The organism is Ruegeria sp. HKCCD7296, assembly GCF_013110775.1.
Taxonomy (GTDB): domain Bacteria; phylum Pseudomonadota; class Alphaproteobacteria; order Rhodobacterales; family Rhodobacteraceae; genus Ruegeria.
Window position 1 is genome coordinate 395,399 of the sequence record NZ_WVRF01000003.1, and the last position, 57,123, is coordinate 452,521.

General features: G+C 55.0%; 56 protein-coding genes and 2 pseudogenes (1 of these 58 running past the window's edge). 16 read left to right on the plus strand and 42 right to left on the minus strand.

The genetic code is table 11. The annotated features are described in order from the left end of the window. Positions 1-367, plus strand: the 3' portion of a protein-coding gene (locus GS632_RS06985; RefSeq protein ID WP_171237810.1) for an SDR family NAD(P)-dependent oxidoreductase. The gene continues 335 nt to the left of window position 1, outside the view; only the last 367 of its 702 coding nucleotides appear in the window; its start codon lies beyond the left edge, outside the window; it ends in the stop codon at positions 365-367. Positions 368-393: 26 nt separating this feature from the next. Here the strand turns inward: GS632_RS06985 and GS632_RS06990 are convergent, their stop codons facing one another. From GS632_RS06990 to yajC, 10 genes are all read right to left on the minus strand, one after another. After that, complete coding sequence (locus GS632_RS06990; RefSeq protein ID WP_171237811.1) at positions 394-933, minus strand: DsbE family thiol:disulfide interchange protein; 540 nt, start codon at positions 931-933, stop codon at positions 394-396. Continuing rightward, a complete protein-coding gene (ccmD, locus tag GS632_RS06995; protein ID WP_171179535.1) occupies positions 926-1,084 on the minus strand; it encodes a heme exporter protein CcmD in 159 nt (52 codons plus the stop codon). Before ccmD ends, GS632_RS06990 begins: the two co-directional genes overlap by 8 nt. Beyond that, complete coding sequence (locus GS632_RS07000; RefSeq protein ID WP_171179533.1) at positions 1,081-1,854, minus strand: heme ABC transporter permease; 774 nt, start codon at positions 1,852-1,854, stop codon at positions 1,081-1,083. Before GS632_RS07000 ends, ccmD begins: the two co-directional genes overlap by 4 nt. 61 nt (positions 1,855-1,915) lie before the next feature. Next, positions 1,916-2,572, minus strand: coding sequence for a heme exporter protein CcmB (ccmB, locus tag GS632_RS07005; protein ID WP_171179531.1), 657 nt, complete (start codon positions 2,570-2,572; stop codon positions 1,916-1,918). Next, a complete protein-coding gene (gene ccmA, locus GS632_RS07010) occupies positions 2,569-3,183 on the minus strand; it encodes a heme ABC exporter ATP-binding protein CcmA (RefSeq protein ID WP_171237812.1) in 615 nt (204 codons plus the stop codon). Before ccmA ends, ccmB begins: the two co-directional genes overlap by 4 nt. A 95-nt stretch (positions 3,184-3,278) precedes the next feature. Then, entirely contained in the window at positions 3,279-3,635 is a 357-nt protein-coding gene (locus tag GS632_RS07015) for an Mth938-like domain-containing protein (protein ID WP_171237813.1), read from the minus strand. Positions 3,636-3,644: 9 nt separating this feature from the next. Further along, on the minus strand, positions 3,645-4,391 hold the full coding sequence (locus GS632_RS07020) for a TSUP family transporter (protein ID WP_171721500.1): 747 nt from the start codon (positions 4,389-4,391) through the stop codon (positions 3,645-3,647). Then, the gene (gene secF / locus GS632_RS07025) at positions 4,384-5,352 is read right to left on the minus strand and encodes a protein translocase subunit SecF (protein ID WP_171179522.1); all 969 of its coding nucleotides are present in this window, start codon (positions 5,350-5,352) and stop codon (positions 4,384-4,386) included. The genes GS632_RS07020 and secF overlap by 8 nt, the downstream gene beginning before the upstream one ends. Position 5,353: 1 nt before the next feature. Next, entirely contained in the window at positions 5,354-7,015 is a 1,662-nt protein-coding gene (secD, locus tag GS632_RS07030) for a protein translocase subunit SecD (RefSeq protein ID WP_171237815.1), read from the minus strand. Positions 7,016-7,048: 33 nt separating this feature from the next. Beyond that, positions 7,049-7,336: a preprotein translocase subunit YajC gene (gene yajC / locus GS632_RS07035; protein ID WP_171090782.1), complete on the minus strand. Its 288-nt coding sequence runs from the start codon at positions 7,334-7,336 to the stop codon at positions 7,049-7,051. 201 nt (positions 7,337-7,537) lie between these two features. Between yajC and GS632_RS07040 the strand changes: the two genes are divergently transcribed. Then, complete coding sequence (locus GS632_RS07040; protein ID WP_171237816.1) at positions 7,538-9,202, plus strand: mechanosensitive ion channel family protein; 1,665 nt, start codon at positions 7,538-7,540, stop codon at positions 9,200-9,202. 72 nt (positions 9,203-9,274) lie between these two features. After that, entirely contained in the window at positions 9,275-10,567 is a 1,293-nt protein-coding gene (serS, locus tag GS632_RS07045) for a serine--tRNA ligase (RefSeq protein WP_171237817.1), read from the plus strand. 55 nt (positions 10,568-10,622) lie between these two features. Here serS and GS632_RS07050 read toward each other — a convergent pair whose 3' ends face one another. The 5 genes from GS632_RS07050 to GS632_RS07070 all read right to left on the minus strand — a co-directional run bounded on the left by GS632_RS07050 (position 10,623) and on the right by GS632_RS07070 (position 16,007). Then, positions 10,623-11,219, minus strand: coding sequence for a helix-hairpin-helix domain-containing protein (locus GS632_RS07050; protein ID WP_171237818.1), 597 nt, complete (start codon positions 11,217-11,219; stop codon positions 10,623-10,625). An 89-nt stretch (positions 11,220-11,308) separates the two neighbouring features. Continuing rightward, on the minus strand, positions 11,309-12,292 hold the full coding sequence (locus tag GS632_RS07055; RefSeq protein WP_171237819.1) for a fatty acid desaturase: 984 nt from the start codon (positions 12,290-12,292) through the stop codon (positions 11,309-11,311). Positions 12,293-12,454: 162 nt separating this feature from the next. Next, on the minus strand, positions 12,455-13,918 hold the full coding sequence (gene der / locus GS632_RS07060; protein ID WP_171237820.1) for a ribosome biogenesis GTPase Der: 1,464 nt from the start codon (positions 13,916-13,918) through the stop codon (positions 12,455-12,457). 49 nt (positions 13,919-13,967) lie between these two features. Then, a complete protein-coding gene (locus GS632_RS07065) occupies positions 13,968-15,290 on the minus strand; it encodes a PQQ-like beta-propeller repeat protein (protein ID WP_171721501.1) in 1,323 nt (440 codons plus the stop codon). 45 nt (positions 15,291-15,335) lie between these two features. Continuing rightward, complete coding sequence (locus GS632_RS07070) at positions 15,336-16,007, minus strand: hypothetical protein (RefSeq protein WP_171721502.1); 672 nt, start codon at positions 16,005-16,007, stop codon at positions 15,336-15,338. A gap of 227 nt (positions 16,008-16,234) precedes the next feature. Between GS632_RS07070 and GS632_RS07075 the strand changes: the two genes are divergently transcribed. Both GS632_RS07075 and GS632_RS07080 read left to right on the plus strand, forming a co-directional pair. Beyond that, complete coding sequence (locus GS632_RS07075; RefSeq protein ID WP_171237823.1) at positions 16,235-17,461, plus strand: efflux RND transporter periplasmic adaptor subunit; 1,227 nt, start codon at positions 16,235-16,237, stop codon at positions 17,459-17,461. Beyond that, complete coding sequence (locus tag GS632_RS07080; protein WP_171237824.1) at positions 17,458-21,246, plus strand: efflux RND transporter permease subunit; 3,789 nt, start codon at positions 17,458-17,460, stop codon at positions 21,244-21,246. Before GS632_RS07075 ends, GS632_RS07080 begins: the two co-directional genes overlap by 4 nt. A gap of 50 nt (positions 21,247-21,296) precedes the next feature. Here the strand turns inward: GS632_RS07080 and GS632_RS07085 are convergent, their stop codons facing one another. The 3 genes from GS632_RS07085 to GS632_RS07095 all read right to left on the minus strand — a co-directional run bounded on the left by GS632_RS07085 (position 21,297) and on the right by GS632_RS07095 (position 25,345). Further along, on the minus strand, positions 21,297-21,989 hold the full coding sequence (locus tag GS632_RS07085) for a TylF/MycF/NovP-related O-methyltransferase (RefSeq protein WP_171237825.1): 693 nt from the start codon (positions 21,987-21,989) through the stop codon (positions 21,297-21,299). Between the two features lie 99 nt (positions 21,990-22,088). Further along, positions 22,089-23,879 (minus strand): ABC transporter ATP-binding protein/permease, encoded by a 1,791-nt coding sequence (locus GS632_RS07090; protein ID WP_216601731.1) that lies wholly within the window; start codon positions 23,877-23,879, stop codon positions 22,089-22,091. Positions 23,880-23,971: 92 nt separating this feature from the next. Continuing rightward, the gene (locus GS632_RS07095) at positions 23,972-25,345 is read right to left on the minus strand and encodes a LysM peptidoglycan-binding domain-containing protein (RefSeq protein ID WP_171237827.1); all 1,374 of its coding nucleotides are present in this window, start codon (positions 25,343-25,345) and stop codon (positions 23,972-23,974) included. Between the two features lie 127 nt (positions 25,346-25,472). On the opposite strand from GS632_RS07095, the gene GS632_RS07100 reads away from it, so the two are divergent. Next, positions 25,473-26,024, plus strand: coding sequence for a TIGR00730 family Rossman fold protein (locus GS632_RS07100; RefSeq protein ID WP_171234546.1), 552 nt, complete (start codon positions 25,473-25,475; stop codon positions 26,022-26,024). 42 nt (positions 26,025-26,066) lie between these two features. Here GS632_RS07100 and GS632_RS07105 read toward each other — a convergent pair whose 3' ends face one another. The 3 genes from GS632_RS07105 to GS632_RS07115 form a co-directional block, all read right to left on the minus strand. Further along, a complete protein-coding gene (locus GS632_RS07105; RefSeq protein WP_171237828.1) occupies positions 26,067-26,528 on the minus strand; it encodes a host attachment family protein in 462 nt (153 codons plus the stop codon). 219 nt (positions 26,529-26,747) lie between these two features. Then, positions 26,748-27,626, minus strand: a complete 879-nt coding sequence (locus tag GS632_RS07110; protein ID WP_171237829.1) for a metallophosphoesterase — start codon at positions 27,624-27,626, stop codon at positions 26,748-26,750. Positions 27,627-27,630: 4 nt separating this feature from the next. After that, positions 27,631-28,230, minus strand: a complete 600-nt coding sequence (locus GS632_RS07115; protein WP_170704218.1) for a superoxide dismutase — start codon at positions 28,228-28,230, stop codon at positions 27,631-27,633. Between the two features lie 100 nt (positions 28,231-28,330). On the opposite strand from GS632_RS07115, the gene GS632_RS07120 reads away from it, so the two are divergent. Then, positions 28,331-29,089 carry an FkbM family methyltransferase gene (locus GS632_RS07120; protein ID WP_171179486.1) on the plus strand — a complete coding sequence of 253 codons (759 nt, stop codon included), beginning with the start codon at positions 28,331-28,333 and terminating at the stop codon, positions 29,087-29,089. A gap of 536 nt (positions 29,090-29,625) precedes the next feature. Here the strand turns inward: GS632_RS07120 and GS632_RS07125 are convergent. From GS632_RS07125 to GS632_RS07140, 4 genes are all read right to left on the minus strand, one after another. Continuing rightward, positions 29,626-30,192: a sarcosine oxidase subunit gamma gene (locus GS632_RS07125; RefSeq protein ID WP_171237830.1), complete on the minus strand. Its 567-nt coding sequence runs from the start codon at positions 30,190-30,192 to the stop codon at positions 29,626-29,628. Then, complete coding sequence (locus GS632_RS07130) at positions 30,185-33,199, minus strand: sarcosine oxidase subunit alpha family protein (RefSeq protein WP_171237831.1); 3,015 nt, start codon at positions 33,197-33,199, stop codon at positions 30,185-30,187. Before GS632_RS07130 ends, GS632_RS07125 begins: the two co-directional genes overlap by 8 nt. Positions 33,200-33,266: 67 nt before the next feature. Next, positions 33,267-33,596, minus strand: a complete 330-nt coding sequence (locus GS632_RS07135; RefSeq protein ID WP_171237855.1) for a sarcosine oxidase subunit delta — start codon at positions 33,594-33,596, stop codon at positions 33,267-33,269. A gap of 76 nt (positions 33,597-33,672) precedes the next feature. Next, positions 33,673-34,917 (minus strand): sarcosine oxidase subunit beta family protein, encoded by a 1,245-nt coding sequence (locus tag GS632_RS07140; RefSeq protein WP_171237832.1) that lies wholly within the window; start codon positions 34,915-34,917, stop codon positions 33,673-33,675. 176 nt (positions 34,918-35,093) lie between these two features. On the opposite strand from GS632_RS07140, the gene ccmI reads away from it, so the two are divergent. Genes ccmI through GS632_RS07155 form a run of 3 tightly spaced genes read left to right on the plus strand, consistent with a single transcriptional unit; the run spans position 35,094 to position 37,027 of the window. Next, entirely contained in the window at positions 35,094-36,314 is a 1,221-nt protein-coding gene (gene ccmI, locus GS632_RS07145) for a c-type cytochrome biogenesis protein CcmI (protein WP_171234552.1), read from the plus strand. Beyond that, the gene (gene ruvX / locus GS632_RS07150; RefSeq protein WP_171237834.1) at positions 36,311-36,775 is read left to right on the plus strand and encodes a Holliday junction resolvase RuvX; all 465 of its coding nucleotides are present in this window, start codon (positions 36,311-36,313) and stop codon (positions 36,773-36,775) included. Before ccmI ends, ruvX begins: the two co-directional genes overlap by 4 nt. 18 nt (positions 36,776-36,793) lie before the next feature. Next, positions 36,794-37,027: a DUF1289 domain-containing protein gene (locus GS632_RS07155; protein ID WP_171721503.1), complete on the plus strand. Its 234-nt coding sequence runs from the start codon at positions 36,794-36,796 to the stop codon at positions 37,025-37,027. 4 nt (positions 37,028-37,031) lie between these two features. Here the strand turns inward: GS632_RS07155 and GS632_RS07160 are convergent, their stop codons facing one another. The 5 genes from GS632_RS07160 to dusA form a co-directional block, all read right to left on the minus strand. Beyond that, entirely contained in the window at positions 37,032-37,232 is a 201-nt protein-coding gene (locus tag GS632_RS07160) for a hypothetical protein (protein ID WP_171237836.1), read from the minus strand. Positions 37,233-37,599: 367 nt separating this feature from the next. After that, on the minus strand, positions 37,600-38,328 hold the full coding sequence (locus tag GS632_RS07165) for an STAS/SEC14 domain-containing protein (RefSeq protein WP_171237837.1): 729 nt from the start codon (positions 38,326-38,328) through the stop codon (positions 37,600-37,602). A 36-nt stretch (positions 38,329-38,364) separates the two neighbouring features. Then, complete coding sequence (locus GS632_RS07170; RefSeq protein WP_171237838.1) at positions 38,365-39,147, minus strand: hypothetical protein; 783 nt, start codon at positions 39,145-39,147, stop codon at positions 38,365-38,367. After that, the gene (locus tag GS632_RS07175; protein ID WP_171721504.1) at positions 39,144-39,968 is read right to left on the minus strand and encodes a sulfite exporter TauE/SafE family protein; all 825 of its coding nucleotides are present in this window, start codon (positions 39,966-39,968) and stop codon (positions 39,144-39,146) included. The genes GS632_RS07170 and GS632_RS07175 overlap by 4 nt, the downstream gene beginning before the upstream one ends. Before the next feature lie 15 nt (positions 39,969-39,983). After that, entirely contained in the window at positions 39,984-40,985 is a 1,002-nt protein-coding gene (dusA, locus tag GS632_RS07180) for a tRNA dihydrouridine(20/20a) synthase DusA (protein ID WP_171721505.1), read from the minus strand. 162 nt (positions 40,986-41,147) lie between these two features. Here dusA and GS632_RS22080 point away from each other — a divergent pair, with 162 nt between their 5' ends. Then, positions 41,148-42,230, plus strand: a complete 1,083-nt coding sequence (locus GS632_RS22080) for a site-specific integrase (protein ID WP_171721506.1) — start codon at positions 41,148-41,150, stop codon at positions 42,228-42,230. Positions 42,231-42,293: 63 nt separating this feature from the next. On the opposite strand, the gene GS632_RS07190 is transcribed toward GS632_RS22080, so the two are convergent. The 3 genes from GS632_RS07190 to GS632_RS07200 all read right to left on the minus strand — a co-directional run bounded on the left by GS632_RS07190 (position 42,294) and on the right by GS632_RS07200 (position 43,750). Further along, positions 42,294-42,821: a hypothetical protein gene (locus GS632_RS07190; RefSeq protein ID WP_171721507.1), complete on the minus strand. Its 528-nt coding sequence runs from the start codon at positions 42,819-42,821 to the stop codon at positions 42,294-42,296. A gap of 200 nt (positions 42,822-43,021) precedes the next feature. Continuing rightward, positions 43,022-43,327, minus strand: coding sequence for a hypothetical protein (locus GS632_RS07195; protein ID WP_171721508.1), 306 nt, complete (start codon positions 43,325-43,327; stop codon positions 43,022-43,024). A 162-nt stretch (positions 43,328-43,489) separates the two neighbouring features. Continuing rightward, a complete protein-coding gene (locus tag GS632_RS07200; RefSeq protein ID WP_171614455.1) occupies positions 43,490-43,750 on the minus strand; it encodes a pyocin activator PrtN family protein in 261 nt (86 codons plus the stop codon). A gap of 453 nt (positions 43,751-44,203) precedes the next feature. Between GS632_RS07200 and GS632_RS07205 the strand changes: the two are divergent. Next, positions 44,204-44,581, plus strand: a pseudogene (locus GS632_RS07205) (transposase); the annotation flags it as partial. Positions 44,582-44,593: 12 nt separating this feature from the next. Here the strand turns inward: GS632_RS07205 and GS632_RS07210 are convergent. From GS632_RS07210 to GS632_RS07225, 4 genes and pseudogenes are all read right to left on the minus strand, one after another. Beyond that, positions 44,594-45,073, minus strand: a pseudogene (locus GS632_RS07210) (transposase); the annotation flags it as partial. Between the two features lie 227 nt (positions 45,074-45,300). Continuing rightward, positions 45,301-46,404: a hypothetical protein gene (locus GS632_RS07215; protein WP_171721509.1), complete on the minus strand. Its 1,104-nt coding sequence runs from the start codon at positions 46,402-46,404 to the stop codon at positions 45,301-45,303. A 141-nt stretch (positions 46,405-46,545) separates the two neighbouring features. Then, on the minus strand, positions 46,546-46,992 hold the full coding sequence (locus tag GS632_RS07220) for a hypothetical protein (RefSeq protein WP_171721510.1): 447 nt from the start codon (positions 46,990-46,992) through the stop codon (positions 46,546-46,548). Between the two features lie 9 nt (positions 46,993-47,001). Beyond that, the gene (locus tag GS632_RS07225) at positions 47,002-47,343 is read right to left on the minus strand and encodes a hypothetical protein (RefSeq protein ID WP_171721511.1); all 342 of its coding nucleotides are present in this window, start codon (positions 47,341-47,343) and stop codon (positions 47,002-47,004) included. Positions 47,344-47,520: 177 nt separating this feature from the next. Here GS632_RS07225 and GS632_RS07230 point away from each other — a divergent pair, with 177 nt between their 5' ends. Then, complete coding sequence (locus tag GS632_RS07230) at positions 47,521-48,183, plus strand: hypothetical protein (protein WP_171721512.1); 663 nt, start codon at positions 47,521-47,523, stop codon at positions 48,181-48,183. Positions 48,184-48,218: 35 nt separating this feature from the next. Here the strand turns inward: GS632_RS07230 and GS632_RS07235 are convergent, their stop codons facing one another. Then, positions 48,219-48,404 carry a hypothetical protein gene (locus tag GS632_RS07235; RefSeq protein WP_171721513.1) on the minus strand — a complete coding sequence of 62 codons (186 nt, stop codon included), beginning with the start codon at positions 48,402-48,404 and terminating at the stop codon, positions 48,219-48,221. 115 nt (positions 48,405-48,519) lie between these two features. Beyond that, positions 48,520-49,104, minus strand: coding sequence for a recombinase family protein (locus GS632_RS07240; RefSeq protein ID WP_171721514.1), 585 nt, complete (start codon positions 49,102-49,104; stop codon positions 48,520-48,522). A gap of 478 nt (positions 49,105-49,582) precedes the next feature. On the opposite strand from GS632_RS07240, the gene GS632_RS07245 reads away from it, so the two are divergent. The 3 genes from GS632_RS07245 to GS632_RS07255 all read left to right on the plus strand — a co-directional run bounded on the left by GS632_RS07245 (position 49,583) and on the right by GS632_RS07255 (position 53,130). Further along, positions 49,583-50,662, plus strand: coding sequence for a hypothetical protein (locus GS632_RS07245; protein WP_171728245.1), 1,080 nt, complete (start codon positions 49,583-49,585; stop codon positions 50,660-50,662). Between the two features lie 16 nt (positions 50,663-50,678). Then, positions 50,679-51,794, plus strand: coding sequence for a hypothetical protein (locus GS632_RS07250; RefSeq protein ID WP_171721516.1), 1,116 nt, complete (start codon positions 50,679-50,681; stop codon positions 51,792-51,794). A gap of 85 nt (positions 51,795-51,879) precedes the next feature. Further along, positions 51,880-53,130 (plus strand): LCCL domain-containing protein, encoded by a 1,251-nt coding sequence (locus GS632_RS07255; RefSeq protein ID WP_171721517.1) that lies wholly within the window; start codon positions 51,880-51,882, stop codon positions 53,128-53,130. A 163-nt stretch (positions 53,131-53,293) separates the two neighbouring features. On the opposite strand, the gene GS632_RS07260 is transcribed toward GS632_RS07255, so the two are convergent. The 3 genes from GS632_RS07260 to GS632_RS07270 all read right to left on the minus strand — a co-directional run bounded on the left by GS632_RS07260 (position 53,294) and on the right by GS632_RS07270 (position 56,619). Beyond that, positions 53,294-54,349, minus strand: coding sequence for an AAA family ATPase (locus GS632_RS07260; RefSeq protein WP_171721518.1), 1,056 nt, complete (start codon positions 54,347-54,349; stop codon positions 53,294-53,296). A 187-nt stretch (positions 54,350-54,536) separates the two neighbouring features. Further along, complete coding sequence (locus tag GS632_RS07265; protein ID WP_171721519.1) at positions 54,537-56,126, minus strand: hypothetical protein; 1,590 nt, start codon at positions 56,124-56,126, stop codon at positions 54,537-54,539. A 352-nt stretch (positions 56,127-56,478) separates the two neighbouring features. After that, positions 56,479-56,619, minus strand: a complete 141-nt coding sequence (locus tag GS632_RS07270; protein ID WP_171721520.1) for a hypothetical protein — start codon at positions 56,617-56,619, stop codon at positions 56,479-56,481. Positions 56,620-57,123 lie beyond the last annotated feature (504 nt).

The window sequence follows — 57,123 nt, forward strand, 5'->3', positions numbered from 1 at the left end:
CGCCGCCCTGCCCCAACTGCAAGCTGGGGCATCCATCGTGAATATCTCTTCCATGAATGCGACCCTTCCGCCGCGCGATGCCGCGACCTATGGGGCCAGCAAGGCTGCGCTCAACCTATGGACCCGTGCCATGGCTAAGGAACTGGGCCCGCAGGGTATTCGCGTCAATGCGATTGCCCCTGGCGCGATCAACATCCCCGAGGCCCCACGCCCGGATGATCTGACAGAATTGTTCGTCAAAGACACCGCCCTTGGGCGTGTCGGCGTACCAGAGGATATCGCGCAGGTCGTTCGGTTTCTGACCTCTGACGCGGCGGGTTTCATAACGGGTGAAGTCCTCGGCGTCACCGGAGGCTATCGATTGTAATAACCAGTACAGCCGCTTGCAGGTATTTAGCCACCCGCAGCCTTTTCCAAGGCAGGGCGGATCGTGCTTTCGATCACCCGTTGCGTGATAGGCCCGGCAAAGCGCAGAATGACAGTGCCATCGCCGTCTATCACGTAGGTTTCAGGAACGCCGTATAGGCCCCAATCCAGCGCCATGCGGCCTTGCTCGTCCCGTCCCATCGCAGTGTAAGGATCGCCAAGCTCGGTCAGAAATGCGTCTGCGTTGGCCAACTGATCTTTGTAGTTGATGCCATAGACCGGAATGCCTTCTTTCGCCAAAGCGTCAAGATTGGGGTGTTCGGCCCGGCAAGGGGCGCACCAACTGGCCCAATAGTTGACCAGCTTAACTTCTCCATCGCGCAGAGTTGCGTCATCGAACGGGGTTTTGCCAGGAAACTCGCTTAGGACCACCGGTGGGGCGGGCTGCCCTTCACGCGCGGATGGCAAGGCATTGGGATCATCTCGGAACATGCCGATCCCGGCCAGCACGGCAAAGGCAGCAAAAATTAGCGGTGGAGCGACCATCAAGGGCGAAATCTTAGCCATTGCGCGACATCCTTTGTTCGACCTTTTCCATATCTTTACGCACTTTGCGTCCTCGCATCACACTGAACGCAATCAAGGCCACCAGAAGAACGATCGACACGGCATAAGACGACAGAACCGCGTCAGCGTATTTTCCAAGATCGGGAATCATCCACTTACCCTTTCCCGCGCCATCAGTGCCTTGATCCGACGTGCCCGAATTTCGGTTCCGGTACGGTACAGCACCAATGCGATGAACAGCAGAACAAAGCCGATGATGCAGACCAGCAGCGGATAGAAGAATATGTTGCTAACCTTCTCTTCGGTGTCTGTCCCGGTAACCGCTGCTGCGCGCATGACAGATGCGCCCTGATGCAGTCCCTGATTCCAGAAGTTCACCGCGTAGCGGCTGAGGATCGCGAAAACCGACCCTACAAGGCACAGGACCGAGGTCAGGTCGGCCGCAGTGTCAGGGTCTTCAATCGCCTCCCACAGGGCGACATATCCAAGGTAGAACAGGAACAGGATCAGAAACGATGTCAGTCGCGGATCCCAGGCCCACCAGGTGCCCCACATAGGCTGGCCCCAGATCGCACCAGTCAGCAAAGCAATCAGGGTCATCACAATCCCAATCGGTGCCGCCGCCCGCGCAGCAAGCGCACTGACATGGTGACGTCTTACCAGCCAAACCAGCGACGTCGCCAACATCATGAGCCAGCAGTTGATCGCCATCAGCGCCGCAGGCACATGCAGATAGATGATCTTGACCGTCGACCCTTGTTTGTAATCGTCCGGCGTAAAGAAAAAGCCCCAGATCAGGCCAACACAGATGCAGGCAAGTGAGGTGATCCAGAAAAACGGCAGAACACGCTCACTCGTCGCAAGAAACTTACGCGGGTTGGCATATTCCCAGAGGGCGTTGGCTTTGGCTGCAATAGACATGGGCCCTATCTAGTCTGAATTGGGGTGGTTCTCAATTGACCTTGGTCAAAGTTGAGACGGTTCACCGCAGATTGATCCGCAATACCGCCGCGCTGGCGAATGGCAACAGCGCGATCGTTGCCGCCGTGATGCCGGCCAGCATAAGCAGCGGCGTCTGCACCTCCATCTCTGTGGCTCCGCGCCGGGCGACCTCGGCTCCGAAAATCAGGGTGGGCACGTATAGCGGCAGCACCAACAGTGACAGCAACAAACCGCCACGCTTCAATCCAACGGTCAGGGCTGCACCGAATGTTCCGATCACGCTCATCGCCGGGGTGCCAATCAGCAGTGAAATCACCAGCCAGAAGAAACCCGGCACAGGAAGATTCAACAAAACTCCCAGGAACGGAGCGGCCAGGACAAGAGGCAAACCGGTGGTCAGCCAATGCGCCAAAGCCTTGATGGTTACAACTGATTCCAGCGGCAGCGGCGCGGTGGCCAACAGGTCCAGCGACCCGTCTTCCCAATCCAAAGCCAGCAAGCGGTCGAGCGACAGCAAACAGGCCAGCAACGCCCCCAGCCAAAGAACACCGGGTGCGATGGTGGACAGCAGCGAAGATTGCGGACCAACTGCAAACGGCACCATCACGGTCACGATCAGAAAAAACGCCAGGCCCAAACCAAATCCGCCGCCTGCACGGAAGGCCAGTTTCAGGTCGCGCAGCAAAAGGGCGATCACAGGAAGCCTCCGTCGAAATCGTCAATGGGTTTGGGTTTGGCCTTGTTGGGTCCCACATCCAGAACCTCTCCGTCCAGGCCGAGGTCGATATGGGTTGCGATTAGGGCCGACCCGCCCTGCGCCAGATGTGCCCGCACCGCGTCAGCAAACATCTGCACCGCGTTTTTGTCCAGCGACACGGTGGGTTCGTCCAGCATCCAGATCGGTCGTCCAGTCACAAGCATCCGCGCCAACCCCAGCCGCCGTTTCTGACCGGCTGACAGGTTGCCTGCATGGCGATCGGCCAGCTCATTCAGATCAAACGCATCCAATGCGCTTTGTATGCCGCTGGTCCCAAAGACCGAGGCCCAGAACGTCAGGTTCTCGGTCACGGTCAGCGTCGGCTTTAACCCGTCCGAGTGGGCCGCATAGGCAATCTGGTCCTCGGCACCTTCGATGGTACCCTGAAGCGGCGGCTGCAAACCCGCCAAAGTACGTAGAAGCGTCGTTTTACCGATCCCGTTTGGTCCACGTAGAATCAGCGCCTTACCAGGCCGCAGTTGAAAGCTGAGACCTTCCAGCACGGGAATGCCACCACGGGTGATCGACAAGTCGGATACAGTCAGTGTCATGAAACCCGCTTAGCGGATTGTCCTCAGAGGCAAAAGGCAAGATTTGCCGCAGGGCTTAGCTGGCTTGGGGATAGCCAAGGGCGGATTGCAACACCCTATCCAACTGGGATTAAGGCAAGTGCGATCCGGCGACCTTCCGAGAGCAGCACGTTATAGGTGCGGCAGGCGGCGGGAGAGTTCATGATTTCGACGCCAATTCCGGCGTTTTCCAAAGTAGCACGCAGGGTTTGGGGAATGTGCGACATTTCCTTGCCAGTGCCGATGAACAGGACGTCGATGTCGTCTGCAAGGTTCAGCAGCGGCACTGTGTCATCATAGCCGCCCCATCTTGTTGTTCCGGTTGGGCCGATTAGAACCGGGCCGTCGTGGACTTGCCCGCCGACGCGGAAGAAGCCGGGGCCGTAGCCGTCGACCGGTACTGCACTGGTGTAGGTGATCTCGTTCAGGCGCATATGCGCTTTCTATCCCCAAAGCGGCAGGCCCGACAAGGCCGCCAGTGCGATGGCGATATAAGCTGCCGCACGATAAAGCCTCTCACGCTCGGGGCGGAACATCCATCCGCCCAGCCAATTCCCCGCCAGGTTCGGTATTGCCAGTGCAAGACCCAGCGCTGCAGCCGCCCATGTAACACGCCCCATCCCAGTCAGGTAACCGAGAATGAGAAAGTCGAACGCGAAGAGAAACAACAGTATCGTGGCGCGGATGACCTGAACCGACAGCGGACGGGACATATAAAAAAGGATCACCGCCGGACCCGGAAGCCCTGCGACACCGCCCAGAAACCCGGCAGCGGCACCGATGCCCGAGACCATCGCGCGAGTGGCTTGGCCGTTATACCGCAGCCCCAATATCAGAACCGCGAGCATGAAAAGCGCAAGCAGGCTGACCGCATATCGAAACACATCGGGGTCGACGCGGGTCAGCACCCACAAGCCCAGCGGCAGAAGCAAAGCGCAACCTCCGGTCAAGCGGGCAAGATCGCCTTTGTCCACATCGCTCCAAGCGCGGCGCAGATTGGGCAGCGGGCCAAAAATGTCCATGATCGTCAACCCGATCAGCGCGCCGAATGGGCCGAGATAGGGGGAGGCAAGGGGCAGGAAGACCAACGCGGTTCCAAAGCCCGAAAATCCGCGCACAACGCCGCCAAGAAAAGCCGCAAAAAGGATAATGGCCAGCCCTTGCGGGGGCTGGCCAAAAAGCTCAGGCATCAATATTGGCAAACTGGTTGCCTGCCGTGTTCGACGGCTTGGACCAGTCGCGTTTGACCCCCAGCCATAACAGGATGGTCGAAGCCACGAAGACCGAGGAATAGGTTCCCACGATCACACCCCAGATCATCGCAAAGACGAACCCTCGGATCACATCCCCGCCAAGAACGTAAAGCGAGATCAGCGCCAGCAGGGTCGTGACCGAGGTCATAACCGTCCGGCTGAGCGTCTCGTTGATCGAGATATTCAGAACTTCTTTCAGGTCCTTCTTCTTGTACTTCCGAAGGTTCTCGCGCACGCGGTCGAAGACAACCACAGTGTCGTTCAACGAATAACCGACGATGGTCAGAAGCGCCGCAATGATGGCGAGATCGAACCGGATTTGCAGCTCGGAGAATATGCCAATGGTCAGGATCACGTCATGCACAAGGGCAGCTACCGCCCCCAGCGCAAACTGCCATTCGAACCGCAGCCAGATGTAAACAAGCACCGCGCCGATGGCCAATGCAACGGCGATAACGGCTGTCTGGATAAGCTCTCCGGAAACCTTAGGGCCGACCGATTCAACCGATACGAATTGAATATCCGGAATCACGGCTTGCAGCGCTTGCTCCACAGCCGTGATCGTTGCTGCCTCAACCGCCTCGGCATCGGCCTGCGCCTGAATGCGGATCATCGCGACATTTTCATCCTCTCCGAAGGTCGGATCAAAAATCTCGGTGATTGTCACATCGCCAAGTTCCAATGGCGCGATTGCGTCGCGGTACGTGCCGACGTCAATCGGTTGCGTGCTTTCAGTTCGAATGGTCGTACCGCCCCGAAAGTCGATGCCAAAATTCAGGCCCTGCAACATAAACGAAGCAAAAGCCACGACCATCATCAGGCCGGATATACCCAGCCAAACCTTCCAGCGGCTGAAGAAATCGAACGAGGTGTTCTGGGGTACGAGTTTCAGTCTCATGTCAAACCTCGATCGTTTTAGGACGGCGGCGTTCGAACCACATGACAACCATCAGGCGTGTCACGAAGATCGCGGTAAAGACCGATGTCAGAATACCAATGCCCAGGGTAATTGCGAACCCGCGCACCGGGCCACTGCCCATCGCGAACAAGATCGTCGCCGTAATGAAGGTTGTCACGTTGGCGTCCAGAATGGCCGACAGCGCCTTTTCATAGCCCAGCTCGATGGCGCGGGCTGGCCCTTTGGCAGATTTCAATTCTTCCCGAATGCGTTCAAAGATCAGCACGTTGGCATCCACCGCCATACCGACCGTCAGAACGATCCCGGCGATGCCCGGCAGGGTCAGGGTTGCTCCGATCAGGGATAGCAGGCCGAACAACAAACCGACGTTGATGATCAACGCGATATTGGCAAAGATTCCGAACAGACCATAGCTGAGCGCCATAAAGGTCAGAACGGCAACAAAGGCCACGATTGTGGCAACCTTACCCGCATCGATGCTGTCTTGTCCCAATTCGGGACCGATGGTGCGTTCTTCCAGGAATTCCAGACCGGCAGGCAGCGCACCCGCACGCAACAAGATGGCCAGATTGGTGCTTTCCTCGACAGAGAAGTTGCCAGTGATAATGCCAGATCCTCCGGGGATGTGGCTTTGGATCACTGGGGCGGAAATCACTTCGTCATCCAGCACGATCGCGAAGGGCGCGCCGATATTGTCGCGGGTATAATCACCAAATTTGCGGGCGCCAGACGTGTTGAACCGGAAACTGACCGCAGGGCGACCGTTTTGGTCAAACGAAGGCTGTGCATCCACCAGTTCTTCACCGGTCACAACCGGGGCGGATTCAATAATATAATAGACACCGCTTTCGTCGATCGAAGGTACAACTTCTTCGCCGATGCCCACGCTGGCATCCGGGTCGGTGCCCCTGTTAACAACCGGGTTGAAGGTCAGCTGAGCTGTGGTTCCGATGATGTTTTTCAACTCTCCGGCGCTGCCGATGCCCGGCACCTGGATCAGAATCCGGTCCGCGCCCTGGCGCTGAATAGTGGGCTCACGGGTGCCAACTTCGTCAATCCGGCGGCGGATAATCTCAAGCGATTGACGCACGGTGCGATCATCGGATGCCAGCTTTTCGGCCTCGGAAAGCTGCACAACGATCGTGTCGCCATCAGCGCGCGCTTCAATATCCGTGGCACCAACACCGGTCAGGGTTTGCACCTGGCGGGCAAGTCCACGCACCACTTCAAGCGCTCTGGGCATTCCCTCTGGTTGGCTGATGCGAACGCGAATCTCATCCGGGGCAGACTCCTGGCGACGGATCGTTCCAACCGTCGCACGTTCGTCACGCAGCGCGTCCCGAACTTCAGGCCACATGGCCTCCATCCGGGATTCGTACACATCCTGCACCCGGACTTCGGCCAACAAATGCGCACCACCGCGCAAATCCAGACCAAGATTGACCAGCGAAGATGGCAACCAAGTAGGCCATTCCGCAGCCTGAGCCTGCAATTCAGGCGTATCGTTACCCAGCTCAATGGCCGCTTTTGCGTCGTTGGATTGTTCGACCCGTGTGTAAAACGCGTTTGGCAGGGCTAAGAGAAGGCCGGTCACACAGACCAGCCAAATCAGAACCCGCTTCCAGGTATCAATTTGCAGCATTACCCTGCCTTTTCAAGGGATTGTCGAGCGAAATTACTTCGCAGGTTCGGTCTTGTTCAGAACCTGAGCGATGGTCGATTTAACCACGCGGATCTTGACGCCCTCGGCGATCTCGACCTCGATCTCGTTCTCGCCTTCCTTGACCTTCGACACCTTGCCGATCACCCCACCCTGGGTGATCACCTGATCACCGCGGCGCACGGCCTCGACCATGGCCTGATGTTCTTTCATTTTCTTCTGCTGTGGACGGATCAGCAGGAAATACATGATCGCGAAGATCAGGATCAGCGGGAGAAACTGGGCGATTGCGCCACCTTCCATGGGATATTCCTTTGTTCAGATCTTGCGGCACCGTTCCGCAAATTTGGCCGGAACCTATGCTTTGAGATGCCTGTTTGCAAGCAAAGGCGGTGATGTGTCCCACGTGAAAAAGAATACGACCCGTCAACTAAGGGAAAAGCGTTGCAGATATGTCCTAGGAACACATGCAAAACCGGTTATAGTTTAACCGTAGGGGGACATATGACACTGCCATTCAAGCCTTTCCTTTTGCTATGTTATTTACTGATCACCATATCGATGGGTTTGACGCTTTCCGGCCCGGCGCAATCGCAGGAAACACCCGCTGAAATCACTGAGCCCGAGGCAGATGAAACGGACAGTTTCAAAGCGCCTGTAATCGTGGACGGCGAAATGTTGTTCTTCCTGCGTGGGTCCAGTGCCCTGCCCGCGCCGGAACGGGCGGAAAGCGTTCAGGACAAGATCATTGAGGTTGCCGAAGCTTCGGAAAGTCCTGCGGTCGACATCGCATTCGAAGAAACCGATCTGGGCGTTCGCATTCGGGCTGACGGTGTGATCGTGTCAATCGTGACCGTTGCAGATGCCGAATTGGATCAGATGGAGCTGGATGTTCTCAGCTTCCTCCATGGTCAGGCGATCGAAGAGGCCATCCTCGCCTATCGTGCCAACCGCACAGACCAGGCGCGGGTGTCAGGTGCAATTGAGGCTGCGGGATGGACACTTGGCTTTGTCGCTTTCGTGGCGCTGATCCTATGGCTGCATCGGCGGATCAGGCGGCGTACCCTGAAACTGGTAAAGCGGTATTTGAAGGATGTTGAAACGGCGACTGCCAAAAGCGTCCAGGCCGAAGCGATCGCAGCCCTGATCCGGTACGGATTGAATTTCATCCTGCTGATTATCTTCTTTCTGGGTTTCTACTATTATCTGTCTTTTGTCCTTCTTGCATTTGCTGAAACACGGTATTTCGCGCAGCTGCTGCTCACTTACCTGACCGAACCCGTACTGCTGATATTCAAGGGTATCCTGAGCTACATTCCCAACTTGATCATGCTGGGCCTGATCACATGGGTCACGATGTATATCATCAAAGGGATGCGCGTGTTCTTCGATGCGGTTGAAGCGGGCTCGTTCGATATGGGTGATTTCGAGAAACACTGGGTCAACCCGACGTTCAATATCGCCCGTGTCATCGTGATTCTGATCGCGCTGGTTTTTGCTGTCCCCTACATCCCCGGCTCGGACTCGGCGGCGTTTCAGGGGCTGACCATTCTGGTCGGCGCAATGCTGTCGCTGGGCGCAAACTCGGTCGTGTCCAACATGCTGGCGGGCCTGTTTGTTATTTACCGAAGATCCACCTCAATCGGCGACCGTATCCAGATCGGAGATCACATAGGAGACGTTGTGCAGATCAAACTCATGGAAACGCATTTGAAGTCGATCAAGAACGAACTGATCTCGATCCCAAATGCCCAGCTGATGAACTCGGATGTGGTAAATTTTTCGAAGAAGACCGATGGCAGCGGGCTGTTGCTGCACACGACGGTCGGCATCGGATATGAGGAACCCCCAGAGAAGGTCGAGGCGATGCTGATCGAAGCTGCCAATCGCACCAAGGGGATCAAAGCCAAGCCCGAACCCTTTGTATTGTGGACCGCTTTGGCCGACTACGCGATCAACTATCAGATCAACGGCTACACAACGCGCGGCAGCATCATTCCAAAAATACGCTCGGACCTGCACCGCAACATTGTCGCCGTGTTCAATGAAAATGGCGTACAGATCATGACGCCCTCTTATATGGCTGACCCACCGGAACCAAAAATCCCGGCAGAGGAATGGGATGGCCATCTGGCGCATGAAATCCACGCCGAGGACGATAAGTCGTAACCGGTGCTACACCCCGCCCGACAGATGGTGCATAAGCGGTTTCAGTGATTCACGCATTTAAGGATCTGAGACATGCACGACATCCGCGCCATTCGCGAAAATCCAGCCGCCTTCGACGCCGCCCTTGCGCGCCGTGGGGACGCGCCGGTGTCGTCAGATTTGCTGCGGCTGGATGAAAGCCGCCGGTCCAAAATCTTGGCCGCCGAGACAGCTCAAGCCGAACAGAACAAGGCCAGCAAAGAAGTCGGTGCTGCCAAGGGTCGTGGCGACGAGGCAGAGTTCGAACGCCTGCGCGCATTGGTGGCCGAGAAAAAGGCCGAGATTGCCCGGATGCAGACCGAAGCCAAAGATCTGGACGCTCTGCTGACCGATCAGCTGATCCGCATCGCCAACCTGCCCGCCGAGGATGTGCCCGAAGGGGCCGATGAAAACGACAATGTCGAGATCAACCGCTGGGGCACACCACGAGAGTTGGATTTTGCACCCAAAGAGCATTTCGAGATTGAAGCCGTCCAGCACGGTATGGATTTCGAAACCGCAGCCAAACTCTCTGGCTCGCGCTTTGTGCTGCTGTCGGGCGGCGTTGCCCGCATCCACCGCGCACTGGCGCAGTTCATGCTGGACACCCATATCAACGAGAACGAGCTGACCGAGGTGAACGGCCCGGTACTGGTTCTGTCCGAGATGATGCATGGCACGGGTCAGTTGCCGAAATTTGGCGAAGATAGCTATCAGACCCGCGAAGGCTGGTGGCTGATCCCGACATCCGAAGTTTCGCTGACTAATATCGTCAACGACACGATGATCGAGGAAAGCTACCTGCCCCGCCGCTATACCGCGCATTCTCTGTGCTTTCGGTCCGAAGCCGGCAGCGCGGGCAAGGACACACGCGGTATGCTGCGCCAGCACCAGTTCGAAAAGGTCGAGATGGTCTCGGTCACACATCCGGACAAATCGGATGACGAACAAAAGCGTATGCTGCGCTGCGCCGAGGGCATTCTGGAAAAACTGGGCATCCCCTACCGCACCGTCATCCTGTGTACCGGCGACATGGGTTTTGGCGCGCGCCGCACCTTTGACATCGAGGCTTGGCTGCCCGGTCAGGATACTTACCGCGAGATCAGCTCGGTCTCGACCTGTGGTGAATTCCAGGCCCGCCGCATGAATGCGCGGTTCCGCCCTGAGGGTGGTGGAAAACCGGAATATGTCCATACGCTGAATGGCTCAGGCCTTGCCGTGGGGCGCTGCCTGATCGCTGTGCTGGAAAACGGCCAGAACTCGGACGGAACCGTGACCCTGCCAGACGTTCTGAGCCCCTATCTGGGTGGCAAGCTGACCCTGCAACTGGACGGCACGCTGACATAAGAAAACCGGCCCCCAATCGGGAGCCGGTCCAATAAGATGGGAAGGCGAGGAAGTCTTACTTCTTCGCCTTTTTCTTATCCTTTTTCTTATCTTTCTTCTTACTGTCTTTTTTGCCAGCATCTTTATTCTTTGTGTCCTTTTTGGACTTTTTGTCCTTCTTGGACTTGGCCTTCACCTTATCCTTTGCTTTCGAAAACGCAGCTTCCATCTCGGCACGTTTCTTAGCGGCCTTTTCAGCTTTGGCTTTGGCCTTGGCTTTTTTGCGGGCTTTGGCCTCGGCCGCGTCAGCGGCTGCTTTCTCTTCTGCAGCCTTCTTCGCCGCCTCTTCGGCGCGTTTCTCGGCAGCGGCGGCCGCAACGGTCTTACGCGCAACTGGGCGTCGCGTCGCAGGTTTTCGCGCAGCTGGTTTGCGGGCAGCAGGTTTGCGGGCGGCGGGTTTGCGGGCCGGAACCTGGCGCGCAGCTGGTTTTGAAGCCGTGGCATCTTTCGCCGCAGCAATCAGCACGGCAGCTCTTGCCAAACCGATCCGAGGAACCTTGACCAGATCTTCGGGTTTGGCCTTCGCTAACGCCTCGGCTGTCTTAAAGCCGTTCGCGGACAAAGCCGCGGCAAGCGCTTCCCCCACACCTTTAACATCGGTCACTGCGGTCATTCCGGATCCTTTCTCTGTCTCCCTGATTTAACGTATATACACAAGATATACGAGGCTTCAAGCCGCGGCACCAAATGGCGCGACTCTGCTTAACTGTGGGCCAAATCAGCCGTCCGGCCTTTCTTGGGGAACGGCACCAGACGTTTGGTATCCTCGTCCCAAAGCTTAAGGTTCAGCGCTGCGACTGCTTCGGGGAATTTGATACGCCGCGGGGTGTATTCAGGCGGCAGGCTGTAATGGCACGCACGCAAGCGATAAGACGGAATGCGCGCGTTGAAGTGGTGAATGTCGTGCAATGTTATACATGCAACCGCCGTATCGAACCACCATCCAAAATCCAGCGCGGATGAACCCTGCAACGCTGCAAGCTGCGGATCCAGATCCGGGCGTCGGTCCCAATAGGTGTCTTCAAAATTATGTTGAAGATAGACTAGGAAAACCCCCAACATTCCACCCAAAAGCGAGAACACAAGCCAGACCAGAATTCCGGTGCCGCCCGCAATCATGTAGAGTAGCCCCAGAAAAACAACGATGGACAGGTTGTGCAAAAACACGCCCTTCACCCCAAACCGAACGGTATTCTTAGGCCAGCGGTACCGGATGAAGTATGTGAACAACGCGCCAACGGGCACCAGGATGAAAGGGTTGCGGTACAGCCGATAGAACAAGCGTTTGCTCCAATCCGCTTGATTCCATTCGCGCAGGGTCATTGTGTGAATTTCACCTGTTTCGCGGTGCTCAAGATTGCCGATCCCTGCGTGATGCAGGTTGTGGTTCTGTTTCATCACCTCAAAGGGCGCAAAGGTAAACGGTGACAACCCATGCCCCGCCCATTCATTTTGCTGGCGCGTCTCAAACAGCGAATGATGGCCGCAATCATGTTGCAAAACATAAAGACGCACCGCCGAAAAGGCAAAGACCACGCCTGCGGGAACCATGACATACCAGCGATCCACATATCCAATCGCAAGCGCCAGCGATGCAAAATACACCGCAAAAGTTCCAAAATAGCTAAGCGCTGCCAGCCTGTTGTCCTGAACAGCGTATTGCCGTGTATATTCCCTCAGATCCATCCAGCCCTCTCCCACGATGGCCCGGTTAAATATAAACTAAAAATATGCCCCGTTGGTCCCGGTACAAGCGTGCGCAGTAAAACAAATGCACACTAGTGAATGCTAGCGCGCAGAACGGACGCTGTCACGCCCTCGCAGCAAAAACGCTGAAAATTGGCGCAGTTACGCGCGCCCTTTGAGATGCTTGGCCAGTGCGCCCGCGTTTTTCTTGCGGCGACCCTTGTAGGGGTTCTTATCCCCTTGCCCACGCAGAGTCAGACGGATTGGCGTGCCGGGCATGTCGAAATCCTCGCGTAGCCCGTTGACCAGATAGCGGGTATAGCTGGCGGGCATCTTGTCAGGATGTGAACACATCACAACAAAGCCCGGCGGGCGGGTCTTGGCCTGAGTCATATAGCGCAGCTTGATCCGGCGACCCTGCGGCGCTGGTGGCGGGTGCTGTTCAAGCATCGCGGTCAGCCAGCGGTTCAGCGCAGCAGTCGGCACCCGGCGGTTCCAAATGTCATGGGCGCGCAAAATCGCAGCGCGCAGGCGCTCCAGCCCCCGGCCCGTTTTCGCAGACACTGTAATCAAGGGTGCACCGCGCAGTTGCGGCAGAAGTCGGTCAAAGGACTCCTTGAGCTCGCGCAGTTTTTCCTGCTTGTTCTCTTCGACGTCCCATTTGTTGACGGCAACAACTACGGCCCGACCCTCGCGTTCGGCCAGATCGGCGATGCGCAAGTCTTGCTGTTCGAACGGGATCGCCGCGTCGAGCAAGACCACGACAACTTCTGCAAACTTAACGGCCCGCAGACCATCGGACACCGAGAGCTTTTCAAGCTTTTCCTGAACCTTCGCCTTTTTACGCATCCCCGCTGTATCGAAAATACGCATCGGGGTGCTGTCACCAACAGGATCAGCCCAGTCGACACGCAGACTGATGGCGTCTCGCGTGATCCCAGCCTCGGGGCCTGTCAGCAGGCGATCTTCACCGATGATCTTGTTGATCAATGTCGACTTGCCCGCGTTTGGCCGGCCAACCACCGCCACTTGCAATGGCTTGGCAGCAGTGATCAGAGGTGTTTCACCCTCGCCATCTTCATCCAGTTCGATATCGGTCTCGGGGGCTTCCTCTGCCTGTGCTTCATCGGCCGCATCAGCCAGTGGCATGAGCTGAGAATAAAGGTCGGTCATGCCCTCGCCGTGTTCGCCAGACAGGCGCACGGGTTCTCCCAGCCCCAGATTATAAGCTTCCAGAACTCCCGCATCCGCAGCAGAACCTTCTGCTTTGTTGGCCGCCAAAATCACGTGCTTCGCGCGCTTGCGAAGGATCTCGGCGAACATCTCATCCGTGGGGGTCAGCCCCGTGCGCGCATCGATCATGAACAAGCACACATCGGCCATGTCCACCGCGCGCTCGGTCAGGCGGCGCATCCTTCCCTGAAGGCTGTCGTCGGTTGCATCCTCAAGCCCCGCCGTATCGATCACGGTAAAGCGCAGATCGCCCAGACGCCCCTCGCCCTCGCGCAGGTCACGTGTCACGCCCGGCTGGTCGTCGACCAGGGCCAGACGTTTGCCCACAAGGCGATTGAACAGAGTGGATTTGCCCACATTCGGGCGCCCCACGATAGCGAGGGTCAGCGACATGATACTCAACTTTCAAGACTCAAGATGCGCCCTTTAGCGCATCTTGCCGTCAACGGAAAGCGTGTAGATCACCCTTGGTCGAAACCACATACAGCGTTTGCCCGGCAACAACCGGCGCTGTTGTCGCGCCTCCGGGCACTTCGACCTGATGAACCAGCGTTCCGTTGACCGGATTGAAGAACCGCAAATACCCGTCATTGGACGCAATCACAATGCGGCCACCGGCCAGGATCGGACCGTAATGCGCAAAGATCGGACCACGCCGGCCGCGTTTGTCTTTCACGAAACCCGGCAGATCCTGCGCCCAGACAACCGAGCCATCCGCCGCGTTCAGACGCACCAGCTGGCTGCGGTCACTGATCAGGAAGATGCTGTTACCTGCGGGCCAAACGGCATCCACGGCCCCCTCATCGGCGGTCCACCGACGTTCACCCGTCGCAACGTCAAAGGCGACGGTCCGGCCTGAATGGTTGCCGATATAGATGGTGTTTCCCGACACCATCGGGCCGCCTGTCACGTCAACAATCTGGGCTGCGGCCCGCCCTCGGCGTCCACCGGCGACCGATGCGTTCCAACGGCGGATACCGCCCCGCCGAAAGGTCGCCGCAACATCGCCCGAGCCGAAGGCGAACACAGCGAGATCCGAGGCGATCACAGGCGCTGGTGCACCCAATACGTTGCCCACGCTCGGCGTACCTTCGATTTGCCAGGCGATACGTCCATCCTTGGTGGCAATGGTCCAACCCGTTTCATCTCCGGCCACCAGATAAAGCAGGCCATCATTAACCAACGGTGCGCCGCTGCCGGTGGCTTGCAGACGCTTCTGCCACCGAATGGCACCGGTTCTCGCATCCAGTGCGGTCAGGCGACCATAACCTGAAGAAACATAAAGAACACCATCGGCATAGGCCATTCCACCGCCGGTTGCGTCCGAGTCTCCATCACTTGCGGGAATCAAATCCGTGTTCCAGGCCAACTGGCCCTGGGGTGTGACAGCTGAAACCGCTGCCCCTGCATCCAGCGTATAGATCAACCCACCTGCAACGACTGGCTCGGCGGTGATGCGTTGCTTGCGTGAGTCCCCCTGACCGATCGAGGCCGACCAAACCCGCTGCGGTGTCGCGCGCAGCGCGGCGTTTGTTGTTCGATAGGCCGGAGTTCCTGGGCTTTGCGACCAATTGGCATTTGCCTGCTGCGACGGCAGACTGATGGGCTGAGAGCCCTGCCTTTCAACAGTTTCCAAATCCGACAGGGGGCGGATGTCTTCACGTTCACCGGGCAGAATGGTCTCGGGTTCTTCACAGGCGGCCAGAGCGGTCAATGCCAGTGCCGCGACCGGCAGTCCCACGCGGGAGAATAGTCTTGTTACCATGGTATTCCGAACTCGCCTGTCAAAATGTCTTTGTTCACCACCCGATCAACCTTGTTGCGCCACCAGGGGTTCTGGTTCCCCGCCCAGCGCGACAATCAATTGCGCGGCACGCTGTTGCAGGTCAATCCCGACTTCAGCATCCTGCCGCAGCGCCTGCAACCGATCCAGCGCAGCCTCGACATTGCCCTCGGACACGTCAATCAGGGCCAACTGTTCTTCGGCAAGCAGACGCAGCGGTGCGCCAGGCGCTGCCAGCGCCTCAAACTGTTGCCTACGTTCGGCTGCAGGAAGTGTGTCGCTTTGCAACAACAACGCCTTGAAGCTTGCAATCGCGCGGTAAATTTCAGGCAAGTCGCCCTGAACGGCCACCGCGTTCAGGCTGTTGACCGCGTCTTCGCGCGATCCGGCATCGACCTGCGAGGCGGACAAAAGCATGTTCAAAACCGCGTCTCCACCCGGAGCTGCCGCCCCGATACCCTGCAGGCCTGCGACACGCGCGTCGGAATCGTTTTCCGTCAGCGCAGCAAGAATCGAGTCCCCCAGATCTTGCGCCTGCGCCGCATCGCGGGATTTTCGGTATTCATTGAAGGCCGCGCCGCCCACGATCAGCACAACGGCAACCACACCTACCCAGCCCCAGCGGCGCAATAACAGATACATTCGGTCGCGGCGCACCTCTTCCGTGACCTCATCAATGAAACTGTCCGTGTCGCTCATCCCGTGCCCCCTGGGCTGTATATCTTGTCTAAGTGCGCCATGTCATACCCCGGCACCAACGCCAAGCCAAGGGTCCGAATTTGCACATTTTCGCCGCCGGGTACTGCTCTTGCGAAAAAAAGTGAACCAAACTATTCAGTTCAGTGTAGAAAAGACATAGCATAAGTCCCATTTCGAAAAGTGAGCGCCTCGCGTTCTTGGGCAAAAAATTCTAGGAGAATCCCCGTATGCGTTTGATTTCATTCATCAACGCCATTCTGGTCATTGTTGCTCTGTATTTTCTTGTATTCGAACGCGATGCGCTGTTTGCCTTCGCGGGGCGTGGCGAAGGCGATGAAACGACGCAAGGTGAGGCTGCCGCTGCGGAAACTTCAGACATCGCGGCAGTGGGTGTTGTCGCCCTGCGTTCGCAAGCCCGCGAGATTGACAGCGCGGTTTTGCTCCGCGGTCAGACCAAAGCAAATCGCCAGGTCGAAGTTCTGTCAGAAACCACTTCGACCGTCATCTCAGAACCCAAGCGCAAAGGTGCCTTTGTCGAGGCAGGTGACATTCTGTGCGAGCTTGACCCCGGCACACGCCCGGCCCAACTGGCCGAAGCTATGGCCGGCAAGCTTGAAGCCGAAAGCCGTATCCCCGAGGCCGAAGCCCGCCTGCAGGAGGCGCATGCGCTGGTGGCAGAGGCCGAGATCAACCTGACCGCATCGCGTAAATTGGCGGAAACAGGCTTTGCCTCGGAAACCCGCCGGATTTCCAGCGAAGCCGCGATGAGCACCGCCAAGGCCGGAGTGAAGTCGGCAGAGGCCGGATTGGAAGCCACCCGTGCCGGGATTGAAGCCGCAACTGCGGCCGTTGAGGCCGCACAGCGCGAGGCCGGTCGCGTGGTCATCACCTCACCTTTCAAGGGTCTGCTGGAAAGCGACACCGCTGAGCTGGGCAGCCTGATGCAGCCCGGATCGCTCTGCGCGACGGTTATTCAGCTGGATCCGATCAAGCTGGTGGGCTTTGTGCCCGAGACCGAGGTCAACCGCGTGGTTGTCGGTTCCGAAGCATCCGCGACGTTGGTCACCGGGCGGCAACTTAATGGGCGGGTGACGTTCCTAAGCCGTTCGGCCGATGAGACAACGCGGACGTTCGAGGTAGAGATCACTGTCCCCAACCCGGACCTGACCATCCGAGACGGCCAGACCGCAACCATTCAAATCGCCGCCGAAGGCGCCAAGGCGCATCTGCTGCCGCAGTCCGCGCTGACGCTCAGCAATGAGGGTCAATTGGGGGTTCGCACGGTGGGCGCAGGCAACATTGTCGACTTCAAGCCCGTCCAGATTCTGCGCGATACCGCAGAAGGCGTCTGGATCGGCGGGCTGCCGGAAACGACTGACATCATCGTGGTCGGGCAAGAGTTTGTGACCCGCGGCGTCACTGTGAAACCCACCTACCGGGAAGCTTCACAATGACCGGTATTGTCGCTTGGGCCGCTGAACGGGCCCGTATGGTTCTGGCGTTTATCGCCATCTCGTTGGTCATCGGCGGGTTTGCCTATGTCTCGTTGCCGAAAGAGGGTGAGCCGGATATTGAAATCCCTGCCCTGTTTGTCTCGGTACAGTTTCCCGGCATTTCAGCGGAAGACTCCGAAAATCTTCTGATCAAGCCGATGGAGACCGAACTGGCGGATCTCGATGGCCTCAAGGAAATGACGTCGACCGCCGCCGAAGGCTATGCAGGGGTCGCGCTGGAGTTTGATTTCGGCTGGGACAAAACCGCGATCATGGCCGACGTCCGCGACGCGATGAATTCGGCGCAGGCGGATTTTCCTGAAGGTGCGGAACAGTATTCGCTGACCGAGATCAACTTTTCAGAATTCCCCATCGTCATCGTCAACCTGACCGGCGCAGTTCCTGAACGCACGATGGCCCGCGTTGCCAAAGACTTGCAGGACGAGCTTGAGGCACTGGATTCGGTACTTGAGGCTGGTATCGCGGGCAATCGCGACGAGATGCTCGAGGTGGTCATCGATCCCTTACGGCTTGAGGCATACAACGTCACCGCAGATGAGCTGATCAATGTGGTTCGCAACAACAACCAGTTGATCGCCGCGGGTGAAGTTGAAACCGCGCAGGGTACATTCTCGGTCAAGATCCCGTCATCGTTCAAAACCGCGCAGGACGTTTATGGCTTGCCGATCAAGGTCAATGGCGACCGGGTTGTGACTTTGGGTGAGTTGGCGCAGATCAATTACACCTTCGAAGACCGCGCCGGTACGGCCCGGTTCAACGGTGAACCAACTGTTGCCCTGCAAGTGGTAAAGCGTAAGGGCTTCAACCTGATCGATACTGTTGCTCAGGTCAAAGAGACCATCGAGCAAGCGAAAACAAAGTGGCCACCTGAACTTCAGGCCGCCGTCGATCTGGGCACGTCCAACGACCAGAGCCGCATCGTGGGTTCGATGGTCAGCCAGTTGGAAGGCTCGGTTCTGACCGCGATTGCACTGGTGATGATCGTAGTGCTGGCCTCGCTGGGCACGCGGGCTGCGTTGTTGGTGGGTTTCGCGATCCCCACCTCATTCCTTCTGTGTTTTGCTTTCCTGGCGGTTATGGGCGTCAGCATTTCGAATATCGTGATGTTCGGTCTTATTCTGGCGGTCGGTATGCTGGTGGACGGTGCCATCGTCGTCGTGGAATATGCCGATAAACGCATCAAGCAGGGCGTCGGACCGATGCACGCCTATGTTGAGGCGGCGCAGCGCATGTTCTGGCCCATCGTATCCTCGACGGCGACAACGCTTTGCGCCTTCCTGCCCATGCTGTTCTGGCCCGGCGTACCGGGTGAATTCATGGGAATGTTGCCCGTCACGCTGATCTTTGTTTTGTCGGCGTCGCTGATCGTGGCACTGATTTACCTGCCGGTCATGGGCGGCGTGTCTGGGCGGCTAAGCCGGGTCTTCGACCGCTCGTCGATCTGGTTACGCGCGCGCACGCCGTGGTGGCTGCGGGCAGTTCTGGTGCCACCGTCGCTGTACATGATCTTTCTGGGCGCAATGCAGACCCTGAACCCGGATTACCTGCTGCCCGGCGGTTCAATCGCTGGTGCGCTTCTGTTCCTGTTCGGGGCGTTCGCCGGCTCTGTCACCCTAAGCGCGGCCAAGATCGAACGCAAAGCGGAAGAGCGCGTTCATACAGCCGACGAACACACGCCCTTCGGTCATGTGGTTCGCTTTCTTGTCGGCAATCCGATCATGCCCATCGTGTCATTGGCCGCAGTGTTTTTTGCTGTCTACACCGTTGCCTTCGTCTGGTTCCCGCAAGAGTCCAGAGGTGTTGAATTCTTTGTAGAAAGCGAACCGGAACAAGCCACCGCTTATGTCCGCGCGCGGGGGAACATCTCGCTTGCGGAAAAAGATGGCATGGTCTTGGCGGCAGAAGATGTCATCGCGGCCCACCCGGCCGTGATCAACGTGTTCTCGTTCGCGGGTGAAGGCGGTCTGAACCAGAACAATGGGGGCGCTCAGGAACCTGCCGATACAGTGGGCCGTGTTCAGTTCGAGATCATCCCCTGGGAAGACCGTCCCAACGTCTCGGAATCTGTTCTGTGGGGCCTGTTTGATCGTCACTTTGTTGCGCCTGAATTTGACGGTGACTTCGTGATTGACGAACTCAACGCGCAACTGGCTGAGATCCCCGGCATCGTGGTCGAGATCCTGCCATTGGAACAAGGCCCGGCCTCGGCCAAGCCGGTGCATCTGCGCATCAAGGGTGATGGGTGGGAGGATCTGACCTCGGCGACGCTTACTGCGCGTGAGGTTTTCGACACCACGCCGGGACTGATCAAGATAGAAGACACCCTGCCCTTGCCCGGCATCGACTGGCAGATCGACGTGGACGTCGCCAAGGCCGGTCGGTTCGGAGCTGACGTGGCCACGGTTGGAGCCATGGTACAGTTGGTGACACGCGGCATTCTGCTGGGCGAGATGCGCCCGGATAGCAATGATGAAGAGATTGAAATTCGCGTGCGCCTGCCAGAAGAAGATCGCGTGCTGTCGACTTTGGACACGCTCAAGGTTCGCACCCCGGACGGATTGGTACCATTGTCGAATTTCGTGAGTCGTAAACCCGTGGCCAAACTGGCCGAGATCAACCGGGTTGACCAACAACGCTACTACGACGTCAAAGCCGACGTTGAACCAGGTTTGAGCAAGGTTACGACCGAAGGCCCCGATGGTGAACTCATCCGTCTTGCCGTGGTTCGGGAAGTTGCCGAAGGCTACACCCCCTCCGGCACGGTCCTGAACGGCGGGGGCGGCAAGTCCTACGAGTTGGTTCAATTGACCGGCGCCGATAGCGTGGATCAACTCATCAGCACGGTTGAGGGCGGAGACGCTCAGTTTGCGTTGATCAACCCAAATGAACGGATTGCTGTTCTGACCGAATGGCTGGAAACGGGTCCGTTTTCCAATTCGATCAGTTGGGAATGGACCGGAGATCAAGAAGAACAGGCGGAATCCGGTGCCTTTTTGGTGAACGCCTTCATGGGCGCGCTGGGACTGATGTTCGTGATCCTGCTGGCGCAGTTCAACTCGTTCTACAATTCGGTGCTGGTGTTGCTGGCGGTCATCCTATCAACCACTGGCGTTCTGATCGGTATGATCGTGATGGAACAACCCTTCTCGATCATCATGACCGGCACAGGCATCGTGGCGCTGGCGGGAATTGTTGTGAACAACAACATCGTTCTGATCGATACCTATCAGGAATACAGCACGTACATGCCACGGATCGAGGCGATCATCCGCACCGCAGAGTCGCGCATTCGTCCGGTTCTGCTGACGACCTTGACCACAATGGCCGGTTTGACGCCCATGATGTTCGGTCTTTCGCTGGACTTCATCAATGGCGGCTATTCCATCGACAGCCCGACTGCCTTGTGGTGGAAACAGCTGGCGACGGCGGTAGTCTTTGGTCTGGGTATTGCCACTGTTCTGACCCTGATCGTGACGCCATCGCTTCTGGCGTTGCGGGTTTGGGTGACGACCTATGCGGTGTGGCTCAGTCGCTTGCTGGCGCGTGTAACTGCGGGCCGATCAAGCCAGATTGCGCAGGACATGGCCATTGGACGCTCTGCCCGTCAAATGCAAGCAACCGAGATTGTGTGGGAGGATACAGACACTACCCCATCTTCCGAAAATCCGGATGCGGATACTTCAGAACCACACCCACCGGGGCACCCCCTGAAGGCTGCGGAATGAGAAAAGGCGCGCCCGTCGGCGCGCCTTTTTCAAAGGTGATGCCCCACGGTTCAGATTTTCGTTCCAATAACACCGCCGTTTGACAGCCCAAAAAAGAACGGGCGCTTAAACCCGGATGTTTTGAAAAACTCATCCGTTGCCTTGCGCGCGCCCTTCCAGTGCCCGTAGTCGTCAATGATGACGATACCGCCGGGGGACAGGCGCGCGTACAAGGTTTCCAGCTCAAGCTTGGTTGAATCGTGCCAATCCGTGTCCAGCCGAAGCACCGAGATCGTTTCAGGCAGGTTGGCCTCATCTTTCAGCGTCTCCAACACATCACCCTTCCGGTAGACGAACATGTCAGGGTTCAGATCAAAGGCCGCAACATTGGACTGGACATCTTCCAGCGAAGCCATGCACCAGGTCGAACCTTCTTCTGTCTTTTGACGCTCGAATTCTACAATCGCAGTCTCACCGTTCGGTCCGATATCCTCGGCAGTCGGTTCCGTCATGCCGGCAAAAGTATCGAACAAATGGCAAGTTCGCACATCATTACGTTGCATGAAAACACGGGCAGCAATGATGACGTTCCCCCCACGCCAAACTCCACACTCGACGAAATCACCTGGTATCTTTTGGTCCACCACATGCGCCGCAGCATGTGCGGTGGCAAAGGCACTTTGGCGGCCGACCATGGTCAGATGTTCTCGGCACACCCGGCGCACGGTTCTGATCTCGGGCCGAGCAAGTTCCGATCCTTCCATTACTCCTCCTGTCTGCTTTTTCAGACCTATCCGTTTTGCGTTGATCAGCTTCAAACCTGACCCGACCGGAATGCGCTACCCTCAAAGGTAAAAAACCGGTTAGGATGCCAAGGCGTCAGCTTGTTGACGGCTCCAAAGCTGGGCATAACGGCGCCCCCGAGCTAGCAACTCGTCATGCTTACCCTGTTCGATGATCTCTCCCGCCTCCAGAACCACAATCTGATCGGCCTCGGCGATGGTGCTGAGACGATGCGCGATGGTGATCACCGTCCGCCCCTCACCCGCGCGTGCCAGCGCATCTTTGATGTCCTGCTCAGTATCCGTATCCAGCGCCGAGGTCGCCTCGTCCAACAGCAGGATCGGTGGGTTCTTCAGCAAGGTACGTGCAATCCCGACGCGCTGCTTTTCACCACCGGAAAGCTTCAGGCCACGCTCGCCCACTTTGGTGTCATACCCTTCGGGCAGTGAGGAAATGAAGTCGTGAATCTGAGCCGCCTTGGCCGCTGCTTCGACCTCGTCCATGGTGGCACCGTCGCGGCCATATGCAATGTTGTAGCGGATCGTGTCGTTGAACAGCACCGTGTCTTGCGGGACGACACCGATGGCGGCATGCAGGCTGGTCTGGGTCACATCGCGAATGTCCTGACCATCGATCTTCAGCGCCCCTTTGGTCACGTCGTAGAACCGGAACAAGAGCCGCCCGATGGTCGATTTACCCGACCCTGTCGCCCCCACAATGGCCACGGTTTTTCCAGCCGGGACAGTTAGGGACACGCCCTTGAGGATTTCACGCTCGGGATCATAGCCGAAGTGCACGTCCTCAAGCGTGACTTCGCCGCCATTTACCTTCAGGTTCGGCGCGCAGGCTTTGTCTGTAACTTCGGCGGGTTGTTCAAGCAGGTCGAACATTTGACCCATATCGACCAAGGACTGCCGGATTTCCCGATAGACCGTCCCAAGGAAGTTCAACGGCACTGTGATCTGGATCATGTAGGCGTTGACCATAACGAAATCGCCGACGGTCAGGTTGCCGTTCTGCACACCCATTGCGGCCAGAACCATCACCCCAATAAGACCGCAGGTGATCAGGAAGGATTGTCCGAAGTTCAGAAATGCCAATGAATAGGCCGTCTTCAGCGCAGCCGCTGCATAGGCCTTCATCGACACGTCGTACCGTTCAGCTTCGCGGGTTTCGGCGTTGAAATATTTGACCGTTTCAAAGTTCAGCAAGCTGTCGATGGCGCGCTGGTTGGCCTCGGTGTCCTGATCGTTCATCTCACGCCGCAGCTTCACGCGCCATTCGGTCACGGCAAAAGTAAACCAGATGTACAGACCAATCGTGACCGCGACGACAACCAGATACCAGACATCAAACAGCCACATCAGGATGATGGCGACCAGCATCAGCTCCAGAATAAGCGGCCCGATCGAGAACAGCAGGAACCGTAGCAGGAACTCAACCCCTTTGACGCCCCGTTCGATGATACGGCTCAGCCCGCCAGTACGGCGCGTGACGTGATAGCGCATCGACAGGTTGTGGATGTGCTGAAACGTCTCAAGCGCCAGCGCCCTCAACGCGCGTTGTCCGACGGGGGCAAAGGCGGCATCCCGCAATTGCTGAAAGCCCACCGTCATCATTCGCGCCACACCATAGGCCACAGTCAATCCAACTGCGCCCAGCGCCAATGGCGGCACACCCTCGCCTGCCAGCGCGTCAACAGCGCCCTTGTACAAAATGGGTGTATAAACCGCGATCAGCTTGGCCAGAACAAGCATACCCATGGCGATGACGACGCGACGCTTTACCCACGGTTCGTCGTCGGGCCATAGATATGGGGCAACCTTGCGGATCGTCCGCCAGCCCGAACTGCGTTCGTCATCCGACACCATGTCATCTGAAGTCCTAGGAGATGTGCGTCTCATCACGTGCCTTGTCTGCGGTCAGAGTTAGACCTCTGCCCATAAAAGGCCAGAAGGGCTGATTATTCCGGGATTGTAAAGATTTGCCCGGGATAGATCAGATCCGGATCGCGGATCAAGTCACGATTGGCTTCGAACAGCCGCACATATAAGACCCCGTCGCCAAATCGATCACGTGAGATCGCCCATAGCGTATCGCCCTGCTGCACCGTGACAGACCGGATTGCAGGGGTCGCTTGAGGCGTATCTGCCTGAGCCGTGCCCGTTGCAGCCTGAAGAACGTCAAGTGGTTCGCGTTTGAACGGAGTTTCGACCCGGCTAAGGACCGTCCCGTCCGTGTTTACCGCATCTACCCGGAGCGTGTAGACGCCTGGGTCAATTCCCTCCAGATCGCTGCGCCAGGATCCATCTTGTTCCGGGGCAAGATCCGCGACCAGACGATTGTTCAGGTACAACCGAATGGCGGCCCCATCCTGAACGCGCCCTGTCAGCTGCACATCGCCCGTTTCGGAATATCCGATCGTGTCCAGTGCGACCTGCTCGGGTGGGGTATCCCGCACGACCGGGGGCTGCACCAGCTCAACGCCCTCTTCGCCAGATCGCAGCACGGCGACCTGCTGATCCTGCTGTGGGGTTTCATCGGTCAGTTCAGCAGTTTCAACTGTCTCAGCCTCGGGCTCTGACGTTTCAGGTTCCGAGACGTCTGCCGCAGCATGAGAATCCGGCTGAACCTCTTCAACTGCAACCACCTGCTCCTGCGTGTCCGGGGATGGGATCTGCTCGGCTTCGGGCGCTGTTTCGGCAACAGGTTCTTCTTCGATTGGTTTGGGCAAGGCGGCAATCAGATAGTCGTCGGATCGCGTTGCTTGCGCCCCGTCTGTGCTTTGCAACACAAGTCCCTGCGCGCTGTCGCTGAAGGGGATCGTCACAAATTCAGCAAACTGACCGCTGCCATCCACGGTAAAAGAATGTGCGACTTCGCCGTTTAGCAGAACTTCTATCTGACTGCCGGGTGCTGCGTCACCCGAAAGAAGCGCGGTGCCGTCAGTTTCTACAAAAATCTGATCCAGGACTGGAGGCGCGACCGGCGCAGGCGCAGCCACTTCCTCTACAACTTCGGCGGCCTCCGTTTCAGCAGGTTCTTCCGCTTGCTCCGCCAGGTCTTCAGCAGGTGCGGGTGTTTCGTCTGACGACGCAGTATCCGGATTGGACGGCTCTGCGGCAGTAACGTCTTCCGCTTCTTTCGGTGCCTCATCTGCTGGCTCTGAGATTGCTGGAACGGAAGCAGTTTCCTGCGGTGTGCTTGCGTCAGGTTCCGATGCGTTGGTGAAGACGCCCGACAGGTACAAGCCACCTGCACCCAATACTGCAACAAGCCCTGCAATCACCCCCCAGATGAAATTGCCCGAGCTTTCGTTTCCCGAATTGGCGTTCATTCTTTTCCTTTCACTCCGCGCTGCAAAAGCTTTTCGTTCAAAAGCTTTCCGGCGGACAGTTGAGGCAATCTATCAATCCCGCTATCACGGGTCAAAACCTCTGACACAACCCCGGAGCCCTTCTTTCATGTCTCAGAAATCAGTGTGTGTGTATTGCGGGTCACGCAATGGTGCCGAGAAGTCTTATTCTGAAACTGCAAGGCACTTCGGCACGCTGCTGGCGCAGGAAGGCTGGCGGCTGGTTTATGGTGCTGGGGATGTGGGTTTGATGGGAGAAGTGGCCCGCGCCTCGCAAAATGCCGGAGGCGAAACCTTTGGCGTCATCCCCGTTCATCTGGTTCAGCGGGAAGTCGGCAAAACCGATCTGACCCACTTTGTGATCACCGAGACGATGCACGAGCGCAAGAAGGTCATGATCATGAACGCCGACGCGGTGGTCGTTCTGCCCGGAGGGCCGGGCTCATTGGATGAATTGTTCGAAGCCCTCACTTGGCGTCAGTTGGGACTGCACGACAAGCCCATCGTCGTGGTGAACGTGAATGGCTATTGGGATGCGTTGCAGACGCTGTTGGGTCAGGTGATCGGACAAGGCTTTGCCGACGCGTCGCTGGCAGATTTCATCACATGGGTAGAAGATGCAGATGCCGCCATGGTCACCTTGCGGAACAAGCTGAACTGACACCAGAAACGGTGCGGCCGGCAAAACCGCCCGCCTTGTTGATCAGGCCAAACGCGCCTTGTGTTGCAAACTGTGGCGCACGACCTGCTCAACCTTATGCAAAGGGTGGTTGGTCAGGGTCTTGTTGACCTCGGCCACGACTTTTCCCAGCACTTCACTGTGCAACCGGCGGCGCAGCAGACCCAGAACATGAGGGCTGGCTACCAGTACCAATCGATTATATGCCCCTTTCAACCCCTTGCGATTCAGCAAATTCGCCAAATCCTGCACGAACAGAGATTTTGCATGGGTCTTCCACGTTGGGTCCTCAAGGGCCGATTTCTGCTTTGGTCCGCCGTCATTTCGGCGACCAGCGCGGTCAGTCGGCTTTGAGGCTGGGTTGTCCTGTTCCTCGACAGCGACAACAACAAGATTGGGATCGTCAGCATCGGTGATGTTCTCCATCACCAGCGCTTTCTCTCCGTCTGCAACAATAACCCAAGTTCCCTGTGTAAGTGCGACCATTGCGATCTCCTGTTAAGGTTGTTCTCTGGGTATCCCTCGACCTGCCGGGCGTACGGGTTTGTTTACGCACCAGTGATGCGTAGCCCGGTCGTTGTTTGATTTGGTGTGCGGTTCTCTCCCTCCGCCCTACAAAGATGTGTTCTGTAGCGAAGCAAACAAGATGTGGTTGTACGGAAATGAAACCCATCGGCGGGTTTTCACCGGCGGCTCATCAATCCTTTAGGCCGACATTTCGACAACGGTGATTTCCGGTGTCACACCAAAACGCACCGGCAGGATCGAACATCCGATACCGCCCGACACCACCAGATCACGCGCACCTTCGCGTACATGTCCGTAAGCATACCGATTGCCAAACTTCGACGGCACCACGGGCGACCACCCAAACAGGCGCACTTGGCCGCCATGCGTATGCCCCGAAAGGGTCAAGGCCACCCGGTCTGGCACTTTAGGGAAAACATCCGGTTCATGCGCCATCATCACAACCGGGGCATCGTCGGTGATCTGCGCCAATGTTCCTTCCAGATCATCCAGCCCTTTTGGTTTACCGTTGCGCCAGATAGCCAGTTGATCCTCAAGCCCTGCCAGCCAGATGCCGGGGACTTCGAGTTTCACGGCGGTGTTAGACAAAACCGAAATGCCGTTCTGTTCCAGAATCTCGGTATAGCGATTGGGTCCTGCCCCACGGCGCTGTGCTGGCTTGTCATCCCACCAGTCGTGATTGCCCAGCACGGCAAAGACACCGTTCTTTGCCTCTAGCCCCGCCAATACAGGTGCCAGATCCTGCATCTCGACGGTTTCAGAGACCCCTTTGTGGCTTGCGAAGAAATCGCCCAGCAGCAGGACAACATCAGGTGCCAATGCGTTTGTACGGCGCACAACCTGCCTTATGCGATCCAGACCAACATAGGGCTCACCCACGTGCAAATCCGACAGCACCGCAATCTTGAGCGGTGGTGCGGTCCAATCGTCCCGACGCACGCGCCATTTACGCACGCGCAGCCGCACTGCGGGTTCGATGAAAAACCCGTAGGCTGACGTGATGAGACCTGCCAGCGTTACCGCCAGCAGGCCCTTTATAAACCGACGTCGGTTCAATTCATTACATCCGCGACGCGACGTTTTCCCAGTTCACCAGATTGTCGAGGAAGTTCGACAGGTATGCCGGGCGCTTGTTGCGGAAGTCGATGTAGTACGAGTGCTCCCACACGTCGCAACCTAGCAGTGCGGTCTGACCGAAGCACAGCGGGTTTACGCCGTTTTCTGTCTTGGTCACGGCCAGCGATCCGTCGGCGTTCTTGACAAGCCACGCCCAGCCCGAGCCGAACTGACCGGCACCAGCCGCGCTGAACTGCGACTTGAATTCGTCAACCGAGCCAAAGCTTTCGGTCAGCGCTTTTTCCAGCTCACCGGGCATCGCGTTGTCGCCAGGGCCCATCATTTCCCAGAACTGGTTGTGGTTCCACAGCTGGCTGATGTTGTTGAAGATACCGTTCTGAGCGACTGCGTTTGCGTCATAGGTGCCAACGATGATCTCTTCCAGCGACTTGCCATCCCATTCGGTGCCGGCGATCAGCTTGTTGCCGTTGTCGACATAGGCTTTGTGGTGCAGGTCGTGGTGATATTCCAACGTTTCCGCGGACATACCCTTGGCTGCCAGCGCGTCATGTGCATAAGGAAGATCAGGAAGTTCAAAAGCCATGTCGGCCCCCTGTTAAATTAAAGTTGCGGTTCCCAACGGTTAAATGCTGTGGCAGCCGCCGCAGGTCAAGGGGCGAGGCAATAAAACCCGGAGGTCCGCGATGCTGACACAGGCGCGCAAGATGTTTTACCGCGCCCGCGGATACTATGAAGGTTCATTGAACGGCGAGCCATTTCGCCTAGACCCCTACCATTCGAAATTCTGGCGCAAAGCCTCTGCTGGCGCTTGGGAACCGGAAACCTTTGCGGTGCTGGATCAGTTCCTTTCCCAAGATAGCGATTATCTGGACATCGGGGCTTGGATCGGTCCCACGGTCCTATATGGCGCGCGAAAAGCGCGGCATGTGTGGTGCTTCGAACCCGACCCCACAGCGTACCGGCATCTGGCTTGGAATCTGGATCTGAATGGCATTCAAAATGTCTCGGCCTTGGGCGTTGCCTTGTCTGACAAATTTGGCGTGGCCCGCATGGCGTCCGTTCGGGGCGAGCCGGGGGATTCCACCAGTTCGCTTCTGCATGACGGAGCGCATGGCTCTGATGCATTGACCATCGCGTGGGACCAGTTCGCAACCGCAAACGATCTGTCCGGCGTGTCGTTGGTTAAGATGGATATCGAGGGGGCAGAGTTCTTTGTCTTACCAACCCTCGCACCGTGGCTCAAAGAACATCGCCCCGCCCTGTTTTTGTCGCTGCATGCTCCATTGCTGCCCGAGGCTGAAAGACGCGACCGGGTGGCCGGATTGTTGGAGGCGCTGGATTTTTACCCCTCTCTCTCGGATGACAAGATGCAACCACTGAAACCGGCGGAGCTTTTGAAGCCAGAGGGGTTAAGCCGGTATCGTACAATCCTTTTGCAATAAAGAAACGCCGGGGCCGGTATTCTATAAACTTCAACGAATAGATCTTGCCTCTTCTGGGTGTATCGGGGTGCTTGCACCCACCTGAATCCAATAAATAAATCATTGTAATAAAATATTTTTATTGAAGTTTTCTGCGCTGGTACTTGTACAAACAGGAGCAGCCGAAACGGTTATATGCTTATGTAAGATGACAAAACAGGACGCCCACCGCTGGATCGCGCCAGAGTACAGGTTCAAGATTGATACAGCACAAGCGTCTGCACTGGCAGCAAGCTCTTACCGGGAATGAGAGGCGGCACAATTTTAAGATTGAGGCGCGAAAGGCTATCGTGTTGTCTGGCACTTGGACCAAACCATGGCTGCAGGCGGAAACGTTCGTGTTCGCTCTCAGGCAAACCTTAAAACTTCCGATAAGTCCGTTACTGTGCGCATGGCCTTTTTGCAGGGTAACTTTGCGAACAAGCCATCCGGCGTTGGCATCTGCAGTGTTCAAAGCTAAGAAAAGCCCCGGGTGATCCGGGGCTTTCTACTTTCTATCAGTAAACACCGACTTCGCCGCCCGGCTGCGCGGCAACCTTAAGCAACTTAAAGACGTAGTCCGCAGCGGAGCGGAAGCACACAACGCGGAAGGTCTGATCGTCGTCCATCCAGAATGCGCCAGCCACCTGCGCAAGGCGCGAACGGCGGATCTGGCCGGGTTGGAATGCCTCTGCCGACAGCTCAACCGGAGCCAGCTTACCCAACACTTCACGCGCGCTGGCACCCGAGATGCTGAATACCGCACGCGCATCCGAGACGTTGACCGCCAGAGCATGCGTGCCGCTGAGCGCGTTGGTCATTGCCGCCAGTTTGGCCTCGACCTCGGCGTAAGGCACCAGCACCAGCAATTCATCGGTGGACATCCAAGCCACGCCGGTGTCGCCAGTGACCGAAGCCTCGCGCTGACCGGGCACCTTCTGTCCGGTTGCATCCTTGACGGCTTTGGCCAGAACCTTGTCGGACAGATCACCGCGCAGTGTGATCATGCCTTGCAGGCCACATTCCGCGATCTTGGCGATGCCGTCATAGCTGGCGTGGTTCAGTGCGCTGATGGGTTCAGACATTCTGCTTCTCCCCCTCCTTGTCGAAGAAGATCGGGTCCACGATCTTGGCTTTGTAGGTTTTACCGTCGGTGCCCGGGAACTCGACAATCTCACCCATGCGATCCGGGCCGTGCTTGATCAGGCCCATGGCGATGCCTTTGCCCAGATTGGCCGAGTAATAGGTCGAGGTCACGCGCCCGATCATGTTGCGCTGACCGTTGGCGTTGACGCCTTCGCCCACCGCATAGGCACCGTCGGGAATGACAGAACCATCCACAGTCTCAAGACCGACCAGTTTCCAGCGCTCTGGATCGGTCATATGAGTACGCGAATGCGCGCGTTTACCGAGGTAATCCTCTTTCTTTTTGGACAGCGCCCAGTGCAGCCCCAGATCCTGCGGGATCACGGTGCCGTCGGTCTCGTCACCGATCATGATAAAGCCCTTCTCGGCCCGCAGGATGTGCAGACATTCGGTGCCGTACGGCATCACTCCGAATTCTCTACCTGCCTCCATCAAGGCATCCCAAAACGCCTGACCTTGGCTTGCCGGAACGGCGATCTCATAGGACAGTTCACCCGAGAACGAGATGCGATAGGCACGGCAATCGAAGTCACCGATCTTGCCATCGCGCCATTCCATGAACGGCAGCGCCTCTTTGCTGACATCCATGCCGCCCAGTTTCTCGAGCACCTTGCGCGCGTTCGGTCCGACCACGGCGACTTGCGCATATTGCTCTGTCACATTGGCGACGTAGACTTTCCAATCCCACCATTCGGTCTGCAACCATTCTTCCATGTGACCATGGATGCGCTCGGCCCCGCCAGTGGTGGTGTGGCACAGCCACGTGTCCTCGTCGATACGGGCAACAACACCGTCGTCGATCAGGAATCCATTCTCGGAACACATCAGGCCATAGCGGCATTTGCCGACCTTCAGCGTGGACATCATGTTGGTGTACATCATGTCCAGGAACTTGCCTGCATCAGGCCCTTTGACGATCAGTTTGCCCAGTGTCGAGGCATCCAGCAATCCGAGGTTTTCGCGGGTGTTCTTCACCTCGCGGTTCACTGCGTCATGCACGGATTCACCGGGACGAACATAGGCATATGTCCGGCGCCAGTGGCCGACAGGTTCCCAATCGGCACCGTTCTTGTCATGCCAGTTGTGCATCGGAGTCTGACGGATCGGTTGGAACACTTCACCGCGCGCCTCGCCCCCGATCGCCCCCATCGAAATGGGCGTATAGGGCGGACGGAAGGTGGTGGTTCCGACCTTGGGAATCTCTGACTCAAGTGCATCAGCAAGGATCGCCAAGCCGTTGATATTGCTCAACTTACCCTGATCAGTCGCCATGCCCAGCGTGGTGTAACGCTTGGTGTGCTCGACGCTTTCATACCCTTCGCGCGCTGCCAGCTGAACGTCGGACACTTTGACATCGTTCTGGAAGTCCAGCCAGGACTTAGCCCGCAGTTGGATTTCAGCATTGGCAGGCATCAGCCAAACAGCTTCCATCGGTGCCTCGGCAGTGGTTTCACCAACCGGGGCTTTGGTGCGTTTGGGCGTATGACCAACGGCCTTGCCCGCGGCTTTGCCCGCTGCGTCTGCATCTTTCAGAACATCTGCCAGAGCCAACGGACCATTGGAGCTGCCAGCAGCAATAACAAAGCCTTCACCATCGGCACCCAGCGGCGGGCGGTCGGGATCGGGGCGGAAATGCGCGTGCGCCTCGTCCCAGATCAGTTTGCCGCCGCAGTGCGACCACATATGCACAACCGGAGACCAGCCGCCCGACATGGCGACCGCATCGGCTTCGACCTCCTCGCGCGCGCCGCCGACACCCTCTTGGTTACAGATGGCAACCTTTTTGACGCGTTTGCCGCCCTTGACCTTCGCGATGGCCTTGCCGGGATCAACGCGGATACCAAGGTCCCGCGCTTCTTGCGCCAGAGGGCCTGCAGATGCACGGGCGTCAACCACGCGCAGAACATCAACACCGGCCTGTTTCATCTGGATCGCAGTGCGGTATGCGTCGTCATTATTGGTGGCAACAATCACACGTTCACCGGGTGTTACGCCCCAGTTCACAACATAATCGCGCATCGCCGAAGCCAGCATCACGCCCGGCACATCGTTACCCGCGAATGACAACGGACGCTCAATTGCGCCGGTGGCGGTGACAACCTGTTTGGCCCGGATACGCCACAACCGATGACGCGGGCCTTGCACGCCCGGAGTGTGGTCCGTCAGACGCTCATATCCCAGCACGTAACCGTGGTCATAGACGCCTGCCCCCATGCAGCGCGCGCGCATGGTCACGTTGTCCATTGTTTCGAGTTCGGAAACCAATTGTTCCACGAACTTATCCACAGGCTCGCCATTCACCGTACCGCCGTCAACCGGAGCGCGACCACCCCAATGCGCGGTCTGCTCGATCAGCAGAACCTTGGCACCGGATTGCGCGGCCGTTTTCGCTGCTTGCAGCCCAGCTACACCACCGCCAATCACCAGCACATCGGTAAAGGCATAGAAGTGTTCATAGGTGTCCGCGTCCTTGGTTTCCTTGTCGGGCGCTTTGCCCAGACCGGCAGATTGGCGGATGAAGGGCTCGTAGACGTGTTTCCAGAACGGCTTCGGATGGATGAACGTTTTGTAGTAGAAACCAGCCGGCAGGAACCGCGCCAGCGCTGTATTCACTGCACCGATGTCAAAATCGAGGTTCGGCCAGTGGTTTTGAGAGATTGCAGTCAAGCCGTTGAACAGCTCGGTCGTGGTGGCGCGCTGGTTCGGCTCGAACCGGGCACCCTGCCCCAGACCAACCAGCGCGTTCGGCTCTTCCGCACCGCTGGCGACGACGCCGCGCGGACGGTGGTACTTGAACGACCGGCCCATCATCATCTGATCGTTGGCCAGCAGGGCCGAAGCGAGCGTGTCGCCGTCGTAGCCCTGCATCGAAGTGCCGTTGAACGTAAACGTGACCTTTTTCGACCGGTCAATCAGCCGGCCTTGTTTTGCGAGACGGGTGCTCATTTTGCGGACCTTTCGCAGGTGGAGGCATCAAAGCCTCCGGCGGGAGTATTTTTGAAAAGATGAAGCATCAGGAGAACTCTCTCCACGTCCAGTCAGGACGTTTGGCTGTGATGGCATCCTTGATCTCTTTCGGCGGCTCGGTGACCTGTGCGGAATAAGTGCCGAACACCTCAAGCGTCTGCGTGCAGCGCGCGGCGTGGAACCACTTGCCGCAACCATTGGCATGACGCCAGCGTTCGAAATGCACCCCTTTGGGGTTTTCACGCATGAAAAGGTAGTCGTGGAATTCATCATCCGACGAGCCGGGGCCAAAACGCTTCAGATGCGCTTCGCCACCAGCGGCCAGTTCGGTTTCTTCGGCGTCAACGCCGCAGTAAGGGCAGTTCAGGATCAGCATGTTGTCATCCTTTTGGCGGTCGGTCGGCATCGAAGCCGACCTGAATTCTGTTACTTGGCGACCTTGGGCAGACCCATTAGTGCGCCACCCCGGCGGCGACGCTTTCGTCGATGAAGCGGCCCTCTTTGAAGCGATCCAGAGTAAAGGCTTCGGTCAGCGGCGAATGACCTGTGGCCATCAGCTGTGCCATGCCCCAGCCCGATCCCGGGATCGCCTTGAAGCCGCCAGTACCCCAACCACAGTTGATGAAGCAGCCACCCAGCGGTGTCTTGGACAAAATCGGGGACCGGTCGCCGGTCATATCCACGATCCCACCCCATTGCCGCAGCATTTTCAGGCGTGAGATCATCGGGAAGGTTTCGACCAGCGCGCGCACGGTTTCCTCGATGTGATGGAACGATCCGCGCTGGGTAAAGTTGTTGAACCCGTCGGTGCCGCCACCAATCACCATCTCACCCTTGTCGGACTGAGACATATAACCGTGCACGGTGTTCGCCATTACGACCACATCCATGCAAGGCTTGATCGGTTCGGATACCAGAGCCTGCAATGCAATCGCTTCAAGCGGCAGACGGAAGCCCGCCATTTCGGCCAGTTGACCAGAGTGGCCGGCAACGACGATGCCCAGCTTGTCACAATCAATGGCACCTTTGGTGGTATCTACGCCTACGACCCGCCCGTTATCCGAGCGCACGCCTGTGACTTCACATTGCTGAATGATATCCATCCCCATGGCAGAACAGGCACGGGCATAGCCCCAGGCCACAGCATCGTGACGCGCGGTGCCGCCGCGTTCCTGCCACAACGCGCCCAGAACCGGATAGCGCGGACCCTCCAGATTGATGATCGGCACCAGTTCCTTGACGCGCTCGGGCGTAATCCATTCAGTTTTCACGCCCTGCAAAGCGTTGGCATGGGCCGTGCGTTGATAGCCGCGAATCTCGTGCTGTGTCTGCGCCAGCATCATCACACCGCGCGGGCTGAACATGATGTTGTAGTTCAGGTCCTGGCTCAGGTCCTCATAAAGCCCCCGCGCCTTTTCGTACAGTGCAGCCGATGGATCCTGCAGATAGTTCGAACGGATAATGGTGGTATTCCGGCCCGTGTTACCACCACCCAGCCAGCCTTTTTCGATCACCGCGACATTCTGTATGCCGTAGTTCTTTCCAAGGTAGTACGCGGTCGCTAGACCGTGCCCGCCAGCACCTATGATGATGACGTCATATTTCTTCTTGGGTTCGGGCGAACGCCAGGCGCGTTCCCATCCGGTGTGATAGCGCAGAGCTTCCCGCGCCACAGCAAAGGCTGAATAGTGTTTCATGTGCGAATCCATCCGGTTCGGTGATTGGGCGCAGATATGCCGTGTGTGCGCAGTTTACCCCTGCCGCGCAACGCCGCAATATCGCACTATTGCGACATGTCGCTCATTCGCGGCCATTTGTCCCTTTTGTCGGGCGGCCCTTGGGTCTAAGTCAGGGCAACATCTTCGGAGGGACCATGACGTTCTGGGTTCTGATTTTTATTGTCGCACTCCTGGTTGCGGCATTCCTTTGCTTCGCTCTGCTGCGCAATCGCAGTGGGGAAAAACCTTCAGCCGCTTATGATCTGGAGGTTTATCGCGAACAATTGGCCGGGGTCGACAAAGACCTGGCGCGCGGTGTGATTGGCGAGGCAGACGCCGAACGGGTCCGAACCGAGATTTCCCGTCGCATTCTGGCCGCTGACGAACAAATGAAAAAGGGCAACGCCGAATCTGGACCTTCGCGAGCCGTTTCCATCATCTCGGTGGTCGTGATTGCGCTTATCCTGATCGGTGGTGCGACGGCACTGTATGATCGGACCGGTGCCGTGGGTTTGCCTGACATGCCATTGACCGCAAGGCTGGAGCTTGCGGAAGAGGTTCGCGCCAACCGTCCGCCCCAAAACGCCGCAGAACAGCTGGCGACCCCACCGCAACCTGCGCAATTGGACGAAAGCTATGAAGCGCTTTTGAATCAGTTGCGGGAAACGGTCGCCAACCGTCCGGATGACCTGCAGGGGCAAATGCTGCTGGCACAGCACGAGACCAACGCTGGCAACTTCAAGGCAGGATATACCGCGCAGCAACGCGTGATTGAACTGTCCGGGGACGCAGCAACGGCCGACGCTTACGCTGACCTTGCCGAGATGATGATCCTCGCGGCGGGCGGCTATGTTTCGCCAGAGGCTGAACAGGCCCTGACCGAAGCGTTGAACCGGGACCGTCGCCATGGTCCGGCGCGTTACTACTGGGGGCAGATGTTGGCTCAGGTCGGTCGCCCGGACCTGGCCTATCGCATGTGGGTGCAAACCTTACAGGATTCCCCAAGCGGCGCGCCCTGGGTCGGTGCCATTCGGGCGCAGATCGATGAACTGGCCTTTCGAGCAGGTGTTTTCAATGCACCAGACCTCAGCACCGCGGCCGGCCCCAGTCAGGAAGATATGGCCGCCGCGGCGGAATTGACGCCCGAAGAACGGCAAGAGATGATTCAGGGGATGGTGAACCAGCTGTCAGACCGTCTGGCCACCGAAGGCGGCGCGCCCGAGGAATGGGCACGTCTGATTGCAGCTTTGGGTGTTCTGGGTCAGGGTCAAAGGGCCATCGATATTCACAAAGAGGCCATGCAAGTCTTTGCCGGGAATTCCGAAGCACTTGAAATCCTCGACGCAGCCGCGTTGCAGGCAGGGATTGCCCAATGATCCACGATGCGTTCGAGGACTTCGCTGCAGCGTTGCCGCCGATGACAGCACTGATGGGTCTGGATCTTGGTGAAAAGACAATCGGCGTTGCCGTGTCCGACCGGATGCGCGGGGTTGCCAGTCCGCTGGAAACCGTACGGCGCAAAAAATTTACCTTGGATTCCGCGCGTTTGATCGAGATTGTGACCGATCGTGAAATCGGTGGTATCTTACTGGGACTGCCGAAAAACATGGATGGGTCTGAGGGGCCGCGCTGCCAGTCGACACGGGCTTTTGCGCGAAATCTGTCCCGTTTGACCGATCGGCCCATTGGATTCTGGGACGAACGGCTCAGCACGGTTGCGGCAGAAAAAGCACTGCTGGAGGCGGATACGACACGAAAACGTCGCGGACAGGTTATTGATCACGTAGCCGCAGGTTATATCTTGCAAGGGGCGCTGGACAGGTTGCGCTTTTTGTAACGAGGTCGGAGACCGTCAATGACGAATATGGTGTGGAAACGGAATGAGGTCGAAAGCCCTTGCGTCCAGATCTGTGTCGTTCACCCGACTGAACGCATCTGCACCGGATGCTATCGCACGATTGACGAAATCACGCGCTGGTCCAAGATGGACAGCTCTGAGCGTGCAGAAATCATGGATGACTTGCCCGCGCGCAAACCCCGACTTTCCAAACGGCGCGGCGGACGTGCGGGTCGCTTAAACGACTCCTGAGCAGTTAGCCCAGCTTATCTCGCGCGTCGATTTGCGCGTGTCCGGCCCGCTTCGAAACAGGTTTATGCAATTCTTTGCGGAGCAGAACCGTCATCTCGGATCGCGTCGCCCGGTCATGTCGAACAGTTTCACTTTTGGGTTTCACACGCCGATTGTCAGACGCGCCGCCACTTAAAAGCTTTCCTAACAGACCATTCAATTTCATCTTAATTTTCCCGCTAAATAACATTTCTGCCGCTGCGGATCGAAAGCGAGCTCCGAGGGGTTCTAGCTCGCGTTTTATGTAAGTGGTGATCCGCAGCGACAAAGTGTGGCTAAAGGTGTTTCCAACGAAAATTAGGGGGAAAACACTCAGGTCCAGATCGTATTTGACGCACCCGTCAGTAAAAACCCATAAACGCCTGAAGTTCCCTCACGTCATTATTAGGCGTTCAGGTCTGAGCAAAACGCAAATAACAAGTGTGCACTTTGCAACCCAACCATTGTTGGCGAATCATCATGAATTTCGCGAGCGCGATGCATCGATCAATGCCCCGGGGATTGATCGCCGCCACCTTAAGCACACCGCGGGCTTATCCGGCAGCCAGCCAGGTTTTTGCGTTGTCGAACTCTTCAGACGGGAAAAACTGAGTCCGAGTGCCAAGAACATGACTGGCGACTTTTTGGGCCATATGCTGCCAGCTTTTGTCGCCAACAATCGCAGCTCGGTCCAACTGACCGATATGGCGACTGGCCAGCCGGAAATGCGCCGCTAACGCAGACAGTCCCTGCCATCCATCGAATTCCCGCAGGTCGATCAGCAAGCGAAACCCGTCGCGGTCCTGAAGCAAGCCATCCAGATCACGCTCTGCCTGCTGGTATTCCTCGGGGTCCAGTTTACCCAAAAGGCTGATCTGCACACCCGGCCCGCCCAAGTCGGTCACATGGATCGAGCCCAGCGACTCGCGCATCCAACGCCGGGCGGCTTCCAGATCAGCCAGATCAAACAATTGCACGGGACACGGCAGGATCGGGGCGGCCAGACGTATGCTGGTTTTCACCCAGCCCTGATCGGCAACAACGGCGATCCGGTCGAAGCCACGCCAATGGCTAAGCCCCAGCTTGGTATCCGACCATGCAGCGCCCAGATCATACCCTTTGAATTCAGGCTGCACGATGGCCAGTAGACGCACCGTGTCATTTTCGGTCAACGCGGCCTCGATCGCAGGAACCAAGGTGTTTGTGTAGTCGGCGCTTGTGACTTGCCCTGACAACTCGACTTCAATCAGGGCACCATCAGAATTCGTATGAACCTTAATCATACCTCAAAACCTCCAAAGCCAAACAATGACAGAAGGTTAGGCAGTTTTGATCCATTCGGCCACACCCCCGGTACATTCCGGTCGAAAATAGGCGATCATCCGTCCATCTGGTCCGGCTGTGGCCGTGTCAGCCCAGGGCGCAACACCATGCAGACAGTGGCGGTGTAACAGGTAAGCTTCCCCCGGTACGGCAGGCAATTCGACCCTCGGGCAGGTCTCAAAAACCTCGCGTCGCGCGGCTTGGTAGATATCCGTCACATCTACTTCATGCAGAGCCTCGTCTGGTGTGCCACGCAACGCATCCCTGAAGGCAGAACCAAGAATATGATGGCTGCCTTCCCACAGCACCATGGGTGACGCATCCGCGCTGGCCTCGGTCAGGGGAATGCCCAATATCCACGCATGTGGCTCATCCACACGCCGACGACGATCCGGGCCCATTGGGCGCAAACCGTCCACATGGGCAGCATCCCTATTCCGGCGATACCGAGTGGCGGCTTCGTTTTCCCAACGCCGCGGACGCGGGTAGCCCGGATAAATGACCGACACCTGCCCTTTGTGCAGGGGTAAATCGCCATAATGTTCGCGAATAAACGACACCGCCTGCCCGGCCAGAGGCGCAGACTGACCGACCCTGCCCTGCGCGTCATTGGGCAGCGCATCTACGCCGATGAACCATGTCCCTTCACAGTCTAACCATTCCGCATGAGCCGGGTCTGAAGTCGAGGCGCGGGCTGCGGGCAACGCGTAGCTGACCCACTCGGCCAGCGACGGGTCATAGGCAAACTTTACCCAGCCCTTGGCCCAAAAATCACTCATAGGCCAATTGCCTTCCGCAGCATGTTCAGCGCCACCAGCGTCAGAAACATGGCGAAGACCCGTTTTAAGGGTTTCGGATCCATCGCATGCGCCAGTTGCACACCCAAGGGTGCGGTCATCATCGTCATCGCAACAACAACGGCAAAGGCCACAAGATTGACGGCCCCGATTGTCAACGGAGGGCGGTGTTCAGGTGCAATTTCGAGAAACAGAAAGCCAATAACCGACGGCACGGCAATGATCACACCAAAGCCTGCCGCTGTTGCGACGGCACGGTGGATCGGGGTGTTATAAAGGCTCATCAGCGGAACACCAAAACTGCCACCCCCGATCCCCATCAGAACCGAAAGAAAGCCTACCATGGGCGACAGAACTGCCCTTTTGATACCCCCCGGCATAACATCGCCCAGTCGCCATTCAGCACGGCCCAGCCCAAGATACGCGCCAATCACCATACCCAGAACGCCAAACAAAGCCTGCAGGGCCTCGGTCCGCAGGGCGGAGGCGACCATAACGCCAACTATTGCGCCAACGACGATACCCGGTCCCCATCCACGCAGAATGTCCCAATCAACGGCACCCTTTTTGTTATGCGCCATAACTGAACGAACCGATGTCACAATGATCGTGGCAAGCGATGTCGCCAAACACAGCTGCATCAGTTGCGGGCCGCCATATCCGAGGGTTTGGAAGGCATAAAAGAACGCGGGGACAAGAACGATACCTCCGCCGACCCCAAGCAACCCTGCCAGAACGCCAGCCAGCGCTCCGATCACAAGCAAAAGGCCCAGCATCTGAGCCAGCAACATCGTCTCGGGCATTGTTCCCCCTGCCTGTTAAGCCTCTGCCATCGGCGCAACGTGGTCCAACGCCTGCAACATCACTTCGGGCCCTGCCCCTTTGTGCACTGCCCCTTCAGACAAAGCGCGCCGCCATGCACGGGCCCCGGGGCGGCCCGCAAAGAGACCGAGCATATGGCGCGTGATCTGGTGCAACCGCCCGCCTTTGGCAAGATGCTTATCAACATAGGGCACCATTTGTTGAACGATCGCAATCGGATCTCGCGCGTCTCCGACGCCGAAGATGCGCGGGTCAGCCTCTGACAGAATATCTCCGGGCTGGTGGTACGCGGCCCGTCCGATCATCACCCCATCCAGGCCTGCATCCAGATGAGCCTTCGACGCGTCCAATGAAGCGATACCGCCATTGATCGAGATATGAAGGTCTGAAAACGTCGCCTTCATCCGGTGCACCAGATCATAGTCTAACGGAGGAATATCCCGATTTTCCTTGGGGCTCAGCCCCTGCAACCAAGCCTTGCGTGCGTGGATTGTCACCCTCTGACAGCCCGCGTTACGGATCTGGTCCAGAAATGCAGGCAGCACATCGTCAGGGTTTTGATCGTCAACCCCGATGCGGCACTTGACCGTAACGTCAACATCCACAGCCGCGCACATCGCGGACACGCAGTCGGCAACACGGCCCGGATCTTTCATCAGAACCGCCCCAAACGTGCCCGATTGCACCCGGTCCGATGGGCAACCGCAATTGAGATTGATCTCATCATATCCAGCCTCGGCCCCCAGCCGTGCGGCCTGCGCCAGTTCATCCGGGTCCGAACCGCCAAGCTGCAATGCCACCGGATGTTCCTCTGGCGAATACTCCAACAGGTGCATCGCCCCGCCTCGTACAAGCGCCGGCGCTGTCACCATTTCGGTGTACAACAAGGTCTCAGTGCTGAGCAGTCGATGGAAAAAGCGGCAGTGTCGATCTGTCCAATCCATCATCGGCGCAACCGATAGCCTCGCGGCCTTTGTTATTAAGCGCTTATCCGTCATTTTGGCAATCTTTGCTGGCTTTTACGATGATCTGATTGGACCTTATTTTGCTGGGTTTTTTCGTATTTTGAGTTTTTGGCATACTGTTTGGCATACCCACTTGGAGCTTGGCATACCGCAAACCTATATCCTCAGTATGCCAAAAACAAAGAATGGGAAATAATGGGCACTATCGTAGAGCGCAAGAGCAAATCCGGCATCAAGTACCGGGCGCAGGTCATTAAGAAAAACAACGGTCGGGTCGTTATCTCCAAATCAAAAACGTTCCCAAGAAAAACCGCTGCCGCGGGCTGGATCAAGCTAATTGAGAAAGAGTTTGATGCCGGTAAACTCGTCAATGACCAGGTTCGCACCACTGTTCGGGAACTGATCGATAAAGTGGTCGCAATGCAGCGCAAGGAAATGGGCAAAACCAAGGCCCAAGTCCTGAATGCAATCAAACGCTTTGACGTGGCAGATTTCGAAGTCACATCTCTTCGACCCGCTGATCTTGTGGAGTTTGCCAACCAAGTAGCTGAGGGCGAACACGGGCCTGCGGCACGGTCTCCTGCAACCACCGCAAACTACATGAGCCATTTGTCTGGTTGCCTCAGACTTGCAAGGCCGGCCTTCGATGTACCCTTTGACAAAAACATCATCGTGGAAGCCCGAGAAACTACGACCTCATTGGGGATTACCGGGAAGTCCAAAAAGCGTACGAGGAGACCCAGCAGGACCGAACTGGATGCGCTTATGGAAAGCTATGTGAAGCGAGAAACTCGCGACAGCCGAGCTATTCCAATGAGCAAGATTGTTCCCTTCGCGATTTTTTCAGCAAGGCGCCAAGCCGAAATTACTCGCATTTTGTGGGACGATTACTCCAAGGAGCACCGCACGATTCTGGTTAGGGACATGAAAGATCCTGGGGAAAAGGAAGGTAACGATGTTACTTGTGAACTTCCGCCTGAAGCCATCCGAATTATTGAAAGCATGCCGCGTGTGGCCGACGAAATCTTCCCCTTCCACAAAGATGTAATCGGCAGACAATTCACCGGAACATGTAAGTTCCTAGGCATTCGCAACCTCCATTTCCACGATTTGCGCCATGAAGCAGCATCTTGGCTGATTGAAACCGGCCGTACTTTACCGCAGGCGATGTCAGTGACGGGACACAAAAGTTGGTCCAGTTTGCAGCGATATTCGCATCTAAAAACTGTTGGAAATAAGTATGAAAACTGGAAGTGGCTTGAAGAAATCGTTGCATAGTGCATAGAACGCTCTCTAGCAGCAGTTCAGCCGGCAATGCATGCCGGCTGGACCTCCAGGCGCTTAGTCGACTTCCGGAAGCCAAAAACCTTCGCGCTCGTATCGGTATACCCGGTCGACGATTTTAGACGGGCAACAATTTGGGTCATCATCAGCGAACTTGTGTCCAACTATTCGAACGCGGTCATTCGCCAGTGCTTCGACTGCCACCAATCCACGGCTCGGCATTCCAACAAAATCAATCTCCGCGGTTGCCCACATATCAACGTGCGCTGCCATGGTTCTATACTCTGGAACACGAACAACAACTGGCGTGAAGGCGCTGGTTCCGGTTCTCCCCTGACAGCCTACGTCGGCGACCGGGAATGCAATATATGTGGAAACATCAAGATCGTCTGTACCGAGATCCGCAATTAGGATTTCATGGGCCCCATCAGATTCTGTGCAACCAACTGCGCTTACGAAGCTATCAACTTGGGAAGCTACAATTGCATGCCTTTCAGCATCTAATGCCATCGCATTCGAAGAGCACAGGGTGAATGAAATGAAGACAGTCGCCGTCGTTCGGGTGGAGGACAGAATTTTCCTCATACTTTGCCTTTCTTGAATGAGAACTCCGCTCAACTTCCAATAATGCTCACCGAGAGGCTTTCTAATCAAAAGTGAAATTACCAACGAATGGGTACTACCTCGCTACTTCCACCATAAAAAAACCTGCCCAACGTCCGTTGAGCAGGTTAAGTAGAAGAACAGGGGTTCAGCTTTTGGCTGTAAGTGATGCTTCACTATAATCAAACCCAAACTTGATCTTTCAACCACTCAAGCTTTGTCAGCCCTTTCTGTTTTAGATAGTTTCCAAATTCCCTGTCATCTCCTCCGGTAACAGCGTGCGCTATTACGACAACCGCTGCTTGGCGATTGGTACTGTCGAACTTGTGGGTTTGGCCGATGTCGAATCCCATTCTGCCATGTGAGTGAACTAGCAAGTCTCTGGCAACAAACGACGAACTAGAATTCTGCCGAGCGATGCCCATCAATTGGTCAAATGCTGCCCAGAGATCACTACGACAAGGCCGCCCCAGATAGTCAACTTTCATTATTTCTCTCTTTCTGATCCATTTACCATGGGTGCTTTGTAAGTGTTGCGGGCCCAAAAAAACCAAACCTAGTACCGCCACGCCTGGTTGAAGGCAGCACAGCATCACGATTGAAGATCCAAACCAGCGTGTGCCAAACAGCCTGGATTTGGTCGCTGCGTTTTAAGCAACTTTTCTTCGCGCCTCAGTCCGAGCCTTTTTTGCCTGATCGTCCAGGAAATCCGCCAAGTCTTTTACGTGCACCATTCGCCCTGATTTTTGCGATGGGCCTAGTCGCGTGACGACCAGAGGAATTTCACCACTGTCTGTCTTGGTCTTCAACAAGTTCAGACTAAGCTCGGGAAAGAAGTCCTGACGAACAGCTTCTAGCGGAACCATGACCCGTGCGTCATACCTTCCCATCAACATGAATATCGTCTGCATGTGCGCTCCATTATTTGCTTTGTTTTCGGAACTTTAGGCGTTCATCCGTTCTGGACTTAGCCACCGCTCAACAACAGGTTCTACTCAAGAATCAGCACCAAACAACCCCTCTCGACAGTGCCCGACAGCCGATCTGCCAAAGGTTGTAGGATGGGGGGTGGAAGGAAAAATTGTACCCCTAGAACGGCTCAGAATACACGTGAGTGCATCCTTTTCGGAAAGCAGGTCAGGCGACGACCTAGAACTGCGCAAGTATGCTCAGTTTGCGTCCATTCGCGATATAGGCCCTAAAAACAAATTTTTCGATTCCGCTGAATACGACCCGCGCTACAACTTTCGAGAGTGACATTCTGGAAAATCCGAGACACTGACAGGCGAATCACTTGAGGATCCAACGCCCTTCACACTCCAATCTGACGGGTTTTGCAGCCTGAAAACTACCCGCAGGCTGAAGTGCAACTTGTCCGCCGCAAGTTCGTGGATGTCTTCGCCTCCCAGGGCAACGCCATTGCCGAGGAAGCGATCCGGCGGATCGCGGAACTATATGCCGCGGAGAAGGACGCACGGGGTAAATCCCCCGACGCACGTGTCGCGCTACGGCAGGCGCGCGCAAAGCCGATCTTCAATGAACTGGAAGACTGGCTGCACGCGCAGCTGCCCAAAATCTCCGGCAAATCGCCACTGGCCCAGGCCATCCGCTACGCCCTTGGTCGGATGCCAAAGGCGCGGGCATATCTTACGAATGGCCACCTGGAGTTGGATAACAACACAGCCGAGCGGGCCGTCAAACCTGTCGCCATCGGCCGGAAAAACTGGATGTTCGCAGGCTCCGAGGGCGGCAGCAAACCGGCGCCGCTTGGCAGCGATGGCCTTCATCTCTGCTCTGATCTCTGGGTTGTCAGGCGGGCGTTCGCGCCTGACCGTCTTGGGGTCGACACCGACAAGTCGGCAGGCTCGACGCTGCGAGATATTGTGATCCCGCATCACCCTGAGCGCTGCCTCTCGCCGCTCATTCGTTCGCCATTGTGCTTGAACCAATGGCGCATCAATGGCTCACCGTCAGTTCTTTCCCAGAAGATCCTTCAGAACAGCATTGTCCAACATCGTATCGGCCAGCAGGCGCTTGAGCCTGGAAATCTCGTCTTCCATCGCCTTCAGCTTCGCGACATCGGACACCTCCATGCCGCCATACTTCGACTTGTATTTGTAGAACGTGCCCTGGCTGAGGCCATGCTTGCGGCAAACCTCCGCTGTCGGCATTCCCGCTTCCTGTTCCTTGATCATCCCGATGATCTGCGCATCGGTGCAACGGCTCTTTCGCATTCGTTTGCTCCTTCGAAAGGTTGAGCAAACTCTACATCAGAACGAGGGAAGCTTCGGGGGGCAGGTCAGCGGGCGTAGCTTAAAGTGGCGTTCCGTCGGCAAGCTCGGTTCTTGACGTAGTACTGGCCAAACATCTCCCGCTTGATTGGTAAATTAGTTTCCGTTTGACCCTCGATTGATATGCATAAATTCTATCACACCACCTGGATTAGAATGCTTACCAAACCTCACTGCAATTCTAAATGAACTCCGCCAGAAGTACCTTGAGGACAACCTCCTGAAACACTGTTTGGTCCCCAAGTTCCTGAAAGGACTGCTCCCGGTCCACTACCTGACAATAGCAATTCTCCCGTTGCGATACAGAATGGATGGTTGCCGCTTGTAACCCATGTGTTTCCGGTGAAGGTTAACTCGGAACCTCTAAGCTCTCCTGAGAACCTATACGACTTCCATCCATTTGCGCCACTCAGTGAAATAGTTCCGCCCACGCAGCTACCAGATTGGAATACCTGCCACCGATATGGGATTTGGTATGTGCCAGCGGTTGCAATGCCAACCCATTCGCCGCCAATAAACGGCCCGCTCCAACCATTAAAACTCCTAAGAACCGAAATAAAATCGTCAACAACTGCCTGCTTTTCCCGGTTAGCCCGCGCCACCAGATAGTTTGCGTCATAAGCTATCCCAATAAGTTCATAGACGGCTTCACGTTCAAGATTTGGAGGAGGCCTGAATACCCACGTTCTACCAGCCTGAGTTCCTACTGTGTGAAGATAACCCGAAGAGGTATCGAACAATACATCGGGGTGTGGTGAAGACTGACTTAGGATTTGTTGATGAGTTAGATTGTAGGGGTGGGAGCGTGCAAGTCGATAAAGCTCGACTTGTTTTGTGAACGCGTCGTCCGTTACCTGTTGGGCAAAGCCTTCAAGCGCCAGTTGGGTAGGAAGGGAAGCAAGGTTGGCGATGCTTCGCGAACTCGACAGGGCGCTTCCGGCTGAACTGAGTGACAACAGCCCACTATTGGTATACTGAGCAACATCGAGCAGAGCACGTTGATAGTCGCCCGACTGCAAGTGCCCTAATATCGCTTCAGCTGCCAAAACCTCATCGAGCACTTTCCACCAAACAACACCGTTGTATGTTGATGCTTCGCTCAACGCGTGGTGGAATACTTCGTCCACCCCTCCTCCAACACGGTTCACCTTTTCAAGATATTGAACGACCCGCTCCCGACCGACTGTAAACTGATCTGTCGCGCAATTGGCGTGGATCGCACTTGGAATGCATAGAACTGTGGCGGCGGCAATTATGACGAACCTTAAATTCATTGACTGGCCTCCAACTTACTACCTGCCCACAATTCAGAAAAAAATAGAGCAAAATTTCCGATACTTGGCTGCAAGTATTGCAATTCGGCACAGCCAACATTGACAGGTTGGGCCCGAGGGTTCGGGCCCTGGTCACTGTGTTCAAGCGCTTTCAGAAATAGCTCTTTCCGCAGCTAGGACGTTTGAGTAAAGCTTCCCGTCTACTGAAACCCCGTCTTCCTCTTTGATTATCTCCTTGCCCTTGTAGCTCTTTATTCGGTCCCCTACCAAAACCGGACCTGAGCTTCTCTTGGGCTGAGGAGAGCTCAGCACTTCTGATTTTTGGGGCGCAGTCATGTCCTGGCCACCAACATACGAAATGGCTTCGGATTTCTTGAGTGCTTCCAAGCGCGCAACTGACTTTCTGATGTCATCAACCATCATAAACGGAGCAATAAAGAATATTGAGAAAAGAAAGGCTGTAACCAGCGCAACAATCACCCCAGGCAGTCCATTAGCGTAACCTCCTGCGACTGCGGCTCCAATAAAAAACACCCACAAAGCAATTTCGATAATCGCTGAATAGGAAGAAACTAAAAACCGTCCCATTTGATCCTCTTATTTGTAACGTATTGCGTCTTCTCTGATTTTCACTAAGTCGACCGACCCTCCTAACTGGTTATAAAAAAATGCAAAAATGTAACCCGCCCCGAATCCGATACATAAAGCCATAGGGGCCATTACCGCCATCGAATACGCCAACGCTCGCCCTAACAAAAGATTTTCAAAGAAAGTGCCAGCGCCGCCAGACGCTCTATCTATTGAGTTACCAATATCCAGGATGCTGCCCACAACTACTCGCGCCAGCACCAAACCGACGAATGTTGAAACTGTACTGCAAAATGCGAAAACTTTCGCGCAAAGAAGCGCATCAACTCGCTCAACAACGAAGTACTTCAACCTTCCAACCCGCAAAACCGTCACAACTGTCTTCGTGGTCTATCTTTACACCAAACTTCTTGTTGCTCAACTTCTTCGAAATCGCTGGCGAGTTATTGGCCCAACAAAACCTAGTGAAAGTTGCACTTTCGTTGATAATTTGCAACGGTGGATGACTGTAACGAGGAGTTTGTTTAAGTGAAAAATGTTGGCTTGATTTCTACAATTCTGTTCCTTTCAACATTCGGTGGAACGGCTTCATCTGAGACATTAGGAGCGGATTGCGTCAAGATTGAAAGTGACATCGCCCGTCTTGAGTGTTTTGACAGCGCGTTCGGGGGAATGAAATTATCCCCTCAAAGCCCGGAACAATCTTTCTCCAAGTTCGAAAGTCTAATAAACTTCTCAGGGCCAAACGAAAGAGTCTGGGTAACGCTTCACAACTGCGGTCTTCGAGCCAATCGCGTTACGAAGCCAGACTGGGTAACGAATAATCCAGGTGGCATTTCCTACAATGCAGCAGCATTCTACGTAGATTTGAGGAATGTTGACGTTGAAAAAAGTCGTCCAGCGCTTAGACAACCCCAAAACATATATTTGGTAACGAAAAGAGATGGCTACGTTAGTATTTTCCCGAGCAGTATGAACTTTAATATTGATAGCGCCGAAAGCAATATTACACCATTGGCACAGTTCGAAGATGTGGAAAGCCATTTTGAAACCGTAAGCCAACAGACTTTCGCACACGAATGGAGCGGTGCCCGCGAGATGTACTTCCCTCTCATTCCCCAGTCGTACTACCCCGATGGGGCAGAGATACAAAACGCGTTAGTAGAACTCGCGTCCAGTTGTCAGCAATAGTAGATTACCAAAAGAAATCCCCGCGAATAGCGGGGTCAAACAACGACATCAGAACAAATACCGTCAATCACCTGATGGAGATCACGGGTTACATGGGGGTTCTCGGCAACTCTGCCGTTGAGAACGAAAGTGCCAGCATTGAAGAGACGCCAAGCGGTCTTATCGCCCCAATCATGCTCGGGGTTTTCCCACTGCTGCCAGACGTTCGCAATGTATCCCATTGCTGTCTCCAAAAATTCATAGGTTCGCTAACCTTGATTTCTTAAGTTGCTGCGAGACTGAAAATATCAAGCAACTTAACCCAACGGATTCAATTTGTGTTAAGCTCAAAAAATACTACGGCGCCAACATGCCTGCTTGTGTCTGAAAGCCTAGTTCCCTAGCAATCGAATACACTGTAGACCGGGAGATGCCCATCTCCCTTGCGATTTGCGCTACTGGAAGTTTTAGTTCTAATCGGCGCAGAACGTCATCCCGGTTCACTGACGGCTTTCTTCCCTTGTATTTTCCGGCAGCTTTCGCCTTGGTGATGCCTTCCCTCTGCCTTTTCCGGATGATCGACCTTTCGAATTGTGCGAACGCCGCCAACAGGTGCATTTGTAAAGTGGCTGCCGCATCATCTTCATCTGGATTGCCTGAGAACTTGAGATTTTCACTGATGAAGTGAATACTTGATCCGGATTTGCTAATAGTTTGAACGATTTCCAGAAGGTCAGACATAGAACGTGCCAGGCGGTCGATGGACCAAACGTGGACTTCATCACCGACCCACAAGAAATCCAACATCTTGGCCAGTTCAGGGCGCTTCAAAGAACCGCCAGACACTTTCTCTTCAAAAACACGATCACAATAGCTCAAGTCTTGGCGTTCAAACTTCTGTTCGTTGGAGCTCACGCGTCGATACCCGATCTTTCTGGTCATTGTCTTACCTTTGTTCAATTTGCCTCTAGAACTTACTCGGAATGTGTTAAGTTGGAGTGAAAGCCACCCTAATTGAACACTCCTCCATAAATTTTTCGACCGCATCGACTGTTGTCTTAGGGTCCACTCAATTCACACAACCCTCATGGCCTGCGCCCATGATTTTCGATGCCTGAACTGGCTCCCATTTTGACCGCGCACCTTGTTCATCGCTAAATGTGCGCTCCTTAAATCAACCTTTTCTTGAGCGGACTACTTACACTTAATGGCCTGATTTCTCCCACCATCGATTGGGTAGCAAAGTTTGGGCACCCTGACGGTGTTCATACGGTCTTCTGCTTTCTGACTACCACTACGTAGCCATGACCTCACTACACAGATTAGTTGACGCCTGATGGGGTGAAACTTGACTTGATAGATACTCTTCGGCCCTAATCCTATTCGACGCACAACACGACCACCGCTTGCTTTCTGGTGTTTGTATTCTGTTGTTGAAGCTACTTGTGAAGCCCATTTTGGGTTACGTTTTTCTTTGGAGGAACAAGTGTATTATAGCTGTTTGCTGATTGCAGGTTTTACTATTGTGCTAAGTTTGGGTTCCAAGCAGGTCAACGCTCAGACTGTAGAAGACTGCGCCGCGTTAGCGGACAAAGAGATTAGACAAGAGTGTTTTGAAGCCGCATTCAAAAACAAGCCTGCGCAAGAAGGTCTGAGCGATCAAGAAAAAGTGGAGCAGGCTTGGGCAGATATCCAATCGCTGTCAGAAATATTAGAAACTTCTCATCAATACAAAACACTCCGCGCAGATTACGTCAGCATCTGCCAATTGGCTATCGACAGCCAGAGTGTGAACGTTTTTGAGGCTAAGAGGTTTGACGATAGGTATACCGTGGACTTGTCACAGCTCTATTCCGCAGAAATGCACTCTTTGCTTCGCTTCAATGATACCGTCTTGATCGTCACGGAGAGGTCCCATCCAATTTGGCTAGATCAACAAGTTTACACTAAAGATGGATCCACATTTATTCAAAAGAACAATGCGGAAATGCGGGAAGTGATTTTGACACCGGGCAACGACGCGGACATAGGAGAACTGGTAGAAATCTTACAACGCAGTATCTCGCGCTGCAAAAATTTTGATCAAGACACTCTAAACCAGGGCTATCAAACAAATGGCAAAGCAAACTCGGCTTCCAGCCCACTATTAGGTTTTTTTCAGTTAAAGGACCAAGTCAGCGAGTTAGAAGCGGTCAATGGTGTGAGATATTGTACCGACACACTTTTCACTTTGGAAATCAGACCAGACGGAACCACTTTTGACAGTGAGCCAGTGAAGGATGAATGTAGTTTTTCAATGAATATCCCCAACGGAGCTTTGCTTCACGAGACTCAAAGTGACTGCTTGGCAACACGCGATGGAAATCAAGAAGAGTATAGTTCTGTTATGCGATATGAATGGACAGATGGTGGCCTCATAACGATGAACATTGGGTTCGCAGAACAATGGCGAGTTGATCTATCTAAATTGGAATGGGTTCGCTGCAACATGAATAAATGAGCGAGCAATTGATGATGTGTCTCCTATTCGACGCACAACGCGACCACCGCTTTCTTTCTGGTGTTTGTATGCTGTTGTTGAAGCTACTTGTGAAGCGCATTTTGGGTTACGTTTTTATTTAGAGGGACAAGTGTATATTAATTGGGTTCTGATAGCAGGTTTTACTATTGCACTAGGTTTGGGTTCCAAGCAGGCCAACTCTCAAACTGTAGAGGACTGCGCCGCGATAGCAGATAAGGAGATTAGACAAGAGTGTTTTGAAGCTGCATTCAAGAACAAGCCTGCGCAAGAAGGTCCGAGCGATCAAGAAAAAGTGGAGCAAGCTTGGGCAGATATGAAAGCATTGGCTGACATACTGAATACTTATCAACAGAATCCACTTCTACAAATTAATCCAATCAGCATATGCAAATTTGTTGTCGATATCAGTTTTGTGAACGAGACTGCGGGCAAGAGATTTGACACCGAATATACTATTGACATGTCTCAACTGTATGCCGCTGAGACAAACTCAAAAATACGCTTCAACGATACTGTGTTGATCACGGCAGAACGGTCTAACCCAATTTCAAGAGAACAAAATGTCTTCTCATCCGATGGAAGCACCTTTCTGGAAAGTAATAGTTCTAGAATTAGGGAAGCGGCCTTGACGCCTCGTGATCCAGTAGATCAAAAAGAGCTATTGGAGACACTACAGCGCAGTATTTCGCGTTGCAAAAGCTTTGATCAAGGAACTCTTAGTCAAGGTGAGCAGATAAAAGGTAAGGCTGCAACAACCTCAAACCCATTGCTGGGATTCTTCCAGATTGAAGCCTCTGTCGGCGAACTTGGTGTCTATGACGGCGGACGGAAATGCTTGGATTGGGCATTGATACAGGAAATAAGGCCGGACGGATCTACCAGCACGTCTTCATTAAATACCGTTCAATGTACATTTGCGGTTCCGATACCAGAAGGCGCTCTTGCACATCAAACTGATATGACTTGTCATGCCAAATATACAGACGGGACCAAGCGTTCAACACAATGGGTTCAACGCCTAGAATGGCAAGGAAATAAAATGGTTTCTAGCAACATTGACATCCCGGAAAGTCGTCTTGTGCACGTGAAATGTATACAAGATGGAAGCTAGTAAGGTCCCCAGTTTTTTGCCCTTGGACAAGATCGGCCACAAATACGGCTTTTCGATTAAGTGCTCGCCTGGAAGTGTGTTTAAGTTGTCTGTTATTCTTATCAGCTTTTACAGTGTTGTAAGCGCTGACCATCAATCAAATGCGCTTCATTCCGGCATGTATGGCGATTGTTGGCGATATAGATATCCTTGGAGAATTACAATTTGCGAATGCTCTGGTAACACCGATGGACAGTTGTACGGCGACCGCATCTATAAACAAGGATCAAACCCCTGCACCGCTGCCGCTCATTCCGGGTTACTGGACTCGGGGGGTAGTGGCACTATTGCTATTGAACCTCACACTGGCCTGCAAGAGTACCGGTCAAGCGAAAGAAACGGCATCAGGAGCAGCGAAGCTACTGGCGGACCTGCATACGAGATTCGCCCCGTCACAACCGAAGAAGATGTCGAAAGAGAAAGGCAAAGAAGTGCAGCGGAAGTAGTGGGTTCAGCCAGTATCCCAGAACTAGTTGGATTGTGGAAAGAAGGAGACGACAAGTACTACTTCACTGGTTCAAAGCTGATCAATTTGCAAGAACTTCGTGGAATTCAAGCATTCAGACACCCTCGCGCAAACTCGACTACATGGAGAGTTTTTGAACCTGGTACAGTGGTAATGCGCGTATCAAGTGGCACGGCAGATCACTTTGTCGGCTATTGGCTCTTCGAGGATCGTTTTTGGGGAAGAGTTGAAGGTAAGATGGTAATTCCTTCGCGCTTCATCCACATTAATGAGTTTAGTGCAGATGGTCGATTCAGAAGACGCGCGGCAAGCCTTCATCGTGACGACAGCTTGTCTGTTGAGGAAGCTCTAAGGCAATACGCAGAGGCCTTTGCCAATTCGGGTATTTCCCCGACAGAAACACCTCATTCTTCGGATGAGTTGGCCGAGCCGCAGTTTCCCACACAAAGTGTTTCCGAGCTCTTTTTCTCTGCCCTAGACAGTAACCTAGCAACACTTACTTCTTGGTTCTTGAGTTTATCCAACAGCCCATTGCAAATTGGACCTGCGGCCGACGCTTTGATTGTTGCGAATGAATTTGCGGAGGCGGCGGAGGATTTCGCAAATGGAGTGCAGCACATAGATGAACTTCTAAACGAAGGGTTAGACACTTTGTATGGTGGACCCAAGGTTCTTGACCAAAACGAATTTAATTATTTGGAACTCTATGTGTGGGACCATTTGGCACCAGAAATTGGAGCGAACCCGTGGGGTGGTCTTGGCCTCAACGCGCGTCAGGTTCGACAAGTGATGATCGAAAATCTCGATGCTCGCGGCCTTAAAGGTTGGTGAAAATTATTTAGCAGCTTTTATACCAGAGTAGATTTTTGCGTTGTTCATTAGAGATGCCTTATCATACGTAATCATCTTTTGCTCATGCTCCACTAAACTGTTTGAGCCCGAGCACCAAAGTGCGAATTCTGGACACCGAATGCCATAACGTCGCGCTGAGTTGCTAATGTTTCAGCGGCAGTGTTTCAAACCTTTGTACTTCCTCAAGAAGCTTCACAACAAATCGAACGCTGACGGCTTTATTTCCGAAGGGCTTCTTGATCGCTTGCGAAATCTGATCCACGCAGTCTTCAGGCAAAGAACGTCTGACAACTTCATTTTCAATGAATGCTAACAATTCAGCTTCACTCGGTGGGTCAACGTAAATTGTACGAACGCGGGACCGGAGCAATGCAGGAAGAACGCTGGCGTCATTGGCAGTCATTAACCAGTTGATCCGACCCATATCGAGTCCAGTTTGAAAATATGGGCAGTGCCAATCAACAGCCGATACAGGTTCCAACAGGCCAAGCAAAGCAGAGTGCATAGAGGTGCTATGACCACTCGTGCCAAAAGCGGTTCCGGCTTTATCGACCTCGTCGATGACGACCACTGGGTTCGCCACCTGTGCGGAGAGCATGGTTTTCAGAGGCCGTCCACATTCGGCACCACCCCAGCCTCGGCTCAATCCAGCAACAGGAAACCCTTCTGAACTTGCGCCTCCATCAATGTGAACAACCGGCAAATTAGAAAGTTCTGCAACCCGACGAACAAGGTGAGTTTTCCCCAATCCAGCTCCGCCAATCAATAGCGTCGGCCTCAATCTCAAACCCGGCCCATGCTCAATGACATTGTGGCGCATGTCCAACCAGATTTCATGGATAACCCGCTGCATCCAAGGCAACTCGTCATACAGCATTGCTGCGATTTCATCGACTTGATGTTCAGTTGACGGGCCACCTACCGCAACGCCATTCATTACAGGCCGCAACATCTTTCTGTCAGCTCGGGACAGATGCCGACCTTGAGAATACTTGCCACGGGCTTCGATAATTTTCTTTGCGCGGCGGCGGATCGTGTCAGTGTCCTGCCAGGTCACTCGCTTAGGTTCTTCGGTTTTACCTTCTTTGCAGCTTGAGTACCGGAGTTCTTCCAAGTGGTTCCTCAAACGTCTTTCAATGTCATCATCTTCGGTTTCGAACAGCTTTAGATCGGTAAGCAACGGAACAATTCTTGGCATGTGAACACCTTCACGCGACTGTCGCAGGTGATGAAATCCAAGGAGGTTTGTTTGGAAACTCTAAGCCTGCATTCAATAGATATCGACCAGCAAAACTGCTGGTCATATCAGATGAATGAGGATCCGGTTTCTGTTCATTGGTGTAACATATTGTAATATTGATAGAAGTACAATGGGCAGCCTGATTTTAGTTGGTAAAAGTACCTGAAGATGGCCTGCTGGTTTTGCCGGAAATTCTGTTCATCGAATTTTTGAGCCAATCTAAAACTCCGCTCATTTTGGAAGCCCAACGTCTTAGAGTCCTCGCAAATCTTTTCTGGCCAAATCTTCCTCGTTGAACCCTCTTTTGGCATCGGGATCTTTGCTCACGCTCCTTTTGAATTTTCCGGAGCGTCTTCAGAACATTTGGTGAGGCGATTACCGTGTAACTCTGAACATCAGCATCACGGAACAATCGCATGATGTCATCGGCAATTGGAGAGAGGAATTCATTTAAATCGAACGGTTTTCCAGTGTTCACCTCCCAGGCAAGTCGAACGATCCGATTAACTTCAAACAGACTACCCTGAACGCCCTTCCCCGAACCTGGATCGAAGGATAGTTCACAGAAGTCCTGGACGTACCCAAAAGCCATCAGGCGGCCATCTGGCGACGCGACAGGACGACCGCAGCCACAGTAGATATTATTCGCATTGCCCCCTTTCTTTGGCTTCTGCGTGTCTTGCCTCCTGCCCCCCTTGCGATCCAACTGTTCAATGGCCCCTGGTTTGCGCCTACCAACTTTTTCCACCAGACAGACGGAAAGACGGCCGGTGTTTTCACATTGGGAGAATTTCGCGCGTCGCCCCTGCGCCTTTAGTTCCTGCACTGTGTCCTTAAGCGAACCCTCCGTTCTTGTAAGACGCCGCCCCTTGGAGACAGCCAAATAAGCTTCAAACACCTTTTTATTTTCAGACGTGGCAATCTCATATGCTGTCGTGCTTGGCTTGGTTCCATATCGGATGGATCGGGCGACATCCTGATGAGCAATGCGCTTCAGATGAACGCCGGCCTTACTTTGCAACCAAGGAGAATTTTCCTTGATGAATGCCAATGCTCTTTGACGATGAACATCACCAAGATCGAAGGTCAGGAAAATATGAAAATGCAGATAGAAAGTTTCCGTATCAGGCTGAAATGGCGCTTCTAACTGAGCATACACAAAGTCACCCAGGCCGGATTTTCTGAGTGCAGTTTTGAGCGTGTTCATGCGTTTGAATGCCAATTCCACGCCGGCGCTATAGGCATCAATAGGAATTCTTTCTTCGAGCGCTGGAAAGGTCAGCGCTGCCAACTGCGCCCTGCCCTGCACTTTGGTTTCATAATGGTATTGGAGATTGGCCGCTGTTTGTGTTGTATCCACCATGGCAACCGAAGGCAGCCGCTTGTCGTGTTTGAATGCTGGGTAACATATTGCCAGGTATTCGTTGTCTGGTAGACCTAGTAGGAATTGTGCCGCTTTCTTCTTACCAGGTCTGTATAAGTCGTGACCTACTTCAGCCGCCATCTCGGCAATAACAGCAGACATTTTCCGATACCTTTCGGAGCCTAAACCAAGGCGAAAACCGCCGTGATATTCAACTTTTCTTCCCACCTGGCGCAGCGTCTTTGGCGGGAGCACTTCATGCCCATAAATGTGTTTAGCTTGCCCACTATTCTGCTTGAGTTTTTGGTGATCGCGCCTTCGTTGGGCACATCTTCTTTGTGCGCGGAATTTTCCCGCGTTGTTCTTTTTCACAACTTTTTCCTTCGATCACGGACCAAAGGACGGCTGTTGTTTCCAGCTAAATTGACTCCGTGCCTCTGATCACAATTTCTCGCGAACGGGGCTTTGTCACTCCGACTTCAGGGATGTGGCCACGGCCTGTACTCGCCAGTAAGCAAATGGCACGAATGCGGTTTAAAACTTTTAAAAGGATTAGCTGCGTTTAGATCACTTAAAGGATCGCATTCTGTACTCGGGCTTCAGAACGGACGAGTTGAGAGCGTTGCCAAAAACCAAAATCTGGGGGCTCTCTGCATTACTTCATACAAAAGAAAACAATTTCCCCCAGCAGGTAAGAAATTTCCACAAAGGCTATTTAGTCGGTTTAGCCTTCCTTTTTGAATCTTCCGGCCATCCTCTCGGCTTCCAAACCGACCCGCACAAGTTCTCGGATTGCTGCGGAACGCCCATAGATCCCATTTTGGTGGGTGTATTCCTTGATGTCTGACAACTCCTCGTCCGTCATCAGTATCTGCAATCTTTGAGGGGGGCGTTCACCGAGTTTTTTCATATAGCCAAATTAACATTATACACACAGTGCGTCAAATACTTGACAGGTCATCATACACACCATACACACTATACACATAAAATCAGAATTTTGCCTTGACCACATCTGGGAGACAACAACCATGGTCCATTTTTTTCAGCTTCAGTTTCATCGCGCACATGAAATCTGCGTGGTTTTTCATGTCTGTTATGTTTGCTATGAGTTTGCGCACAAAGCGCATGTGATCTAACGTCCAGATCGGCGATATTGTCGCCAAGATACTTGAACCGGTATGCCAAAAGTATGCCAAAAACCAAACGCGATACGGAACATCCAATAAAATAAGCCTACTTTGGCTTAGTAGGTCCAATCCATCATCGGCGCAACGCTTAAACGCGCTGCTTTTTGTGCGTTGTTTTTCAAAGCGCCAGCTCCACAGCTCTAAACTCCATTGCGTGCGATATCCCCGGTTTTAGCCGT

Bases quoted from the DNA above. Each gene is read 5' to 3' on its own strand.
- GS632_RS06990 (WP_171237811.1), bottom strand. From the start codon at position 933: ATGGCTAAGATTTCGCCCTTGATGGTCGCTCCACCGCTAATTTTTGCT.
- ccmD (WP_171179535.1), bottom strand. From the start codon at position 1,084: ATGATTCCCGATCTTGGAAAATACGCTGACGCGGTTCTGTCGTCTTAT.
- GS632_RS07000 (WP_171179533.1), bottom strand. From the start codon at position 1,854: ATGTCTATTGCAGCCAAAGCCAACGCCCTCTGGGAATATGCCAACCCG.
- ccmA (WP_171237812.1), bottom strand. From the start codon at position 3,183: ATGACACTGACTGTATCCGACTTGTCGATCACCCGTGGTGGCATTCCC.
- GS632_RS07015 (WP_171237813.1), bottom strand. From the start codon at position 3,635: ATGCGCCTGAACGAGATCACCTACACCAGTGCAGTACCGGTCGACGGC.
- GS632_RS07020 (WP_171721500.1), bottom strand. From the start codon at position 4,391: ATGCCTGAGCTTTTTGGCCAGCCCCCGCAAGGGCTGGCCATTATCCTT.
- secF (WP_171179522.1), bottom strand. From the start codon at position 5,352: ATGAGACTGAAACTCGTACCCCAGAACACCTCGTTCGATTTCTTCAGC.
- secD (WP_171237815.1), bottom strand. From the start codon at position 7,015: ATGCTGCAAATTGATACCTGGAAGCGGGTTCTGATTTGGCTGGTCTGT.
- yajC (WP_171090782.1), bottom strand. From the start codon at position 7,336: ATGGAAGGTGGCGCAATCGCCCAGTTTCTCCCGCTGATCCTGATCTTC.
- GS632_RS07040 (WP_171237816.1), top strand. From the start codon at position 7,538: ATGACACTGCCATTCAAGCCTTTCCTTTTGCTATGTTATTTACTGATC.
- serS (WP_171237817.1), top strand. From the start codon at position 9,275: ATGCACGACATCCGCGCCATTCGCGAAAATCCAGCCGCCTTCGACGCC.
- GS632_RS07050 (WP_171237818.1), bottom strand. From the start codon at position 11,219: ATGACCGCAGTGACCGATGTTAAAGGTGTGGGGGAAGCGCTTGCCGCG.
- GS632_RS07055 (WP_171237819.1), bottom strand. From the start codon at position 12,292: ATGGATCTGAGGGAATATACACGGCAATACGCTGTTCAGGACAACAGG.
- der (WP_171237820.1), bottom strand. From the start codon at position 13,918: ATGTCGCTGACCCTCGCTATCGTGGGGCGCCCGAATGTGGGCAAATCC.
- GS632_RS07065 (WP_171721501.1), bottom strand. From the start codon at position 15,290: ATGGTAACAAGACTATTCTCCCGCGTGGGACTGCCGGTCGCGGCACTG.
- GS632_RS07070 (WP_171721502.1), bottom strand. From the start codon at position 16,007: ATGAGCGACACGGACAGTTTCATTGATGAGGTCACGGAAGAGGTGCGC.
- GS632_RS07075 (WP_171237823.1), top strand. From the start codon at position 16,235: ATGCGTTTGATTTCATTCATCAACGCCATTCTGGTCATTGTTGCTCTG.
- GS632_RS07080 (WP_171237824.1), top strand. From the start codon at position 17,458: ATGACCGGTATTGTCGCTTGGGCCGCTGAACGGGCCCGTATGGTTCTG.
- GS632_RS07085 (WP_171237825.1), bottom strand. From the start codon at position 21,989: ATGGAAGGATCGGAACTTGCTCGGCCCGAGATCAGAACCGTGCGCCGG.
- GS632_RS07090 (WP_216601731.1), bottom strand. From the start codon at position 23,879: ATGGTGTCGGATGACGAACGCAGTTCGGGCTGGCGGACGATCCGCAAG.
- GS632_RS07095 (WP_171237827.1), bottom strand. From the start codon at position 25,345: ATGAACGCCAATTCGGGAAACGAAAGCTCGGGCAATTTCATCTGGGGG.
- GS632_RS07100 (WP_171234546.1), top strand. From the start codon at position 25,473: ATGTCTCAGAAATCAGTGTGTGTGTATTGCGGGTCACGCAATGGTGCC.
- GS632_RS07105 (WP_171237828.1), bottom strand. From the start codon at position 26,528: ATGGTCGCACTTACACAGGGAACTTGGGTTATTGTTGCAGACGGAGAG.
- GS632_RS07115 (WP_170704218.1), bottom strand. From the start codon at position 28,230: ATGGCTTTTGAACTTCCTGATCTTCCTTATGCACATGACGCGCTGGCA.
- GS632_RS07120 (WP_171179486.1), top strand. From the start codon at position 28,331: ATGCTGACACAGGCGCGCAAGATGTTTTACCGCGCCCGCGGATACTAT.
- GS632_RS07125 (WP_171237830.1), bottom strand. From the start codon at position 30,192: ATGTCTGAACCCATCAGCGCACTGAACCACGCCAGCTATGACGGCATC.
- GS632_RS07130 (WP_171237831.1), bottom strand. From the start codon at position 33,199: ATGAGCACCCGTCTCGCAAAACAAGGCCGGCTGATTGACCGGTCGAAA.
- GS632_RS07135 (WP_171237855.1), bottom strand. From the start codon at position 33,596: ATGCTGATCCTGAACTGCCCTTACTGCGGCGTTGACGCCGAAGAAACC.
- GS632_RS07140 (WP_171237832.1), bottom strand. From the start codon at position 34,917: ATGAAACACTATTCAGCCTTTGCTGTGGCGCGGGAAGCTCTGCGCTAT.
- ccmI (WP_171234552.1), top strand. From the start codon at position 35,094: ATGACGTTCTGGGTTCTGATTTTTATTGTCGCACTCCTGGTTGCGGCA.
- ruvX (WP_171237834.1), top strand. From the start codon at position 36,311: ATGATCCACGATGCGTTCGAGGACTTCGCTGCAGCGTTGCCGCCGATG.
- GS632_RS07155 (WP_171721503.1), top strand. From the start codon at position 36,794: ATGACGAATATGGTGTGGAAACGGAATGAGGTCGAAAGCCCTTGCGTC.
- GS632_RS07160 (WP_171237836.1), bottom strand. From the start codon at position 37,232: ATGAAATTGAATGGTCTGTTAGGAAAGCTTTTAAGTGGCGGCGCGTCT.
- GS632_RS07165 (WP_171237837.1), bottom strand. From the start codon at position 38,328: ATGATTAAGGTTCATACGAATTCTGATGGTGCCCTGATTGAAGTCGAG.
- GS632_RS07170 (WP_171237838.1), bottom strand. From the start codon at position 39,147: ATGAGTGATTTTTGGGCCAAGGGCTGGGTAAAGTTTGCCTATGACCCG.
- GS632_RS07175 (WP_171721504.1), bottom strand. From the start codon at position 39,968: ATGCCCGAGACGATGTTGCTGGCTCAGATGCTGGGCCTTTTGCTTGTG.
- dusA (WP_171721505.1), bottom strand. From the start codon at position 40,985: ATGACGGATAAGCGCTTAATAACAAAGGCCGCGAGGCTATCGGTTGCG.
- GS632_RS22080 (WP_171721506.1), top strand. From the start codon at position 41,148: ATGGGCACTATCGTAGAGCGCAAGAGCAAATCCGGCATCAAGTACCGG.
- GS632_RS07190 (WP_171721507.1), bottom strand. From the start codon at position 42,821: ATGAGGAAAATTCTGTCCTCCACCCGAACGACGGCGACTGTCTTCATT.
- GS632_RS07195 (WP_171721508.1), bottom strand. From the start codon at position 43,327: ATGAAAGTTGACTATCTGGGGCGGCCTTGTCGTAGTGATCTCTGGGCA.
- GS632_RS07200 (WP_171614455.1), bottom strand. From the start codon at position 43,750: ATGCAGACGATATTCATGTTGATGGGAAGGTATGACGCACGGGTCATG.
- GS632_RS07215 (WP_171721509.1), bottom strand. From the start codon at position 46,404: ATGAATTTAAGGTTCGTCATAATTGCCGCCGCCACAGTTCTATGCATT.
- GS632_RS07220 (WP_171721510.1), bottom strand. From the start codon at position 46,992: ATGGGACGGTTTTTAGTTTCTTCCTATTCAGCGATTATCGAAATTGCT.
- GS632_RS07235 (WP_171721513.1), bottom strand. From the start codon at position 48,404: ATGGGATACATTGCGAACGTCTGGCAGCAGTGGGAAAACCCCGAGCAT.
- GS632_RS07240 (WP_171721514.1), bottom strand. From the start codon at position 49,104: ATGACCAGAAAGATCGGGTATCGACGCGTGAGCTCCAACGAACAGAAG.
- GS632_RS07260 (WP_171721518.1), bottom strand. From the start codon at position 54,349: ATGCCAAGAATTGTTCCGTTGCTTACCGATCTAAAGCTGTTCGAAACC.
- GS632_RS07270 (WP_171721520.1), bottom strand. From the start codon at position 56,619: ATGACGGACGAGGAGTTGTCAGACATCAAGGAATACACCCACCAAAAT.